Here is a 55,079-nt window from a genome sequence, read left to right on the forward strand (position 1 = left end):
GCCCGCGGCCGGCGCGCCGGTCATGGCGCCGGCGCCCGCTACGGCGCCCATGAGCTCGCCGGTCCGTCAGTAAACAACCGTCGGGGCAGGGCGGCATAGGCCGTCCGCGTTCCGGCCCCAGGGGCGCAACCGCCGCCACATTCAGGCAAAATGGCGGCTGTCGCCCCTTTTTCACGCATATACATGTCCGACGTCATCGCCCTGATTTTCGACTTCGACGACACGCTGGCCTCGGACAGCACGTCCGGCTTCCTGGAAAGCATGGGCGTGGACACGGCTTCCTTCTGGAAGGATGAGGTCGATCCCTTGCTGTCGCAGCAGGACTGGGACCCCGTGCCCGCCTACCTGTACCAGATGATCCAGCTATCGCAGTCGGGCAAGCATGGCCTCATCACGCAGCAGCGCCTGAAGGACTGGGGCGCGCGGCTGGAACTGCACGACGGCGTGCCCACGCTGTTCCAGCGCCTGCGCGCCGCGGTGCGGGCCGAGCAGCCGCAAGTGCAGCTGGAGTTCTACCTGATTTCCAGCGGCATTGGCGACGTGGTCCGCTCCACGCCCATCGCGCATGAATTCACCGAGATCTGGGCGTCCGAATTCGTCTATGCCGCCGACGGCGGCATCGCCTTTCCGCGCCGCATCGTCAGCTTCACCGACAAGACCCGCTACCTGTTCCATATCCAGAAAGGCATCATCGGCCGCGACTTCCGCAACAAGCCCTTCGAGGTCAACCGCAAGGTGCCCGAGGACCGCTTGCGGGTGCCGTTCGACCAGATGGTGTTCGTCGGCGACGGCTACACCGACATTCCGTGTTTTTCGCTGATCCGCCGCGCCGGCGGATTCGCCTTCGGCGTCTGGGACCCCAAGCACCGCGACAAGCGCAGCCGGGCCTGGGGCTTCATCGAAGAAGGCCGGGTGTCGAACCTGAACCAGGCCCGCTACGACGAGCACGCCGAACTCTACCAATGGCTGGAAGAGGCCGTGACCAGCCTGGCTGGCCGCATCGCCTTGAAGTCGCGGGTGTACCGTGGTTGAAGCAGTCCCTTTGGCGGCGGCCCCGTCCTGGACCGCGCAGGACGCCAGCTTCATGGAACTGGCGCTGGAACAAGCCCAGGCGGCCTACGACATCGGCGAGGTGCCGGTCGGCGCGCTGGTGGTGTCCGCTCAGGGCGACATCCTGGGGCGGGGCTACAACCGCACCATCGTCGACCACGACCCCACCGCCCACGCCGAGATCGTCGCCTTGCGCGGCGCCGCGCGCGCGCTTGAAAACTACCGCCTGCCGGGCATCACCGTGTACGTCACGCTGGAGCCCTGCGTCATGTGCATCGGCGCCATGCTGCATGCGCGGCTCTCGCGCGTGGTGTTCGGCGCCTACGATCCCAAGACCGGCGCTTGCGGCAGCGTGCTGGACGTGGGCTCGGTCCCCAAACTCAATCATCACACTTCAGTCACCGGCGGCGTGCTGGCGGAACCTTGCGGCGAGCTGCTGCGCCGGTTCTTCCGCGAGCGCCGCAGCAAGGAATCCGCAGCATGAGCAAATCCCAAGGCGCCAAGGCGCGCGGCGCGAAAGCGGCCGCCGACCACGAGCATCACCATGATCACGATCATGGCCACACAGGCCACGAATGTGATGAAGACTGTGGGCATGACCACAGCCATGCCCACGTGCTGCCCCACGCGCGCGGCATCTACCTGATCTCGCCGTCTTCCGCGGTGCGCGATCCGGCCACGGTTGAACTCGCCCGCGAACGCCTGCAGCAGCAGGGCTTCAAGACCGCGCTGGACCGCACTGCGTACGCGCAGCACCAGCGCTTCGCTGGCACCGACGCGCAGCGCCTCGCCAGCCTGACGCGGGCCGCCAAGCAGAAGCTGCCCATCGTCATGGTGACGCGCGGCGGCTATGGCATGGGCCGGCTGCTGCCTTCTATTGACTGGAAGGCCATGGCCGACAGCGGCAAGCGCTTCGTCGGCATGAGCGACTTCACTGCTTTCAACCTGGGTCTGCTGGCGCAGACCGGCGCAGTCAGCTATACCGGCGCCTCGGCCATCTATGACTTCGGCGGCAAGAAGGTCGACGACCTGACCGAAGCCCTGTTCGGCGAGATCATGCGCGGCGAACTGGAAATCCTCAGCTTCGAAACCCAGGATGCCGATGCGGTGGACTGCCGCGGCATCCTCTGGGGCGGCAACCTCGCCATGCTGACGTCCTTGCTCGGCACGCCCTACATGCCCAAGGTGCGCGGCGGCATCCTGTTCCTGGAAGACGTGGCCGAGCATCCGTACCGCATCGAACGCATGCTGATCCAGCTGGCGCAGGCCGGCATTCTGGGCAAGCAAAAGGCCATCGTGCTCGGGCGCTTTTCGGACTACAAGCTGGCCGCGCACGACAACGGTTACGACCTGCACGAAGTGGTGGCCTGGCTGCGCAAGACGGTCAAGGTGCCGGTCGTGACTGGCTTGCCGTATGGCCACGTCGCGACCAAGGCGACCCTGCCGATCGGGCAGAAGGTGGGCCTGGCGACCGAGAAGGGCATGGCGCACCTGGTGCTGGACGAGCACACGCACTGAGATGAAAGGGGCGGCAGACGCCCCTTTCGCGTTGCTACTTGAACAGCTTGTCGACGACCGATTGCGCCTTCTGCTCGCTGCGGCGCTTGGCCTCGGCTTGTTCGGCGGGCGACTGGGCGGCCTTGTTGCATTCTGCGGCATAACTCGCGAAGCGCGATGCGCATTCCTGCGCCAGCTTGCGCGCCTGATCCCAGCCCCGGGTCTGGCCATAGAAGCGGATGGCTTCAGGCCAGGCCAACGCCGAACTCCTGAAGTAGTCGAAGCCCTGGCCCATCACCTTGGCGGCCGGCCCGGACTGGCCCGCGCCCAACAGGTTGTTGGCCCGCAGCACGTATACCTGCCAGGCCCGGTCCTGCTCGGACGCCAGATTGCGGTCCAGCAAGGCCGACCCGCGCGCGCCGGATTCCGCTTGCGCCATGCTCAAGGTGAGCAGCGGCAGGGCGTGCGTGGCGCTGGGCCCAGAAGCGGCCTGGGCTGCGAGCTTGCGGGCGCGCGCGTAGTCCTGAGCCTGCAAGGCCTGCTGCGCTTCGGCAGCGGTCTTGTAGTTCTTCAGCAGCGCGGCCGTGCGGCGTTGCGCACGCGCCTTGTTCCAGGGAGCAGTTGTGGCCGGGGGGCGCGGTTTGCCCGCCATCAAGGGCATGACCTCTTCGGTCAGCGAAGCCAGGCGCGCGCCGGTGTCGGGATGGCTGACGGTCAGCTTCTTCCAGACGTCGTCCAGGCCCGTGCGCAGACCTTCGCTGGCCCCGGCGACGCCGGAGTTCAGCGAGGCCTGCAGTTCGGTCAGTGGGGCGATGTTGTTGCCCTTGGCCGCCTCTTGCTTGCGAGTGTTGTCGGCCGCCGCCTGTTTGATTTGCTCGAGCATGCGCTGGCGCGCTTCGGCCTGGACCTTGGCGTTCTCGGCTTCCCAAGTGGCCTGGCGTTCCAGGAACGCCTTGAAGCCTTGCGTGTACGAATAGCCCAATTCCACGCTGATGGTGGCGCCGAAGCGGTCGGCGTTTTCTTCCTGCTGCCGGCCCCAGGCCGGTACCAGCACGTTCTTGCCCAGCGTGTACGAGGCGATCACGCTGTCGACGGGGCTCCAGCCGGTGGCGCTGCCGGCCTTGCGGGCCAGCGCCACGCCCACGGTCGCCAGCGTCGCGACCTGGTCGCTTGTGGCGTTGACCGATTCCATCTGGTGATAGTCCAGATAGACGTGGCCGAATTCGTGGGACAGGATCGCGACGATTTCGTCTTCGGATTCCGCCGACGCGAGCCAGCCCATGGACAGGTAGATGTTGCCCGCGCCGGTGCTATAGGCTTCGAGCGCCGACGACGAGGTCACATGGACCGCGCCCGGCCAGCCGGGCGCGCCGGCGGCGCTCTTGATTTTGGCGAGCAGGCCGTTCAGGTAGGCCTCCATTTCCGGCATGGCCACGAGGCCCATGCCCTGGGCGCGCTGGTTGCGCGCGTCCTGGCTGGCGTCGGGCCATTGCCGGTCGGCGGGAGGCGGGGGCAACTGGCCGGCCGTGACCGAAAAACCCTTGCCTCCGGGGAGGGTGGAGCAGGCGCTCAGCAGCAGCGCGCCGGAGACGGCGGCCATGCGCAGGATGTAGGCGGATCGCATCGGCGGCTCAGCGGCAGACGTTCTCGCCCGCACCCGCGGTCGAGCCCGTGGGCGGAGGCACGCCCTTGATCACCGGTCCGCATTGCGCGGCGGAGCCGCGTGCGATGCGCACGTGCATGCTGTCCACCCAGTAGTCCTTGCCGTCGACCGTGACGCGGTAGAACTCGCTGGCTTCTTCCAGCACGGGCCAGGGCATGCCCTGGCCCTCGGACTTGGCTGCCGGTGCGCCGCCGTCAGGCTTGGCGTACAGCGGTAGCGGCTTGACGTTCAGGCCGACGATGGCGTCGGCCGCCACGGCGCCCGCGCTGGTCAGCGCAAGCGCGGCGGCGGCCAGCGCGGTAATCAGGGAGGAGGGCTTGGGCATGCGTTTCTACTCCTGTTGCGGGCGGGTAGCGGACGGCTCCCGCGCGGGTGTCTGGGACGCCGGCGCGGAAGCCGCATCCGGTTTGCCAAAAAGGAAAGTGGTGGCGCGATTGGTCCAGCCGAGCCAGTGGGCGGCCAGGGCCATGATGGCCAAATCGACGATGGGCAGGGTGCCCACGTTCAGCCAGCGCTGCGCCAGCAGCACGATGTACAGCACGATCAGCGAAGACAGGACGATGGCGGCGGCCTTGCGCAGCAGCAGCAACGCCGCGATGCATAGCTTGGACGCCAGCCAGCGCGCCAGCCACAGGCGGGCGGCGCGGTCGCGCAGCAAGACGGACAGGCGCGCGGCCTTGGCCTTCCAGCCGCTGTCCGCGTTCGCGGCAGCTTGCAGCGGCAGCGCGGGGGCGTCGGCAAATAGCCGCCATTCCGCGGGCGGGGCCAACAGCCGGCCGCCCCACCTGGTGTTGCTGCGCAGCCATTGCGCCAGCCAGTGCAGGAAGTGGGCCAGCATGACAACCGGGATGCCGAGCAGCCACAGGACGTTGGGCGGCCAGATTTCCCATTCGAGGGCGCGCTTGTAGTCGTTCTGGTAGGTCAGCAGGTTGTCCAGCGCCATGGCGTGCATGAACACCCCGGGGATCGAGTCATGCACCGGCGACAGCACCGTGTCGTTGAAGCCGCTCAGCGCGGCGCCGATCATGACGTAGCGGCCCGTGAGCATGTCGGCCAGGCGCGTGCCGTCGGCATCGGGCGCGCGCAATTCCGACAGGGTCAGCGCGCGGGTGTAGGGGCAGATGGGCTGCGCGGCGTCCGCGTCGCCCAGCAGGCTGCGCACATAGGACGGCAGCATTTCCATATAGCCGCCGCGGGCCTGGCGGCAGTCCATGCTGAAGCGGCGCTGGTCCAGGTTATCGACGCCCCAGGTCAAGGCCATGGCTTCGTTCGTGCGCGCGATCGATACGCCCGCTGCGTCCTGGGCGATGGCCAGCGCCGCGCTGCGCGCGTTTTCGCCGGACCAGAGGGGATAGCTCCAGACCAGCCGGTCCACCTTGCTGGGGGTGTAGCGCACGTCGACCATGGTGAAGCAGGGCGGCTCGCCAGCGGGCGCTTGCAGGCCGGAACGCAGGCGCAGATTTCCCAGCGTGTCGGGCAGCGCGGCCAGGAACACCGGGATATTGGCATCGCGCAGCTCGCACAGGGCGGCCGCCAGTTCCGGCAGCGTCGGATCGTCGCGTTCGCGGCCGAAGGTGATGTCCAGGAAGATGGCCTTGGGCTTGTGGATCAGGCCGATATTGCGCAACCAGCGCGCATGCGTCCTGTAGGGCACCGGCCAGGCGCCTTTCTGCTGATCCAGGGAATCGTCGTCTATCAGGACGACGGTGGTGTCGTTGCGGTGGGCGGGGTCGTAATGGCCGCCAACCAGGCGGGCCTGGAGCCGCGCCGCGGCGTAGGTGAACAGGTCGGAGCTGGGAGTCAGCCTGGGCGTCGCCCACAGCATCACGATCGCCACGATGGCGGCAACGATCAAGGAGCGGCCGTAGGAAAGCTCGACCTTTTCGGAGGAGGGGTTCGCGTCTGCCACGAAGCGGGGGAAGTTGGGTTGCTACCGCCTTTCCGGCCGGGGCGGCCGTAGGCGTTGAATGCCTTCAATAGTACCCCAATTAATACAATTATTTACGTTAAGACATTAAATGGCATTCGACATTTCCAGATGCTTCAGTCGAGCATTTGGCAGCCATGCATGGGATGCTTCGATGCTTGGTACACTATCGGGTTTCTCCGCATGCGTCCCCGGACGCCCAAAGACTCAAGATACCGTGATCTCCACTGCCAATCTCACCATCCAGTTCGGCCCCAAACCCCTTTTCGAGAACGTCAGCGTCAAGTTCGGGGAAGGCAACCGCTATGGGCTGATCGGGGCCAATGGTTCCGGCAAGTCGACCTTCATGAAGATCATCGGCGGCGACCTGGAATCCACGGCGGGCAACGTGTCGCTGGAGCCGGGCGTGCGCCTGGGCAAGCTGCGCCAGGACCAGTTCGCGTTTGAAGACCTGCGCGTGCTGGACGTGGTCATGATGGGCCACACCGAGATGTGGGCCGCCATGTCCGAGCGCGACGCCATCTACGCCAACCCGGAAGCGACCGAAGACGACTACATGCGCGCGGCCGACCTGGAAGCCAAGTTCGCCGAGTACGACGGCTACACCGCCGAAGCCCGCGCCGGCGAACTGCTGCTGGGCCTGGAAATCGCCGTCGACCTGCACAACCTGCCCATGCGCGAAGTGGCGCCGGGCTGGAAGCTGCGCGTGCTGCTGGCGCAGGCCCTGTTCTCGAATCCCGACGTCCTGCTGCTGGACGAGCCGACCAACAACCTGGACATCAACACCATCCGCTGGTTGGAAAACGTGCTCAACGGCTACCAGAGCACGATGATCATCATCAGCCACGACCGCCACTTCCTGAACCAGGTGTGCACGCACATGGCCGACGTGGATTACGGCGAGATCCGCATCTATGCCGGCAACTACGACGACTACATGCTGGCGTCCACCCAGGCCCGCGAACGCCTGGTGTCCAACAACGCCAAGGCCAAGGAACGCGTTGCCGAACTGCAGGACTTCGTGCGCCGCTTCGCCGCCAACAAGTCCAAGTCGCGCCAGGCCACCTCGCGCCTGAAGCAGATCGACCGCATCAAGGCCGACCAGGTCGTGGTCAAGCCCTCGTCGCGCCAGAACCCGTACATTCGCTTCGAGCAGAACAAGGTCATGCACCGTCTGGCCGTCACCGTCGAAAACCTGTCCAAGGCCTACGATGCGCCGGTCATCCGCAAGTTCTCGGCCATGGTCGACGCGGGCGAGAAGATTGCCATCATCGGCGCCAACGGCGTCGGCAAGACCACGCTGCTGCGCCTCTTGGCCACCGATCTGCAGCCGGATTCGGGCGAAGTGAAGTGGTCCGAAAACGCCGACCTGGGCTACATGGCCCAGGACGTGTCCGACCAGTTCCTGCAGACCGACATCAACCTGCTGGACTGGATGGGCGACCATCGCCAGCCGGGCGACGATGACCAGTCGATCCGTTCGGTGCTGGGCCGCCTGCTGTTCTCGGCGGATGACCTGCCCAAGGCGCCCAAGGTGCTGTCCGGCGGCGAAAAGAACCGCATGACCTTCGGCCGCCTGATGCTGGGCCGGCACAACGTCATGTTGCTCGACGAGCCCACCAACCACCTGGACATGGAATCGATCGAGTCGCTGCAGTTCGCCCTGGAAAAGTACGAAGGCACGCTGGTGTTCGTGTCGCACGACCGCGAATTCGTGTCCGGCCTGGCCACGCGCGTGATCGAAATCCTGCCTACGGGCGAGATCGTCGACTACCGCGGCGGCTACGAAGACTACCTGACCTCGCGCGGCATCGACGCCTGAGGTCGCCGCGGGCCGCCAAGCGCGGCGGCCCCGGGCTTGCCTTACATGCCTATGGTCATGCCGCCATTTGCATAGAGGTGCTGCCCCGTCATGTACGAGGCGGCATCCGACAGCAGGAAACAAACCGGCCATGCCACTTCCCCGGGCTGGCCGAAACGCCCCAGCGGGATCTGCGACAGATAGGTCTCGCGGAACTTGTCCCCGCGTATGGTTTCCGTCATGGGCGTTTCCACCACGCCGAAGCCGATGGTGTTGACCCGTATCCCGTACTTGCCCCATTCGCGCGCCGCGCTCATGGTCAGCCCCAGCACGCCCGACTTGGCCGCGGCGTAGTTGATCTGGCCGATGGTGCCGCGGCGTCCGGCGTCCGAGGTGATGTTGACGACCGACCCGCCGGGTTTGCCGGTCTCGCGCGCGGCCGCCAGCATATGGCGGCCGACGGCCTGCAGGAACTGGAAGGAGCCGGTCAGATGCACGTCTATCACCTTCTGCCAGGCCTCCTGGGTCATTTTCTCGATCATGGCGGTGCGCGTGATGCCGGCGTTGTTCACCAGGCCGTCGACCGTGCCGAAACGTTCGGCCGCCTGCGCCACCGCCGCTTCGGCGAAGGCCGGGTCTGACACGTCGCCGGCCAGGGGCAGGAGCTGGTCTTGCGGCGCTTCACGTTCAAAGGCGGCGAGCGCGTCGGCGTTCATGTCCACGGCCGTGACGCGGGCGCCCAGTTGCATGGCCAGTTCGCTGATGGCGCGGCCTATGCCCTGGGCCGCGCCCGTCACGATGATGCTGCGTTGGTCCAGCAGATAAGCAGTGTGATTCATGGTTTTCCTTGTGGGATTCAGAGCGTTTCGGCGGCGCCCAGGATCAGCGTGGCCTGGCTGGAGAGTTCGCCGCCGTTGCCGTGCGCCAGTGCCAGGCTGGCGCCAGGCACCTGGCGCGCGCCGCCCAGGCCGGCCAATTGGACGTAGGCCTCGACCATGGTGAACAGGCCGTACATGCCGGGATGCACGCAGGACAGGCCGCCGCCGTTGGTGTTGACGGGCAGTTCGCCGCCCGGCGCGATGCGGCCGTTCTCGACGAAGGCCGCGCCTTCGCCCTTGGCGCAGAAACCCAGGTCCTCGAGGAACAGGATGGGGTTGATGGTGAAAGCGTCGTACAGCTCCAGCACGTCGATGTCCTGCGGACGCACGCCGGCCTGGGCATAGGCGCGCGCGCCGCTGCGCACGGCGGCGGTCACCGTCAGGTCAGGCATGTTGGTGATTTCGCGGTGGTCGGTGGCGGCGGCCGCGCCCAGCAGGTAGGCGGGCCGGGCGCAGTGGTCGCGGGCGCGGTCGGCGCGGGTCATCACCACCGCCGCCGCGCCGTCGGTCACCAGGCAGCAGTCGCGCACGCTCAAGGGTTCGGCCACCATGCGTGCCGACAGGTATTGCGCCATGTCCAGGGGCTCGCGCATGGCGGCCTCGGGATTGAGCATGGCCCATTGCCTGGCGGCGATGGCCACCGCGCCCAGCTGCTCACGTTTCAATCCGTACTGGTGGGCGTAGCGTGAAGCCGCCAGCGCATAGGCGCCCACCGGGCGCGCCAGCCGGTAAGGCGCCTCGTTGGGAGAGGGGCGCATGGAACTGACCAGCTTGCCCGCGCCGCTGCGCTGGTTGCTGCCGTAGGCGATCAGCGCCACGTCGCATTGGCCAGCCTCCAGCGCCAGCGCGGCCCACATGGCGTGGGTCAGGAAGGAAGATCCACCGGTGCGGTTGTTGTCGGTCAAGCGGGGCGAGATGCCCAGGTATTCGGCAAAGCCCAGGCCGGACATGAAGTCGTCGGGCAAGCCGATGAACAGGCCGTCGACCTGGTCGGGGCGCAGCCCCGCCTGGTCCAGGGCCGCCAGGCTGGCCCTGACCGCGAGGTCCATGGAACTCAGGCCTGGCATCTGGCCTATGCCGTACGTGGCGCCGGCCACGATGGCGGCCTTGCCGCGCGGGAAACGGTCTTGGCTCATGCTTGTTCCGCCGTGGGTTCGAATACCAGCACGCCGCGTCCGGCCTCCTGGACGACGCGGGCTCGCACCCGGGCGCCGATGCGCACTTCATGCGCGGGAACGCCGTCTACCCGCGACATCAGCCGCGGCCCTTCGTCCAGGTCCACCAGCACCACGCCGTAGGGCGTTTCGGGCGGGCGTGGATGGATCACGGTGGTGGCATGGACCCGGCCCAGCCCGCTGGGCGCAGTCCATTCCAGGTCGCGTGAACCGCTGCGCGGCGCGGCCACGCGCGGATAGAAGAAAAACTCGCCGGTGGCGCGGTCGCGCTGCAGCATGAAACGGCCTTCGTCCAGATAGGCCTCGTAGCGGGCCTGGGGCCCCGGTTCGGCAGCTTGGGTTTCTGTCGGCATGTCGGTCAATCCCTTGTCGTTCAATCCCATTTGTAGGCAGGCGGCAGTTTTTCCACGAAACGCCTGGCGGCATCGCGGTGGAACGCGCTGTCGCGGCAGATGGCCTGGGCCATGGCCTCTTGCGCGTAGATGTCCTCGCGGGTGGACTCGTAAGTCCGGTTCATGATGGTCTTGGCCAGGCCCAGCGCCTGCGTCGGCGCTGCGTGGAAGCGTTCGGCCATGGCCAGCGCCTGTTCCAGCGGGTCGCCGTCGCACAAGGCCTGCACCAGGCCCAGTTCCAGCGCCTCCTCGGCGCCGCAGACCCGCGCCGTGAACACCAGTTCCTTGGCTCGCGCCAGGCCGACCGCGCGCGGCAGCAGGTACATGCCCAGCATGTCGGGCACAAAGCCGATGCGGGCGAACACCGCGCAGAAGGTGGCGCCGCGCTGCGCGATGGCGTAGTCCGCGCACAGCGCCAGCGACAGGCCGGCGCCGAAGGCAACGCCTTCCACCGCGCTGATGACGGGTTTTTCCAGATCCACCAGCGCGTCGTACCAGTGATGGATCTTGCGGATGCCTTCGCGCCCTTCGAAGGCGTCCAGGCCCGCCGCATGCGCCTGCGCGATGGACTTGATGTCGCCGCCGGCGCAGAAATGCCCGCCGGAACCCGTCAGTACGACGGCCTTGATGCTGTCGTCCTCCCGCAGTTCCGGCAGGGTCCGCGCGAACGCGTCGCGCATCTCCAGGTTGAGCGCGTTGCGCTGATCGGGCCGGTCCATGGCCAGCACGGCGGTGGCGCCGTGGCGGGTGATCTTCAGTGTCATGCCTGCTCCTTTTGGCCTGGGTGATAGGCGATCTGCGTGAGCCAGCGCGCGACCAGCGCGGGCCGTTCCTCGCCATCGATGTCGATGCGCACGTCCCAGGCGAGACGCGCCTGGCCGTCGGGAAGCTCATCCACGCCAGCCAGCGCGAACGCGCCGCGGATGCGGGCGCCGGCCTTGACCGCCTGCGTGAAGCGCACACGGTCAAAGCCGTAGTTCACGGCAAGCCTGCGGTTCGGAAAGCGTATGGCGGATGCGTACAGGCTGGGCAGCAGCGAGAGCGTCAGCAGGCCATGGGCAATGGCCGCGCCGTAGGGGGATTCGGCCTGCGCGCGCTGCGGATCCATATGGATCCACTGCGTATCGCCGGTGGCCAGGCCGAAGCGGTTGATGGTGTCCTGGTCTACTGCCTGCCAGGGCGTGAGGGCGGCGGGCTGCCCGGAAAAGGCGCGCAGCGCCTCGATGGAGTCCAAGGTAATCATGGCGGACTCCCTTTACTGGGCCTTCAGGCCCAGGTCGCGGGCGACCGGCAGCCAGCGGTCGCGCTCCGCCTGCACGAAGGCGGCGAACACCTGGGCATCGCCCGGCATGGACACCGCGCCAATTTGCGTGAGCTTGCGCTGCAGCTCCGGCTGCTGCAGTGCCTGGTTGACGCCGCGATTCATGCTCTGGACGACGGCGGGCTGCGTGCCGGCGGGCGCCACCAATCCGAACCAGGCGCTGGCGTCCATGCCGGCATAGCCCAACTCGGTAGCGGTGGGCACGTCGGGCAGGCCGGCGAAGCGTTTGTCGTCGAGCACGGCGAAGGGGCGGATCTTGCCCGCCTGCGCCTGGGCCATGCTGGAGGGCAGCGCGTCGAACATCATGTCGGTGCTGCTGCCCATCAGGCCGACGATGGCGGGCGCGCTGCCCTGATAGGGCACATGCGTGACCTGGAAGCCCAGCTTGCTGACGGCGTATTCGCCGGCAAGATAGGTGATGTTGCCGGTGCCGGCCGAGCCCATCGTCAGCTTGCCGGGGGACTGCTTGCCCAGGGCGATCAGCGCCTTCACATCGCGCGCCGGCAGGTCATGGCGCACCACCAGCAGCAGCGGCGACTTGGCCATGCCCGAGACCGGCACGAAGTCCTTGGCCGGGTCGTAGGTCATCTTCGCGTATAACGCCTGGTTCACCACCAACGGGGCGTTGGAGCCGACGAAGAAGGTCTTGCCGTCGGGCTTGGCGCGCGCGACGTAATCGGCCGCGATCATGCCGGCGGCGCCCGGCTTGTTTTCGACGATGATGGTCTCGCCGCCGCCCTTGCTCATTTCCTGCGCCACCAGGCGCGTGATCTGGTCGGCGGCGCCGCCGGGCGGGTAGGGCACGATGAACCGAACCGGTCCGTCCTGGGCCAACGCGGGTGCGGCCGTGACGGCCGCCAGTGTCAGGGCGCCGCAGACCGCGGCGGAAATGATGCGCATGGTGGTGTCTCCTGGGTTGTTGTCATGGCCGCCTGTCCGGCGGTTGGGGTCAGATGATTCCGCGGGTTTTCAGCTCCGCGATGCGGCTGTCGTCCAGGCCCAGCCGTTCGCGCAGCACGCTGTCGGTGTGCTGGCCCAGCGTGGGCGCGGCCCGCTCGTAGCGCACGGGCGTGTCGCGCATGCGGATGGGACTGGCCACGGCCGGCGTGTCCACGCCCGCGGCGTGGGGCAGCGACAGCTGCATGCCGCGATGGCGCACGTGCGGATCCTGGAAGACCTGCTCGATGTTGTAGATGGGGCCGCAGGGCACGTTCACCGCCTGCAGTATCTGCACCCATTCCTGCATGGTGCGCGCCAGCATGGCCTCGGCGATGGGGGGAATCAGCGTGTCGCGGTTGCGGTTGCGCTGCCCGGCCGTGGCGTAGCGTTCGTCGGCGGCCAGGTCGTCGCGGCCGATGGCGCCGCAGAATGCGCGGTACTGGCCGTCGTTGCCGACGGCGAGGATGACCGAACCTTCCTTGCAGGCGAACACCTGGTAGGGAACCATGTTGGAATGGGCATTGCCCATGCGCTGCGGCACCCGTCCGGACAGGAAGTAGTTGATGGCCTGGTAGGACGAGATCGTGATCACGCAGTCCAGCAGCGACATGTCGATGTATTGCCCGACGCCGCTGACGTGGCGGTGTTCGACCGCGGCCAGTATCGCCGTGCTGGCATAGACGCCCGTCAGCAGGTCGGTGATCGCGATGCCGGATTTCATCGGCTCGCCGGCCGGGTCGCCGGTGATGCTCATCAGCCCGCCCATGCCCTGGAATACGAAGTCGTAGCCCGGCAGCGGCGCGTAGGGGCCGTCCTGGCCGAAGCCGGTGATCGAACAATAGATCAGGCGCGGATTGATGGCGCGCAGGCTGTCGTAGTCCAGCCCGTAGCGCGCCAGCGTGCCGACCTTGTAGTTCTCGACCAGTACGTCGGAATCCTTTGCCAGTTCCGCAATGAGCGCCTGGCCCTCGGCGGTGGCGAGGTCCACGGTAATGGACCGCTTGCCCCGGTTGGCGCTGAGGAAGTAGGACGAATCCCGGGTTTCGGCGCCATCGGCGCCGGTCAGGAAGGGAGGCCCCCAGCCGCGCGTGTCGTCGCCGTGTTCAGGGCGTTCGACCTTGATGACATCCGCGCCCATGTCGGCCAGCGTCTGCGTCGCCCATGGGCCGGCGAGCACGCGCGTCAGGTCCAGGATCTTCAAATGGGATAGCGCGCCGCGCGGTTGCGCGGCGGCGGTGTCGTCTCGCTCCATGTTGCTCCGATCGGGGTGGGCCCCGTTATGTCTGGGTTCACCTTAATGACGGAGGGGGCAGGGGTCCAATATCGTTTTGCGCGTTATCGATTCGATTTGGATATTGCGGGTCCCACTACACCCAGCGCTCCCAACGGGGGGGGGCCCGATCTTTATTACGAAAAGAAGTTAAGACATTCAATATTGATAGTTTGGATTCATATAACGAATTGTTAGATTTGAGGCTCACTTTTCGCCAGCCACGATCCGTTCCATGAACCTCAACTTCGACCATGTCCACAAACACTTCGGCGAGCTGCCCGTGGTGGACGGCTTTACCAGTGAAATCAAGGCCGGTGAACTGGTCGCCCTGGTCGGCCCGTCGGGTTGCGGCAAGTCCACCTTGCTGCATCTGGCCGCCGGCCTGGAACAACCCACGCAGGGCAGCGTGCTGGCCGACGGCAAGGCCGTCGCCGGCCCGCATCCCAGCCGCACCCTGGTGTTCCAGGAACATGCGCTGTATCCCTGGCTGACGCTGGAGGACAACGTGGCGCTGGCGCTGGAATTCCAGAACACGCCCAAGGCCCGCGCCCGCGAAGCTGCCCGCCAGTGGCTGGCGCGCGTCAGCCTGGCCGGCTTCGAACACTATTACCCGCATCAGGTTTCCGGCGGCATGCGGCAACGCGCCGCGCTGGCGCGGGCCTTCATCGCCCAGCCCCAGACCATGCTGATGGACGAGCCTTTCGGCGCGCTGGACGCGCTGACCCGGCTGAGCCTGCAGGACGTGCTGCGCCAGCTGATTGCCCAGGAAAAGCCCACCGTGCTGCTCGTTACCCACGACGTGGACGAGGCCCTGTTCCTGGCCGACCGCATCATTGTCTTCAGCCCGCGTCCGGCCCGCGTGCTGCGCGAGTTCAACCTGGCACACCGCGAAAAAACCCATGACCTGTCCGGCCTGGCCGCGGAAAAGCGCGAGATCCTGCGCCTGCTCGGCATCGCGGTGGACGGCTCCGGCGAACACGCCGACCTGGCCCTGGCCGCCTGACACGCCTGACCTGAATCCTTGCTGCTGGCGCCTGAGCGCCGGCCAGCCCTGCATACCCTGGAGCACTTCCCATGAAATTGAAGCAATGGCTGTCCCTGCCGCTGGCCGCGGCGCTGCTGGCGGCGGCCCCCGCGATGGCCGCCGAGAAATTCCGCGTGGGCTATCTGCGCGTGATGGACGATGCGCAAGCCATCGTCGCGCAAGAGGGCGGGTACTACAAAAAAGCCGGCCTGGATTCCGAACTGATCGAATTCAAGTCGGGTACCGACCTGATCAAGGCCATCGTCGGCGGCCAGCTGGACATCGGCGTGCTGGGCTTCACCAACGCCGTGGCCTGGGCTTCCAAGGGCGCCGACCTGAAGGTCGTGGGCGGCGCGCAGCAGGGCTACCACTCGCTGATCGTGCGCGAAGACTCCGGCATCAAGGACATCGCGGGGTTGAAGGGCAAGACCCTGGCCTCGCAAGCCGAAGGCAGCACCGCCGACGTGGTCCTGAAGGGCGTGGTGCTCAAGCAGGGCAACCTGGGCGCGGACGACGTCAACGTCATGGGCGTGAGCCCGGCCGTGGCAGTCCAATCGCTGGTGGGCAAGCGCGTGGACGCGGCCTTCCTGTTCGAACCTTACGACCGCATCGCGCAGTTGGTGGCGCCGGTCAAGCAGATCTATGAAGTGGGCCAGGCCTGGCCGTTCCCCTGCATGGTCGTGATCACCTCCGGCGAAACGCTGGCCAAGCGCAAGGACGACGTCTGGAAAGCGCTGGACGCGCAGAACCAGGCCATCCAGCTGCTGCAGAAGGAACCCGCGCAGGCCTCCAAGCTGATCGCGTCGTACTTCATCGCCGAGCCCACGTTGAAGACCCTGACCCGTGGCGAACTGCCGCGTGAGACCGTCATCGCCGAAGCCATCGGCACGCAGGTCTTCACGCCCAAGCTGACCGACAAGGACACCCGCCGCATGCAGGAAATCGCCGATATCCTGCAGGCCCAGGGTTCGCTGAAGACGCGCGACGGCAAGCCGTATGACGTCTCCAGCATCGTCGACCTGTCCTGGCAAGAGGCTCGCAAGCTTTGAGCGCATCTACCCGAGTCACCGGCGCCCGCAAGCATTTCGCGGGCGTTCTGGGCGTATTGTTCATTCTGGCCCTGTGGCAACTGGCAGCGTTCGCGCTGCCGGACTTCCTGATGCCGGGCGTGCCCGCCGTGGTCGAGCGTCTGCTCGAAGACCTGGGCAAGCAATCCTTCCACCAGAGCCTGCTGGGTACGCTGGGTCGGCTGGGCGCGGGCTATGGCCTGGCGCTGGCCGCCGGCATCGGCTTCGGGCTGGTGGCGGCGGTGCTGTTCTTCTTCCGCGAAGTCCTGCGCAGCGCCATCGTCATCTTGCAGTCGATTCCGTCGATCGCCTGGGTGCCGCTGTTCCTGATCGTGATGGGCTTCGGCAATACGCCCATCATCGTGGTGGTGGCGCTGTCGGCGTTCTTTCCGGCCGCGCTCAGCGTGATGAACGCCACTGAATCCGTGCAGCGCGTGCATGTGTCGGCGGCGCGTGTCATGGGCGCCACGCGTTGGGGCCTGGTCAAGCGCGTCTACCTGCCGGCCGTCATGCCTGAACTGATCACCGGCGCGCAGCTGGCGTTCGGCAATGCGTGGCGCGCGCTGATCTCGGCGGAAATGCTGATCGGCTTTGGCAAGGGACTGGGCCGTTCGCTGGCCTATTCGGGCGAGATCGCCGACATGACGGGCGTCATGACCAACATCCTGGTCATCGCCGTGCTGGCCGCGCTGATCGACCAGTTCGTGCTTGAAAACCTCAAGCACCGCTTGCTGCGCTATCAGTACGTCTGAGCGATACCGGAGCCTCGCATGATCCGCCGCATCCGTTTATTGGTCCTCGGCGCCTGCCTGGCGGCCGCCGGCCACGCGCAGGCGCAGCCGGACGCTTTCGCGGCGGCGCGCGCGCGCGGCGAACTGGTGGTGGGCGTGCCTTATCTGGCGCCGCCGCCCGTGGCGGGCGCCAAGATCCGTACGCCTGACGGCCTGGACGCTGCGATGACGGATAGGTTGGGGCAGAGCCTGGGTTTGCCGGTGCGCCTGCGGCAAGTGCCGCGGGAACAAGCCGCCGCCGCGCTGGCGGCCGGCGAAGTCGACCTGGTCCTGACCGATACGGCTACCGGCCAATCGGATGCGGTCGCCGCGCAAGCCACCGGCTATGCGGCGCGGCCCAAGGCCGTGATCCGCAGCGACACGGTCCTGCGCCGTCCCGCCGACGTGCGCGGCCGCAGCGTGTGCGTGGCCGAAGCCGCGACCGCGTCGAAGGCGCTGGCCGAGAGCTGGGGCGCCTTGGTGCGTACCTACCGCGTGCCATCCGATGCGCTGGTCGCCGTGCGCGAAGGCAGTTGCGACATTGGGCTGGTGGATGACGCGGTGTGGGAACCGCTGGTGCGCTTTCCGGAATGGAAGAAGTTTTCCTCGACGCTGACGGCCGACGGCGCCCGGAGCGAGCGCGTGTGGTTGCTGCCGGCGGCCGATTCGGCCAGCCGCAACTGGCTGGGCCAGGAAATGCGCGTGTGGGATCGCGCCGGCGCCTGGAAGGCGATGACGGCGAAGTGGGCGCGCGACGTGGCCTTCGACGTCTACCTGGATCAGGAAGTACCCGACTGTCACGGCTAGACCCGCCGCCTGACCGGCTGCGTCCTGGCGTGGCGGGATGCGCGCCGCCGACCTTGGGCGCGCCACAGGGGCGCAGCGCCAGCACATACAATGCCGGTCATGACGCACACGCTGACCGCTCCCTGCACTTACCAGGAAGAAATAAAGAAAAGCCGCTTCGTCGCGCATGCGGCGCCCGTGTCCGGCGTGGACGAGGCCATGCGCTTCTTTGCCCAGCATAGCGATCCGGAAGCGACCCACAACTGCTGGGCCTACCGCATCGGCCAGGAATACCGTTTCAACGACGACGGCGAACCCGGCGGCACGGCCGGGCGTCCCATCCTGCAAGCCATCGAGGGCCAGGACATGGACCGCGTGGCGGTGCTGGTGGTGCGCTGGTACGGGGGCATCAAGCTCGGCGCAGGCGGACTGGTGCGCGCCTACGGCGGCTGCGCGGCCAATTGCCTGCGGTTGGCGCAGCGCACGGAGATCGTGGATCTGGCGACCGTCGCCTGCGCTTGCGGCTTCGGCGAACTGGCGCTGCTGAAGTCGCGCCTGGCTCAGGCCGGCGCGGCCATCCTGAAGGAAGACTTCAACGAAGAAGGCGTTGCGCTGCGGTTCACGGTGCCGCGCGCGGCGGTGGCGGACCTGGAGGTGACGGTTGCCAATATCACCCGCGGCCGCGCCGCCTGGGAAGTGGAATCGTAGTGCGGGCGCAGCGCGAGAATCCCGAGGCAGGAAGCCAGGTACTCAGCGCGCATGCCCGATCATCATCCGTGTGCGCTCAAGCGTCTTGCCCGTTCTGGGCCGCGGCGATTTCCTGGTGGACCTTTTCCATGTCCACTTCCTTGATCTTGGCCAGCAGCTCGTTGAGCTGACCGCCGGACAGGGCGCCGGGTTGCGAGAACAGCAGGACCTTTTCGCGGAAGACCATCAGGGTCGGGATCGAGCGGATGCCCAGCGCGCCGGCCAGTTCCTGTTCCACGTCGGTATTGACCTTGGCAAAGGTGACGTCGGGGTGTTCGGTGGCGGCCTGCTCGAAAACCGGCGCGAAACCGCGGCACGGGCCGCACCAGGGCGCCCAGAAATCAACGATCAGGGTGCCGTCCGGGGTGATGGCTTCCTGGAAGCTGTCTTTGGTGAGTTCAACAATACTCATTTTGAATCCTTGCCGCGTGAGCGGCGCAAAAGGCGGTGTCGGAGGCCCGGGGTGTGCCCGTCCCGGGCCCGATAGGGCGATGCGTGGTCCGTACACTATGAGTCCATAGTAGAGCGGGTGGCTGCTGCATCGCAATGGTTGGCGCCCGCAGGCGCAATCTGCGGCGGTCAGGACGCGGTGCTTGCCGCGGCGCCGTTTTTCAATGAAGCGACGATCTCGAACGAGCGCAGGCGGTCCGCGATGTCGTAAAAATCCGAGACGATCATGACTTCGTCGGCCTCGGTCTCGGCGACCAGGGCTTCCAGCTCGCGCCGGACGGTATCCGGGCCGCCCACGATGGCCGCGCCCAGTCTTTGTTGGACAGCCTCGCGCTCCCATTCGTTCCACAGGCCGTCCATGCTGTCCACGGGCGGCTGCAGCTGCAGGCGGTTGCCGCGCACCAGCGACAGGAACTTCAGTTGTTGGGTGGTGGCCTGGAGCCTTGCGGCTTCATCGGTTTCGGCAGCGACGACCGGCACGCCTATCATGGCGTAGGGCCGGGCCAGCGTTGCCGATGGCTTGAACAGGTGGCGGTACAGCCGCATGGCCGCCATGCCTTCGGGCGAGAAATGGCCCGCGAACGAGAAGGGCAGGCCCAGTTCCGCGGCCAGCCGCGCGCTGAAATCGCTGGAGCCCAGCAGCCAGATCGGAATGTCCAGGCCTTCGCCCGGAATCGCGCGCACCGGCTGGCCGGGGCGCGAGGGCGCCAGGAAGCCGCGCAATTCTTCCACCAGCGCGGGAAACTCCAGTCCGCTGCGCGGGCCGCGGCGCAGCGCGTGCTGCGTGGCGCCGTCGCTGCCGGGCGCGCGGCCCAGGCCCAGGTCGATGCGGCCGGGGTAGAGCGTTTCCAGCGTGCCGAACTGCTCGGCGATGATCAGCGGGGCGTGGTTGGGCAGCATGATGCCGCCCGAACCCACGCGCAGCGTGCTGGTGTGCGAGGCCACGTGGCCGATCAGCACGGCGGTGGCGCTGCTGGCGACGCCGTTGATATTGTGGTGTTCCGCCAGCCAGAACCGCTTGTAGCCCAGGCGTTCCACGTGCTGTGCCACCGCGACCGTGTTGCGGAAGGCATCGGCCGCGTCGCGGCCCTGCACAATCGGGGCCAGGTCCAGTACGGAAAAAGGGATGCGGGCCAGGCTGCTCATGCGGACACCTCCGTGCTCGAGGCTGAACAGGACAACAGGGCGGGAACAAAGCGGGTAAGGCGCAAGGCGGACTCCATATGCCGTTATACATGGGGAGTGTATCGGTGAAATCAAGCGGACCCGCCAGCAACCTTATGGCCTGGCGGGTTGATTGAATTCCGCTATCCCTGCGATTGGCCCGCTCTGTGGAGCGGTCCTGGCGGCCGCGCTAGCCCGGGAAGAACGCGTAGCGGATCACGAACAGCGCCGCGACCAGCCAGGTGGCGGGATGCACGTCGCGGATCTTGCCGGTGGCGGTCTTGAGCACCACGTAGCTGATGAAGCCGAAGGCGATGCCGTTGGCGATCGAATACGTGAACGGCATGACCAGCGCGGTCAGCGCGGCCGGCGTCGCTTCGCAGACGTCGTTCCAGTCGATATCGATCAACTCGCGCATCATCAGGCCGGCCACATAGAGCAGGGCGGGCGCGGTGGCGTAGGCAGGCACGGCGCCGGCCAGCGGCGAGATGAACAGCGCGGCCAGGAACAGCAGCGCCACGACCAGCGCGGTCAGGCCGGTGCGGCCGCCGGCCTGCACGCCGGAGGCGCTTTCCACATACGCGGTGGTGCTGCTGGTGCCCAGCATCGAGCCCGCGACGATGGCAGTGCTGTCGGCAAACAAGGCGCGGCCCAGGCGGTTGGGGCGGTTTTCGGGCACCAGGCCGGCGCGTTTGGCCACGCCCACCAGCGTGCCGGTGGCGTCGAACACTTCGACCAGCACGAACACCAGGATCACGTGCACGAAGCCGCTGTGCAGCGCGCCCAGGATGTCCAGCTTCATGAGCGTGGGCGCCAGGCTGGGCGGCGCGGCGAAGATGCCCTTGAACTCGTTGTAGCCCAGCACCATCGACAGCAGCGTGACCACGATGATGCCGATCAGGATGGCGCCGCGCACGCGCAGGGCGTCCAGCGCGGCGATGATGAAAAAGCCCAGGATGGCGAACAGCGGGCCGGGCTGGGTCAGGTCGCCCAGCGTGACCTTGGTGGCCGGGTGCGCGACCACGATGTTGGCGCTGGATAGCGCGATAATGGCAAGAAACAGGCCGATGCCCGCGGCGATGGCGCTGCGCAGCGAATGCGGAATGCCCTTGACCAGCCAGACCCGGATGCCCGAGAACGTCAGGAACAGGAAGATCACGCCCGAGATGAACACGGCGCCCAGCGCCTGTTCCCAGGTGTAGCCCATGGTCTTGACCACGGTGAATGCGAAGAAGGCGTTCAGGCCCATGCCCGGCGCCATGCCGATCGGCCAGTTGGCGATCAGCGCCATCACCAGAGAGCCCAGCGCGGCGGCCAGGCAGGTGGCGACGAACACGGCATCGCGGTCCATGCCCGTTGACGACAGGATGTCCGGATTGACGAAGATGATGTACGACATCGTCAGGAATGTCGTCAGGCCGGCGACCAGTTCCGTGCGCGCCGTCGTGCCGTGTTCACGCAGCTTGAATAGCTTCTCGAGCATTCGAGTCCCCAATGTGTTTGCAGGATTGCGGGTTGTTGTGGGCGGGCCGGGTTGCCCGCCGGTTTTTCATAAACGGGCGTATTTTCGCATCAGTTGTAAACTCTGCCGCCATGATTATTCTCGGCTTTGAAAGCTCCTGCGACGAAACCGGTGTCGCAGCCGTCTGTACCGAACGCGGTCTGCTCGCGCATGCGCTGCATACCCAGATCGCCATGCACCAGGAATACGGGGGCGTGGTGCCGGAACTCGCCTCGCGCGACCATATCCGCCGCGTCGTGCCGCTGACGCGGCAAGTCCTCGAGGAAGCGGGCCTGCAGATGTCCGATATCGGCGCAGTGGCCTATACGGCCGGCCCCGGCCTGGCCGGCGCCTTGCTGGTGGGCGCTAGCGTCGCGCAGTCGTTCGCCTGGTCGCGGCATCTGCCCGCCATCGGCATCCATCACCTCGAAGGCCATTTGCTGTCGCCGATGTTGGCGGACCCGCGGCCGGACTTTCCCTTCGTGGCGCTGCTGGTATCCGGCGGGCACACGCAGCTGATGCGGGTGGACGGCGTGGGCCGCTACGAATTGCTGGGCGAAACGCTGGACGACGCGGCGGGCGAAGCCTTCGACAAGTCGGCCAAGCTGATGGGCCTGGGCTATCCGGGAGGGCCGGCGCTGTCGCGGCTGGCCGCCAGCGGCGACGCCGCGCGCTTCGACCTGCCGCGGCCCATGCTGCACAGCGGTGACCTGGATTTCAGCTTCAGCGGCCTGAAAACGGCCGTGCTGACCCGGGTCAAGGCCGCCGAGGCGGCGGGCGGGCTGGACGAGCAGGCCCGTGCCGACCTGGCGGCGGCCACGCAGGCCGCCATCGTGGAAGTGCTGGCGGCCAAGGCCATCAAAGCCCTGAAACAGACCGGACTGAAGCGCTTGGTGGTGGCCGGCGGCGTGGGCGCCAACCAATTGCTGCGCGCCAAGCTGGACGCCGCGCTCAAGCCGCTCAAGGCGCGCGCCTATTTCCCGCCGCTGGAACTGTGTACCGACAACGGCGCCATGATCGCCTTCGCGGCCGCCGAGCGGGTCAAGGCCGGCCTGGCGACCCTGGACCCGGATGCGCACAGCTTTACCGTCAAACCGCGCTGGGACCTGGCCGACATCGCCTGAAATGAAGAGGGCGGCCCTGGGGCCGCCCTGTCACATACGCGTATTGCGCCTACTTCTTCTTGCCGCCGATGCGGCTTTCCGTGCCTTGGACCAGGCGCGTGATGTTGGCGCGGTGGCGGTAGAACAACAGCACGCCGATGACCGCCAGCGCGACGCCCATGGGCGGTTGCGCATACCAGGCCAGGCCGGAGCCGAACACGTAGTACACGGGGGCGAAAAAGGCCGCCACCAGGGATGCCAGCGACGAATAGCGGAAAAACACCGCGACGATGAGCCAGGTGGCTGCGGTGGCAACCGCCAGCCAGGGCTGGATCGCGACCAGCACGCCCAGGGCGGTGGCTACGCCCTTACCGCCCTTGAAGCGCAGGAAGATCGGGTACAGATGGCCCAGGAAGGCGGCCAACGCCACCAGCGCCAGCGCGACGGGGGTGATCCCGGGAGCCAATTTTTCGGCCAGCCAGATCGCGAACCATCCCTTGGCGGCGTCGCCCAGCAGCGTCAGCGCGGCGGCCGTCTTGTTCCCGGTGCGCAGCACGTTGGTGGCGCCCGGGTTCTTGGAGCCGTAGCTGCGGGGGTCCTGCAAGCCCATGAGCTTGCTGACGACCACGGCGAACGGCACGGAGCCGATCAGGTAGGCCAGCAGGATGAGCGCAGCGCTGAAGACCAGGGAGGGGTCGTTTATCGCCATGAAAGGGGTCCGTTGTTGTTGTGTTGTTACCGTAATGGCTGCGGATTCTACCGCGCCCGGGGCCGGGGCCGGCTACGGGTTATCGAGCGGCACGCCGGCGCCCGTCTGCCAGCCGATCGCACGGATGAGGGCCGCGGACGGTACAATCCGACGCGTTCACCCGCGTTTTATTTTCTTTCGGATGCACAATGCGAATTCTGGTTTCGAACGATGATGGTTACTCCGCCCCCGGGCTCGAGGCGCTGGTTGACGCGCTGCAGGGCCTGGGCGATCTCACCGTCGTCGCGCCCGAGACCAACCATAGCGGCGCGTCCAATTCGCTGACGCTGAATCGGCCGCTGTCGGTGCGCACCGCCTCCAACGGCTACATCGCCGTCAACGGCACGCCGTCCGACTGCGTGCACGTGGCCCTCACCGGCCTCATGGATACCCGGCCCGACCTGGTCGTGTCCGGCATCAACAATGGCGCCAACATGGGCGACGACACGCTGTATTCGGGCACCGTGGCCGCCGCCAGCGAAGGTTATCTGTTCGGCATCCCCGCCATCGCTTTCTCGCTGGCCGAGAAGGGCTGGGCGCACATCGATTCCGCCGCGCGCGCCGCGCGCCTGGTGGTCGAGCGCCATCTGGCCCAGCCGCTGGCGGCGCCGGTGCTGCTGAACGTCAACATTCCCAGCCGCCGCTTCGAAGACATGCATGGCTTCGCAGTCACGCGCCTGGGCAAGCGCCATCCCTCGCAGCCCGTGGTGCGCACGACCACGCCGTATGGCGATACCGTCTACTGGATCGGACCCGTCGGCATGGCGGCCGACGCCACGCCGGGCACCGATTTCCATGCCGTCGAGCAAGGCACTGTTTCGGTCACGCCGCTGCGCCTGGACCTGACCCAGCACAGCCAGCTCGACGAGATCCGGACCTGGGCGGAGCCGCTATGCGCAAACGCGTAAGCCAACCGGACGTGAGCCAGCCCGTGCCTGGGCGTACCGGCCCGGTGCGCTATGACTCGGGCCGGCTCAGTCCTGGCGTCACGCCTGCCAACAGCAATACGCGCATTTCCGCAGCCACGCTGCAACGCCAGACGCAGGCGCCCACGCCGGCGTCCGGCGGCAATCTGGGCCTGAACTCCGATCGCCTGCGTCAGGCCATGGTGGAACGGCTGCGGGCGCAGGGCATTACCGACGAACGCGTGCTCAATGCCATGGGCGCCGTGCCGCGCCATCTGTTCGTCGACGAAGCCCTGGCCAGCCGCGCCTACGAAGACGCGGCGCTGCCCATCGGCCATTCGCAGACCATCTCGCAACCTTGGGTGGTGGCGCGCATGATCGCCGCGGCCTGCGACGACCGCACGCCCACCCGCGTGCTGGAAGTCGGCGCGGGTTGCGGATACCAGGCGGCGGTGCTCGCGCAGTTCGTGCGCGAGGTCCACTCCATCGAACGCATCCGTGGACTGTATGAGCTGGCGCGCGAGCATCTGCGCGCCTTGCGGCTCACCACCAGGATCCGCTTGATCTACGGCGACGGCATGCTGGGCCTGCCCGGCGTGGCGCCGTTCGATGCTATCGTTGTGGCTGCCGCTGGCCTTGCCATCCCGCAGGCGCTGCTCTTGCAGCTCGCGCCGGGTGGCCGCCTGATCGCCCCGGAAGGGGGCGCCAACCAGCGCCTGGTTCTTATCGAACGCACAGGCGCCGCCAGCTGGAAACGCACAGAATTAGAGGCCGTGCGCTTTGTGCCGCTACGGGCCGGAATACAATCTTGAGCAAACAGGAGAAACGTATGCTCAACGGGCAGTTGCAACTGACCGATATCACCCTGGGCGCGTCCATGACGCGCCTGCGCCGCCCGCTCTTCATCGCGGGGGCTCTCAGCCTGTCCATCCTGGCTGGCTGCGCTTCCAAAGGTACTCGCGCCCCGGTGGTCGACATGACCGGCGGGCAACCCGCGCCGGCCACCCAGACCGGCGGCAGCTATGTGGTGAAGCCGGGCGACACGCTGTACAAGATCGCCCGCGCCAACAACGTGGACATCGAGAACGTCAAGCGCTGGAACAACCTTAGCGACCCCAACCAGATTTCGGTCGGTCAGGTCCTGAAGATGTCCGGCGGCGCCAGCGGCGGCGCGCAAACCGCGCCGATCGCGGCTGTCAAGCCGCAGCCGCGTCCGCTGGACCAGCCGGAAACCTTGCCACCGCCCACCACCGAAACAACCACGCCGCCACCCACGGCGCCGGTTGAAACCAAGCCCGCCACGCGCGCGGCCGACGCCGCCGTCATCAATTGGGCCTGGCCCGCCAGCGGGCAGATCGTGCAGGGTTTCAACAACAGCAGCAAGGGCATCGACATCGCCGGCGCGTTGGGCGATCCCATCACCGCCGCGGCCGACGGCCTGGTCAAGTACAGCGGCAACGGCGTGCGCGGCCTGGGCAACCTGATCATCGTTGAACACCAGAACGGCTTCATCACGGCCTATGCGCATAACCGCGCGGTGCTGGTGAAGACCGGCCAGACGGTCAAGCGCGGCGCCAAGATCGCCGAACTCGGCCAAAGCGACACCACTTCGCCGCGCCTGCACTTCGAGATCCGCCGCCAAGGCCAGCCGGTGGACCCCATGCAGTACCTGCCTGCCAAATGACGCCCACCCTGGTATTCGACCTGGAAACCATTCCCGACGCCGACGGGCTGCGCAAGCTCAACGGCTGGGGACCCGACGTTTCCGACCAGGAAGTGGTCGAGCGCGCGCTGACCGCGCGCCGCGAGGCCGTGGGCCATGATTTCCTGCCGCTGCATCTGCACAAGGTGGCAGTGGTGGGCTGCGTCTTTCGCGATGACCAGGGCTTTCGCGTCAAGACGCTGGGCCAGCCCGACGATCCCGAGGCCGCCTTGCTGGCGGGCTTCTTCAAGACCATCGAACGCTACACGCCCAAGCTGGTCAGCTGGAACGGCTCCGGTTTCGACCTGCCGGTGCTGCATTACCGCAGCCTGATCCAGGGCGTGCCCGCGCCGCGCTACTGGGACATGGGCGAGGAAGACCGCGATTTCAAGTTCAACAACTACATCTCGCGCTACCACTCCCGCCACCTGGACCTGATGGACCTGCTGGCCAAGTACAACGGCCGCGCCAACGCGCCGCTGGACGAACTGGCCAAGCTTTGCGGCTTTCCCGGCAAGCTGGGCATGGACGGCAGCAAGGTGTGGGAGGCCTGGAGCCAGGGCCGCGCCGACGAGGTGCGGGCCTATTGCGAAACCGACGTGGTCAACACCTGGCTGGTGTATTGCCGTTTCCGCTTCCTGCGCGGCGAACTCGACCGCACCTCCTACGAAGCGGAAATCGCGTTGGTGCGCGATTCCCTCAGCGCCAGCGACGCGCCGCACTGGAAGGAATACATGGCGGCCTGGGACGCCAACTGAACGCGATGGCGGCCGGAAGATCCGTCTTCCGGCAAGCAGGATGGAAACGGGGCCCGCGCGGCCCCGTTCCTGCGTCTGGAGCCTGCGCAATCGACTGAAACATTGCTTGCGCGGACGAAACCTGGATGAAACCGGGGCAATCGCACAATGGCCTCGCTTTCTTCACTTTCAGGAGACCTACATGTCCCGATTCGCTATCCGCTCCAATTTGGCCGCTCTTGCATTTGTCGCCGCGACGGGCGGCTTGCTGGCCGGCTCCGTCATGGCTGCGCCTCCCCCTCCCGCTGACGGCGGTCCTGCCGCGATGCACGATGGCCAGCGCGGCGGCTTCCATAAAGGCATGCGCGACGGCCTCTTTATTCCGGGCCTGGGTCCCGTGACCAAGGCACAGGTCGCCGAGCTGAAACTGGACGACAAGCAACAGGCCCTGTTCAAGACCGCGCAGGACGGACAACGCAGCCTGCACGAAGCCATGCGCGCTTCCGGCGGCAAGCGCCACGATCTGCTTAAGGCGCAACTGGACAGCGGCAAGCTTGATCCCCGCGCGCTGGTCGAGCAGTCCGAGAAATCGCGTGATGCCTTCGGCCCCCAAGCCAAGCAGGTCCGCGACCAGTGGCTAGCCGTCTGGGACAGCCTGAACGACACCCAACGCGGCCAGGTGACCAAATTCGTCAAGGAACGCCAGGACCGGATGCAGGAGCGCCACGCCCGGATGGAAGGGCGTCATGGCAAGGGCAGGGCTGAAGCGCCCGCGTCTGCCGCACCGGCCAAGCCCGCCGCCAACTAAGCGCCGCAACCGGCCTTCCTGGCCGGCCCAGGCCTACTACCCCGGACACGCAGCCGCGTGCCGGGGTTTTTCATTTGGCGACCCCGAGTCACGCCCTGGGGAGATCCAAAGAGCGAACCTGTCTGGCGCGGACTCCCCGTTGTGACGCACGAATGCGTGCTTGCGGGCCTGCGCCTGCACTGTCCTGGTGCGCGGCAGGCGGCGCCTTGGCGCAGGCGCGGCTGCTTTGGCCTGCGCCAGACCTGGCACGGACATTGCTTGGTGAAGTGGGAACCGGTACGAAATGTTGCATAGCCGGTCCTGTGGATGCGCAACAGCCATCTCCCACTCGATAAATCCGATCAGGACTCCGCATCATGAAGAAGACGTTGCTAGCCGTGCCCTTGGCGCTCGCCGCTTGTTTCACCGCGACGGCGCAGGCCGAACCCACCGACCTGGGCGGCGGATTCTCGCTCAGCGGAAACGCCGCCATCGTCAGCGACTACCGTTTCCGCGGCTATTCGCAGACCGACTTCCGGCCCGCTGTGCAGCTGGGCTTCGACCTGACGCACAGTTCCGGTTTCTATCTGGGCAACTGGAACTCCAACGTCTCCGACTTCGTGTTCACGGACGGCAACCTGGAGATGGATTTCTACGGCGGCTGGAAGGGCGACGTAGGCGGCGGCTTTACGCTGGACGCGGGCGTGCTGCACTACTACTACCCGGGCTCCAGCTCGCCGAAGGGCGGCAACTACAACAACACCGACCTCTACCTGGGCGCGTCTTACGGCAACTACAGCCTCAAGTACTCGTACACGCCCAGCGATTTCTTCAGCACGCCGGACAGCAAGGGCACCTGGTACCTGGACGGCACCGCCAACTTCGACCTGGGCGACGGCTGGGGCCTGGTCGGCCACCTGGGTTATCAGAAGCTCAAGAACCAGACCAATATGGACGGCGATTCCATCGGCCATTACGTCGATTACAAAGTGGGCGTGACCAAGGATTTGAAGGGCTGGATCCTGGGCCTGGCTGCCGTGGGCGCCACCAAGGACAATTGGCTGCCCACGAAGTACGGCCATCCCTCGGGCCGCCTGGGCGCGGTGTTTTCAGTGGCGCGTTCATTCTGACCGGTATCCGTGGCGGCGCCTGACCGCGCCGACATTGGGCTTGCCTCAGGCAGCAATTAGCTGTCGGCGGCAAGCCCTTTTTTAGGTCTATGCTAAATAAAAAATATACTGTTGGAGTCTAATCAAAACCCCAGAGGTTTCAATGATAGAAACCCGCCTATTGCGGCAGTTCATCGCGGTGGCCGAAACCCTGCACTTCAACCGCGCCGCGCAGCGCCTGCACATGGCGCAGCCGCCGCTGAGCCAGGCCATCCGGCGGCTGGAGGCCGAGATAGGCGTGACGCTGTTCGAACGCACCAACCGCAGCGTCGCCCTGACGCCCGCCGGCGCGGCGTTCTTGGACACGGCCCGGCACATCCTGGACGGGCTGGACGAAGGCGTGGCCCATACCCGGCGGGTGGCGCAGGGCATGGACGGGCATCTGACGATGACCTTCATCAACATCGCGCCCTATGCCTCGTTGCTGCGGGCCTTGCGCGATTTCCGGCTGGCGTGCCCGGCGGTGGCGTTCACCCTGCGCGAAGGCACGACGCGAGAGCAGGTCGAGGCCTTGGAGAGCGGGACTGCGGACATCGGATTCCTGCGCACGCCGGGCGGCAGCACGCCGGATCTGCGTTTTCAGGCCCTGCTGCGCGAACCCCTCTGCGTGGCTCTCCCGGCAGGCCATCCCTTGGCCTACCAGCCTTCGATCGAACTCGCCAGGCTCAAGGACGAGGCGTTTGTCGCATCGCCCAGAAGCTTGGGGCAGGGCCTGCACGACCAGTTGATCCAGCTATGCCAGACCGCTGGATTCCGGCCCGCGGTGGCGCAGGAGGCGCGTCAACTGCAGACGCTGATTGCATTGGTGGCTGCGGGCTTCGGTATCGCTCTGCTGCCAGGATCGCTGGCCGCGCAACGGCGCGACGATGTCGTCTTTCGCGCGATCGAGAGCGACGCGCCCATGGCGCTGACTCATCTGGACCTGTTGATGGCCTGGAATCCGGCCCGGGCGTCGCCCGCGCGCGACCGTCTGGTCTGTACCATGCAGCAGGCTTTTTCAGACGTTGAAAGTCTTATTCTTTAATAAATAAGATATTTTACGAACCCGCGACAGATCCCTAAGCTCAGTCCCAGGATCCGGCCCGGCGCTTCACAGCGGCTTGCGGTTTGCGCCGGACCTTTCCATTTGAGTCCGAGATCGCCATGCCTGTCGCCGTCTACATCTTTTCCGTATGCACTTTTGCATTCGGCCTTTCCGAATTTGTTGCTGCCGGCCTGATATCGGCCATGGCCGCAAGCCTGAGCGCCAGCATCGAGGCGGCGGGCGCCTCGATCGCGGTCTACGCCTTGGGCGCAGCTATAGGCGCACCGCTGGTGACCGCGCTGCTCGCGCCCTGGACGGACCGCCGCATCCTGGCGCTGGCCATGGCCGTGCTGGCTGCGGGCAGCCTGCTGATGAGCCTGTCGCCCACTTTGCCGGTCTTGCTGGGCGTGCGCTTCGTGGTGGGACTGGCGCATGGGGTGTTCATGGCGGTGGCTTCGGATGCGGCCGCCAGGCTGGTGGCGGCCCCGCGGGCCGGGCGGGCGCTGTCGGTGGTGTGGGTCGGGTTGACGCTGGCTCTGGCGCTGGGGGTGCCGCTAGGTACGTTCCTGGGCAGCATCTGGTCGTGGCGCGCCATTTTCGGCGGCGTGGGCGCGTTGGCGCTGGCCGGGGTCATCGGCCTGCTGCGCTTCATGCCCGTGCGCGGGCAGGACAAGCCGCAGGCGGGCTTGCGGGCAGGCTTGAAGGCGCTGGCGCATCCGCGCATGCTGGCGACGGCCGGGGTGGGCGCCCTGGTCAGTGTGGCGACGTTCAGTTTCTTCACTTTCATTTCCCCCTATCTGCTGCTGGTCACGGGGGCGGATGTGCGGTCGCTCAGCGCGGCCATGCTGCTGTTCGGCCTGTGCTCGATTGCCGGCAATCTGTTGGGCGGCTATCTGGCCGACGCGATGGACGCGGACCGTGCGGCACTGCTGGCGCTGGCGGCGCTGGCAGCCAACCTGTCGGGACTGCATCTGTTGCGGGAATCAGGGCTGGCGGTGGTGGCGCTGGCGGGCGTGCTGGGCATGGTGTTCTTCTGCATCGTCACCTTACTGACGCTCCGGCTGCTGAAGCTGGCGCAGCGCCACGTACCCGAGTCCACGGCGGTAGCGGCCGGCCTGAACATCGCTTCCTTCAATCTTGGAACCGCGGCCGGCGGCGGGCTGGGCAGCCTGACCATCGCCCATGCCGGCCTGGCATGGCTGCCGCTCGTGGGAGCCGTTGCCGCCGTGGCGGCCATGGCCGCGCTGCGCTTGCAGCGGCCGCGCATGCACGCTAGGGACATCGCCCGACAGCCACCGGGCTAGGGCGTCAGCGGGGCGTTCCGCCCCCGCTACGATCATTTCCAGGATTGGCCGCAGTCCTTCTACAATAGTGGGTTGCGTGTAATTCTTGTGGACTGCGTGAGATGTCTGACGTTTTGAGTATTGAATCCCTGGACCTGGAAGCCAGGGGCATCGCCCGCCGCGACGGGAAAGTCGTCTTCGTGGAAGGCGCCTTGCCGGGCGAACGGGTCACCGCGCTTACGGTGCGCCGCAAGCCGTCCTATGAAATCGCGCGCGTGGACGAGGTGCTGCGGCCTTCCTCGCAGCGGGTGACGCCGCGCTGCCCGCATTTCGGCGTCTGTGGCGGCTGTGCCATGCAGCATCTGGAGCCCAGCACCCAGGTGGCCATCAAGCAGCGTTCGCTGGAAGACACTTTCTGGCACGTGGGCAAACTGCGCCCGGCGCGCATCCTGGCGCCGCTGCAAGGCCCGACCTGGGGCTACCGCTACCGCGCCCGCCTGTCGGTGCGCGTGGTGCCGAAGAAGGGCGGGGTGCTGGTCGGTTTCCATGAGCGCAAGAGCAGCTATGTGGCCGACATGCGTGAATGCCATGTGCTGCCGCGCCACGTCAGCGACCTGCTGATTCCCTTGCGCGAAATGATCGGCTCCATGTCCGCGCCGGACCGCATGCCGCAGATCGAAGTGTCGCTGGGCGAGGGCGTGACCGCGCTGGTCCTGCGCCATCTGCTGCCGCTGACCGACGGCGACATCGCCATCCTGCGTGCCTTCGCCGCCAAGCACGACGTGCAGTGGTGGCTGCAATCCAAGGGTCCGGAAACGGTGCATCCGCTGGAACGCGAGCACGGCGACACGCTGGCCTACACCATGCCGGAATTCGGCCTGCGCATGCCGTACCGACCCACCGATTTCACGCAGGTCAACCACGCCATCAACCGCGCCATGGTGTCGCGCGCCTTGAAGCTGCTTGAAGTACAGCCTACCGACCGCGTGGCCGACCTGTTCTGCGGCCTGGGCAACTTCACGCTGCCGCTGGCGACGCAAGGCAGGGAAGCCGTGGGCGTGGAAGGCAGCAAGGCGCTGACCGACCGCGCATTCGACGCGGCTTCGCGCCACGGCCTGGGCGATCGCACCAGTTTCGCCACCCTGAACCTGTTCGAGGTGGACGTGGATTGGCTGCGCGGCCTGGGCTTTTTCGACCGCATGCTGATCGATCCGCCGCGCGAAGGCGCGCACGCGGTGTCGCAGGCGCTGTCCGAGCTGGGCGCGCATGAGCGCCCCCGCCGTATCGTCTACGTGTCCTGTAACCCGGCCACGCTGGCGCGCGACGCTGCCATCCTGGTGCATGAGGGCGGCTACGTGCTCAAGAGCGCGGGGGTCATCAACATGTTCCCGCACACCGGCCACGTCGAGTCCATCGCCGTGTTCGAGTCTTTGGACGCCGAAGGCATCGAGATCGTGCGGGAACGTGCGCGTCAGCGCGCCATCCAGGCCGCGGCGGAAGCGGCTGCCGCGGAAGAGGCGAAGGCCGCGGCAGCCGCCGAGAAGGCGGCGGCCAAGCAAGCCGCCACCGAGGCGTACCACGCCAAGGTAGCGGCCGAGGCGCAAGCCCAGGAGTGACCCGCGGGCCTGGGCCGCTTCAGTGCTTGCAGCTCAGGCCTTCGAGGATGGGGCAGTCCGGCCTGTCGTCGCCCTGGCAGTGCTCGGCCAGATGCTTCAAGGTGGCTGCCATGTCGCGCAGCGCCTCGGCCTTGCGCTCCAGTTCCTGCACGTGTTCCAGCGCGATGCGCTTGACGTCGGCGCTGGCGCGGCTGCGGTCCTGCCACAGCGCCAGCAGCTCATTCATCTGTTCCACCGAAAAACCCAGGTCGCGCGCGCGGCGCACGAAGCGCAGCGTGTGCAGGTCGTGGTCGCTGTAGACGCGGTAGCCGGAATCCGTGCGCCCGGCGGGGCTGATGAGGCCGATGCTCTCGTAATAACGGATCATCTTGGCGGAAATGCCGGAACTCTTCGATGCCTCTCCGATATTCATTGCTCTGCTCCTGTGTCGCCTGAATCCGATTCTACGCTTGACCTTTCCATAATGGGAAGGTTTAAGCTGCTTTCCATGGTGGACGAAACGATGTCCATCACCCTTGAATCCTATGGAGATAACTATGAGCATCGAGTTCCAAGTGGCTGACATGACCTGCGGCCATTGCGCCAAGACCATCACGGCCGCGGTGAACCAGGCGGCGCCGGGCGCGACTGTCACGATTGACCTGCCTACGCACCGCGTGACGGTGACCGGCGCCGATGACGCCGACAGGATCGAAGACGCGATCCGCGACGCCGGCTACCAGCCTCTCCCGGTGTAATTCTTCCTGGCGCGGGGCCGGGCTATGATAGGTCCGGCCTCGCACTAGTTATTTCTTAATTGCTAAAATCTATCGATTCATTAAATTTATTAAATTTGAACAATTGATAGTAAGGATTTATCATTCTTTCCATGGTGGTTAATCAAACAACCCCGCTACCCCAAGGAGAGATTTGAATGTTGCAAAACCGCGAAGGCCAACGTGTTCCGAACGTCACGTTCCCGATCCGTGAGGACAACACCTGGAAGAAGGTCACGTCCGACGATCTGTTCAAGAACAAGACCGTCGTGGTCTTTTCGCTGCCCGGCGCCTTCACGCCGACCTGCTCGTCGACCCATCTGCCGCGCTACAACGAATTGGCTCCCGCGTTTTTCGCCGCTGGCGTGGACAGCATTGTCTGCGTGTCGGTCAACGACACCTTCGTCATGAACGAATGGGCGAAGGAACAGGAATCGGACAACATCACGCTGCTGCCCGACGGCAATGGCGAGTTCACCGAAGGCATGGGCATGCTGGTCGACAAGAGCGACCTGGGCTTTGGCAAGCGCAGCTGGCGCTATTCGATGCTGGTCAAGGACGGCGTGGTCCAGAAGATGTTCATCGAGCCGGAGAAGGAAGGCGACCCGTTTGAAGTGTCGGACGCCGACACCATGCTGGCGTACTTCGCCCCGTCGGCCAAGAAGCCCGACCAGGTGGTCGTGTTCTCCAAGCCGGGCTGCCCGTTCTGCGTCGAAGCCAAGGCGCTGCTGGATGCCAAGGGCTACGCTCCGATCGAGATCCCGCTGGAAAACAAGGTCCGCGGCCGTGTGATCGGCGCCGTGTCCGGCAAGGGCACCGCCCCGCAGGTGTTCATCAACGGCTCGTTGATCGGCGGCCTGGAAGAGCTCAAGGCGCACTTCGCCTAAGCGTCTGCAAACCTGCCGGTCCCTGGGTTCACCCCAGGGCCGGGCAGGGCGGAAGGGCGGTTCGCCGCCCGCCGCCAACTTCACGAGTTTCCCTTCTTGCGCACCTTTGCGCGCGGCCCCTCGCGGGCGCTGCGGGACGGCTTACGTCCTGAGGGTGCGCAACAAGGCGGAACCCGCCTTTGAATTCCTGCTTCACGCCACATCGGGGGATACCCAGTCATGAAAACTCTGCATACCGATATCGCTGTCATCGGCGCCGGCACGGCCGGCCTGGCTGCTTACCGCGCCGCCCGCGCTGCGGGCCAGCGCGCGCTGCTGATTGAAGGCGGTCCCTACGGCACCACCTGCGCCCGCGTCGGCTGCATGCCGTCCAAACTGCTGATCGCCGCAGCCGAAGCGGCTCACAACGCGGCTCATACCGAGCCGTTCGGCGTGTATGTGGGTGGCGAGATCACGGTGGACGGGGCCGAAGTGATGGACCGCGTCAAACGCGAGCGCGACCGCTTCGTGGGCTTTGTGCTGGAAGGCGTGGAGAGCATACCCGCGGAAGACAAGCTGCGCGGCTACGCGCGCTTCGTGTCCGACACGGTGCTGCAGGTCGATGAACACACCGAGGTGCATGCGTCCCGTGTGGTGATCGCGACCGGTTCGCGCCCTTCGGTGCCGCCGCCGTTTCGCGCCCTGGGCGACCGGCTGGTCCTGAACGACGATGTGTTTGCCTGGGACGACCTGCCGCGCCGCGTGGCCGTGTTCGGTCCCGGCGTGATCGGGCTGGAGCTGGGCCAGGCGCTGGCGCGCCTGGGCGTCGATGTGCGCGTGTTCGGCGTCAGCGGCAGCCTGGCCGGCATCAGCGATCCGCAAGTGCGCAACACCGCCCGCAAGATCTTCCAGCGCGAGTTCTATCTGGATCCGGACGCCCGCGTGCTGGAGACGACCCGCGTCGGCGACGAGGTGGAAGTCCGCTACGTAGCGTTGGACAACACCGAGCGCACCGAACGCTTCGACTACGCGCTGGTGGCCACCGGCCGCCGCGCCAACGTGGACGGGCTGGGGCTGGAGAACACCTCGCTGCAACTGGACAAGCACGGCGTGCCGCTGTTCGACCGCGAGACCATGCAGGCGGGCGACACGCCCATCTTCATCGCCGGCGATGCCAATGCCGACGCGCCGCTGCTACACGAAGCCGCCGACGAAGGCCGCATCGCCGGCGAAAACGCCGCCCGCTATCCGGAAGTGCGCAAAGGCTTGCGCCGCGCGCCGCTGGCCGTAGTGTTCTCGGACCCGCAGATCGCCATGGCGGGCCAGGGCCACGCGCGGCTGGTGCCGGGCACCTTCGTGACCGGCGAGGTGGACTTCAGCGATCAGGGCCGCTCGCGCGTCATGCTGAAGAACCGCGGCATGCTGCACGTCTACGCGGACATCGAGACGGGCCGCTTCCTGGGCGCCGAAATGGTCGGTCCCAGCGCCGAGCACATCGGCCATCTGCTGGCCTGGGCCGTGCAGCAGGAACTGACCGTGGCGCGCATGCTGGAGATGCCGTTCTATCATCCCGTGATCGAAGAGGGCCTGCGTACCGCGCTGCGCGATGCGGCGGCCAAGCTGGCCCGGGCGCAAGAGGCGCTGCGCCGCGAAGACGCGGAGAGCGAACTGGCCTGATCGGGACGCACGCGGCGGCCGCTCCGCGCCCCAGGGTTCCAGGCAGTTTTCAGGCCTGAAGGCGTGTCGCCCTTGCAGCTCCTTTTGCGGGGGCCACAGGAAAGGGAGATGCTTGTTGGAATACCCTTCGGTAGCTGCGGGGGCTAGTCTTCAGCGCCTTTCTGAAATGATGGCGCATCGTCGGGAGGCTTCCGAAGCCGCTCAGCGACGCTATTTCTTCCAGGCCATGTTCAGTGGCGTGCTCGAGCAGGTCGCAGGCCAAACGCAGGCGTTCACGCATCAGCCAGGCGCCGGGCGGGAAGCCGGTCAGCTCCTCGAACCGCCGTTGAAACGTGCGCAGGCTCATTCCGGCGAGTTGGGCAAGTTCTTCGACGGGATGGTTTGCCCCGAGGTTCTGCCTCATGCGCTCCACCACGGCCCCGATACGCGTTGCTTCATAGGCCCTGGGCACCGGCTGCGAAATGAGTTGCGACTGCCCGCCTTCGCGATGCGGCGGCATGATCAGCCCCCTGGCGACAATATTGGCGCGCTCCACGCCGAAATCCTGTCGCACGATGTGTATGCACAGATCGATGCCGGCGGCACTGCCGGCGGATGTGAGGACCGCTCCGCGGTCCACGTACAGCACATTCGGGTCGAACGTGACCAGTGGGAAGCGGCGGGCGATGTTGTCTATGAAACGCCAGTGCGTGGTTGCGCTGCCGTGGTCCAGCAGGCCCGCCTCTGCAAGCACCACCACTCCAGAACAAAGCGAGGCAATGCGGGCTCCGCGCAGGTGCGCGCGCCGTACCGCCTCGACCACGCAGCGTTCGACAGGAGAATCAACGTCGGGCCAGCCCGGGATGACGATCAGGTCCGCGTCGTCCAGGGATTCCAGGCCATGTTGGACATAGACGGGAAGGCCGCCGCTGGATCGGATGGTCCCTGGGCGCACTGCGCCACAACCGAACCGGTACCAGTCGTTCCCGAAGTCGGGACGGGGCAGCCCAAAGACCTCATAAGCAATTCCGAACTCGAAAGCGAGCAGTTCGTTCGAGATCAGGCAGACGACGTTCGGGCTTGAATTCTTTCTGCTTGCTGCATCCATACTGGCACCTTTCGCAATACGAACGAAGGTTCTGATTTCCATTGCATGATACATCAGCGGCCGATGCTCTCGCGAGGATGCGCAGATGCCGCATTTTCTGCGGAACGCGGCGGCCAGGACGCTCAAGCCGATTCGAGCCGGTCGGTGCGGACGGAGGAACGCTCCAGGCGGCCCCACTGATCGACCGGCTTCCATTCCTCTTCGAATTTCCGGTTTCCCACACTGCGCACCATCCCGGGCAGGAAGACCTTTCTCTGGCCGCCGTGCGGGTTGGCGTTGCCATGCCATCGCTGGTCCAACGGGTCCGCGGCCAGTTGATAACGCGTGTCCGAGGTCAGGCGGCAGCGCTTGATGGGCGAGCGGTTGTCGAGAGACGCGTGCACCAGGCGCACGTCGAAGCAGAGAATATCGCCGGCGCTGAACGAGGACGTGAGCCACCGTCCGCCGATGGACTCCTGCACGCCCAGCGGGTTTTCGCTCAGCCAGCCGACTTGATCCTTGTCGGCATCCTTGCTCCAGTACTTCGTCAACTTGGTCGACAGGTGGCTTTTCTCCAGCAGGACTATCGGGCCTTCTTCCAGCGCCACGTCGCCGATTGGAATCCATGTCGTCCAAACGTTCTTGGCCCCGCCCGATACGTAAATGTTGTCGGAGTGGATGCCGGTGCCCTCACCGGGGCGGACGAAGCGTGGCCACTTGAAATCGAAGGTCCGGACTTGCCCGCCCAGGAGCTTTTCATAAATGGCCATGATCCGCCGGTCTTGCGTCAGTTCCTCGTAGGCGACACCGCTGCGGACGCTCTCGGTGAACGCAATCAGGTTTACTTGGGCGATGAAGCTCTGTTCCTGCAGGATCGAATCCATCACATCGTGATTCACCGCGTCTATCTCACCGATGATGGCGTACTTCAGCAGGATCTCGCGGCGCGCCCTCAGCACCTTTTCGCGGTCCGCCAGGCCGCGGAATAGCAGGTAGCCTTCTTCGGCCATCCGTTGTTGCAGCAACTTCCCGTCATCAACGATATCGGACGAGTCGCGTAGCGTCCCGAGACGCGCAGGATGGGCGTCGAGTTTTTTTCCGCGGCAGTACAGGTCTTGTTCCATGTTGCTGTCCTTTTGTGATGGTGGCATTGCCACGGTTCAATCGGTATTCGACCGCCGTCCGAGCTCTTTCGTCTTGGCGTGTCCGGCCACCACTGCATCCAACATGGCCGAGCGGAATCCCTTGGCTTCCAACGTCGCCATGCAGACCGCGGTCAGTCCGCCGGGACTGGTCACGCGCTGTCGAACCAGATGGGCATCGCAATTCTCCTGCTGGATCAGCTCGCAGCTTCCTTTCAGCGATTGCAGGACGAGCTGGCCCGCCATATCTCTCGGCAGGCCAAGGAAGACGGCGGCTTCAATTAGCGCTTCAGCGAAAATGCCCATGAAGGCGGGCGCTGCGCCGCTGATGGGAGATCCCAGGTCGATGTGGTCTTCGTGGGTCACTTCCAGGGACATGCCCACCGCTTGCCATAGCCGGCGTACCAGATCATGAAGGTCGGCCGGCAGGTCTTGCGCAGCCCACAGCGTCACGCCATTGCCTATTGCTGACGCTATGTTGGGGATCGACCGGACCAGATAGGGGGTAGGGAAGCGCTGGCGCAGCGTCATCAGATCGACTCCGGCTACGGTGCTGACCAGCAGCTTCCCTTCCAGGGAAACTTGCTCCAACGCCTTGGCCACGTTTTGCAGGTCGCGAGGCTTCACGCATAGGCATAGCACCTCGCTCTTCGCGGCCAGGCTCGGGACGCTGGCGTGATGCTCGATGTTGAAGCGTGCGCTGAGCCCGGCAGCGCGCGCGGCGGTCTTGCCGACCACGCCCATGGATGCTGGCGAAAACTGCCCGCTGCGAATGAGTCCGGCCAGGATCGCCTGGCTCATCGAGCCGGCGCCAACAAACCCGATCCGGTGAGCGGCTGTCATGCAGATCCCCTTTGCGGCTGGAGTGAAATGACGGCTTTCACCACACGTCGGTCGCGCACGGCGTCCAGGGCCTCCTGAACGTTCTCCAGGGCATAGGTGGTGGCCATGACGTCCTCGAATGCCACGCCGCCGATTTCGGGGAGTGCGCCAAGCAGGCCGATAGCCTTGTGAAAATGGCTGTATTCGATTCCCCAGGCGCCTCGGATTTCCAGATGCTTCCGGTTGATATCGAGGTGAGGGTTGAGCCGCGTTTCGCCCGAGTCGGCATAGTGGCCGACGACCACATAGCGCCCGCCGTCGCGCGTCATGGCCACGCCCGCCGGGATGGCCGACGCAACGCCCGTGGCCTCGATGACCACATCGGCAAGCCGCCCGCCGGCGGCCTCGGCCAACAGCGCGGCCACGGGCCGTTCTGGATCGGCCGCCAGGTCCAGGACGTTGAAACCCATGCGGCGTGCGGCGGCGAGCCGCAGGCTGGCCATGTCGCAGACGTAGACCGCGGCGCCGGACTGGCGCGCGGCGATCGCCGCGCAAATGCCGACCGGTCCTGCCCCCTGGATGACGACCAGATCGCCCAGCGTCACTGCGCCGCGTTCGACGGCGTGGATGGCAGTCGGCATCGCGCATCCGCCGGAGATGAACCTGAGCGGACTCAAGTCTTCGGGCAGATGAGCGATCGCAACATCGTCCTGCAGCAGCACCAATTCGGACCATCCCCCCAACGGCCCCTCCGTGGCTGAATGCGTCACGCCGTAGACCTTTCGCGACGGGCAGCGCGTGGGGGTCTTGCTCACCTGGCATTGCCAGCAGCGATGGCAGGTCCGGTGCACGTCCAGGAACGTGATCAGGTCCCCGGGCCGAACGGCTCGGCCGAGCACCGAGGCGACGGCGCCGCTGACCTCCTCGACGCTGCCGACAGCGAAGTGCCCGGGAATGATGGGGTAGGGGACGCCCTGGAGGCGTCCCTGCTGAATATGTACGTCGGTCCCGCAGACTTCGGAGTAATGCGTCCGCATCAGCACTTCCCCGGCCGATAGCGCCGGCCTGGGGTACTCGCGAATCTCGATGCCGCCGCGCGGCGCGGGCATGACGGCCGCCCGGTAGTTCGAGGCCCTGCCGGCCAGCCTCTGATTGATGGTCATGACCACAGCACCAATTCGCCAGATGGAAGCCGACCGATCGCGGACGTGAAGGACACGCGCTCGCCTCGGGCCGGCTCGACGTAGTGGAAATTGCGGGTGTTGAAGATGACCACTTCGCCAACGGTCGGCGCAAATATTGCCTCTTCCGCGCCGACTACGACACGGGCGTTGTAGCCATAGACTCCCTCCTTCAGGGCATCGTCGGCCGGTCGCCACTGGCGTTCGTAGATATGGGTATGGCCGCTCTTGGGGCCGGAGACACGCAGGTAGAGGTTCCAGGCCAACTGCTCCCGCACATCCGCGACTTCCCAGCCAGGCTGCTCGCCCGGCGCGAAATCGACATGGAGCAAAGTGCCTTGCTCAATTCGCCGGACCAGGCCGGCATAGTAAGGCTTCCCCGCCATGTTTTTCGCCACGCCCGCGGACCGCTGTGCCTGTCGCTGGAGCAGCCCGATGATCCGTTCCATGGGGTTGAACGAGCCATCGAACATGCGCTGCTGAACACGGTTCAGTTCGATGTTCTTCTCGAAATACTCATGCTTTGAAATGCTGTTGTATTCGAACACCGTGTTGCCGATCCGGTCGATGACAGGTTCGACGCCGCGATACGGGCTGAAACCTTCTTTCATTGCGCTTGCGAGCAAGGCCTCGCACTCTTCGCGTGATGCAAAATTCGAGATCCGGATGAAAGGAATCCGGCCATCCAGCAGCCCGGCGAAAGTGCGGCGAGTCAGTCGATTTTCTGCCAGCCCGCTCCAATAGCGGTGTGGCTGCGCATTCATATACATATGGACTCCCTGCTCATCCATGTCTTTCGAGTAATTTCTAGATCGAAGTAACAGCCGTGGGATGGGTACGCCGCAATGCTGCCAAGCCGGGTATCGCCATGCCCAGAGCCATCGCAACCAGGCCGATGACTTGCACTGCGCTCAGTGGTTCGTTCAATAAAAGACAACCCGCCACTGTCGTGATGATGGGAACGCTGGGCATGACCAACGATGCCCGCTGCGGCCCGGCCTGCTGGACGATGTAGCTGTATAGGAATATGGCGGCGGCGCCGGCGAGGATGCCTTGCGTGAAGGCCTGGAAGAGGATTTCCGCCACGCTGGAGTCGGCGAATCCGGTTGGCGTCACGGCCTGGGCGATGAATGCCGGCACGCAGGACGCCAGGGAGATGGCGGCGGTTCCCAGAACCGGGCTGACCTGCCATCGTTTGATGAGGACGCCGTAAAGCGAAAACATCAGCCCCTGAAGCAGGAAGAGCGCGGTTCCTGCCGGTGACAGGCCCTTGGTCAGGAACGTGTTGTATATGAACAGCAGGATGCCGACGGTGATCAGGCCGGTACTGATGATCGACACTCGATCGGGCTTGGCCTTCAACAGGAACAAGGGCAGAAGGAACGAGAACAAGACGATCGAACCCGGGCCCAGGGTCGCTACGTATCCGGCCGAGGTAAGCGAGATCCCGGTGTTGATCACCATTAGATAGGGGAATCCCGCGAGGATGGAAAGGGTAGCGATCTTGACCAGGCCGAACTGCGCGATGCGGGCCCGGGCTTGCGCCTTGCAGATGTAGGGCAGGAACAGCGCTGCCGCAGCATAGAAGCGTAGAGCCGTCAGGCCGGCGGGGGTTATATGCCCCTGGAGGCTGGCTCGCGCCGACAAGAATTGCAGGGCGTAAATGATGACGAGCAGTACGCCGGCGCATGCAACCTTACGTTCCCTGGTCATGGAGATTCCAATATCGGAAGCGACCGCCTTGCGGGCGAGCCGTGCTTGTTTTCGGGGATTATCTCCTTACTCGAAATGGCGAAAGAAGTGGCATGAATGCCAATCTTCGTAAAACAAATGTCAATTCGCGCGATGAAATCTCGCGGGCATCGGGGAATAGGAATGGGGTTATTCCGCCCGGTCATTTGCTAATGCCCGGAACCGATTAACTTGCCCCTGGCGGGCCGGTTACCGCGATGCGGATTGGTGGTGCCGCAACATAATCGCGGGAGTTGAAAAATTCGCCAAGAATCAGCGCTTGCCATTAATGGACGAAAAAAATCCGATACCAGGAAGCTGGTATCGGATTCATACTGCCGATAAAACCCTGGCTATTACCAGGGTTTGTATTTTGGGCGCTTACATCCGCCTCCTGGACCGTTCAGTCGTCCGACTGCTTCTTCGGCACCGGGAACGGATTCTCGCGGAACTGCAGCGTGAAGCCGGCCCGCTCATCCTGCCCCAGCGTACGCGCCAGATAGGGCATGGCCTGCTTCAGGGCGTCATGCAGCGTCCAGGGCGGATTGATCAGGAACATGCCGCTGCCATGCAGGCCGTAGCCGTCGATGGTGGCCTTCTTGACAGTCAGCGTGGCGTGCAGCCAGCTCTTGACCTTCAGGTTTTCCAGGTGGCGCGCCATTTCGCTGGCCTCGCGGCGCTGCACCAGCGGGTACCAGACGGCGTAGGTGCCGGTGGCGAAGCGCTTGATGCATTCCTTGATGGTGACGAACGTGCGGCGGTAGTCGTTCTTGTCCTCGTACGAGGGATCGATCAGCACCATGCCGCGGCGCGTGGGCGGCGGCAGCAGCGCCTTGACGCCCTCGAAGCCGTCGTCGCCGTAGATGGTGGTCTGGCGCTGCGCGGCGCGGCCCTGGTGCTCAAGATTGGCGACCAGCGTGTCGATTTCGGTCGGGTGCATCTCGAACAGGCGCAGCCGGTCCGAGGGGCGCAGCGCGTCCAGCGCCAGCCACGGCGAGCCGGGGTAGCGCCGCAGGCGGCCGTTGGTGTTGTAGGCGCGGATCCGGGCGACATAGTCCGCCAGGATCGGCGGCAGGTCTTCGGCTTCCCACAGGCGGCCGATGCCGTCGGCGAACTCCGAGGTCTTGGCGGCCCAGTCGCTGTCCAGGCTGTAGAGCCCGGCGCCGGCGTGGGTGTCGACGACCCAATAGGGCGCGTCCTTTTTATTGAAGTAATCCAGCGTGTGGATCAGGATGGCGTGCTTGAGCACGTCGGCGTGGTTGCCGGCGTGGAAGGCGTGGCGGTAACTGAACACGGGCGTTCTGCCTCAGGCGGCGGGCCGGATCGCGGCCAGCTCGTCGGTGAAAATGCCGTCTATGCCCCAGTCGAGCAGCAGGCGGGCGCGCTCCGGGTCGTTGACGGTCCAGGCCGCGATACGGTAGCCGGCGGCGTGCACGGCGGCTATCAGTTCGCGGGTCGCGTCCTTCTGATTGATGTTCAGGGCTACGCAGTCGTATTTGACCAGACGCTCGCGCCAGTCGGCGGGGACCTTCTCCACCAGCAACGCGCGCGGCAGTTCCGGGGCGGTTTCCCGCGCGGCTTGCAGCGCTTCTTCGGCGAACGAGGACAAGAGCGGCGGTTCGGCCGCGCCTTGCCACAGCTGGCGGGCAGCCAGCGCCACGGCGCGGCCGGTCTCGGCTTCACGGCCCGGGCAGGGCTTGATCTCGACGTTGCTGGCGATGCCGTTGGCCACCGTATAGCGGGCGACGGCGGCGAACGTGGGCAGCGGCTCGCCGGCGTAGGCGGCCGAATGCCAGCTGCCGAAGTCCAGCTGGGCCAGCTCCGAATAGGTCTTGGCGGCGGCCGGACCCTTGCCGTTGGAGGTCCGGTCCACGTCGTCGTCGTGCATCAGCACCAGCACGTCGTCGCTGCTCAGCTTGACGTCGTACTCGAACATCGTGAAGCCGTGCTCGGCGCCCACGCGCATGGCGGCCAGGGTGTTCTCCGGGGCCAGACGGCCGCCGCCGCGGTGCGCGATGTAACGGGAGTAGGGCCAGGAGGGGAGTTTTGCGCTCATTTAGGTGTTGCGTCGGGTTCTTTTGTACAGGGTTGCAAGGATACTCCTTCCGCACGCCGGATCCCGGCCTGCCGCGGCGCGCGCAGACGCCGCGGCCTGTCCCTGGACGGACCTACTTCATGGGCGCCTTGTCCTGCGACACGTCCATGATCATCCGCGCCGCCAGGTACAGGCGCGGCACGATGCTGTTGATCTGGATGTATTCGGCGTCGTTGGAGTGTGCGCCGAAACCGCTCAGGCCCATGCCTTCGATCACCGGGCCGCGCGCCTTCAGGGCGGCGAAGGCCGCATCGGTGCCGCCGCCGCTGGCGCGGTCCACGACTTTCATCGGCAGGTCCAGTTCCTTGTAGATCTGCACGCCGTGCTGGGCCAGGGCGCGCGAGGCCGGCGTGGCTTCCAGCGGCGGGCGGCGCACCTCGAACTTCACGCTGACCTTGGATTCGGGCAGCAGCTTCTTCTGTATGCGCTCTTCCAGCGTGCGCGACAGCGCGTCGAAGTCGGAGACGCGCAGCGCGCGGGCGTCGGCCTGGGCGGTGGCCTGGCCCGGGATGACGTTGCGGTTGGTGCCGGCCTGGGCCACGGTCCAATTCAGCTTCAGTCCTTCCTCGGGCTTGGACAGCTTGTCCAGTTGCAACAGCTGGTGCGCCAGTTCATACAGCGCATTGACGCCGCCTTCCGGGCGCGCGCCGGCATGCGAAGTCTTGCCCTGCACCGTCAGGTAGGCCGCGCCGATGCCGCTGGTGGCCAGCGTCAGGCGCGCCTCGGCGCCGCCGCCCTCGAACGAGAACACCGCGTCCTGGTCGGCGCCCAGGCGGGTGATGGTGCCGCGCGCGCCGGGCGAACTGATTTCCTCATCGCCGTTGATCAGCACGGTAATGGTGCCGTAGTCCTCGAAACCCAGCTTCTGCAGCAGGGTCAGGGTATGGATGATGGCGGCCACGCCATGCTTGTCGTCGGCGATGCCCAGGCCATAGGCCTTGTCGCCGTCGACGCGGAAGGGCTGGTCCTTGAGCATGCCGTTGCGGTAGACGGTGTCCATGTGGGCGATCAGCATGATCTTCTTCTGGCCCTTGCCCTTGAATTCGGCATGGACCATGGGGCCGACCTTCTCCGGCGTGTCGTCCAGGCGGAACACGTCGGCGGGCTGGATGATCTCCACTGTGCCGCCCAGCGCCTTGAGCCGGTCCCGGATCAGGACGGCGATGCGCTCCACGCCTTCGACGTCCTTGCTGCCCGATTCGATGCCGACCAGGTCCCGCATGGTGTCCAGCATGGCCTGTTGCTGGGCTTGGGCGGCTTGGTGGACGGCGGCGACGGGCGCGGCCAGCGCGGCGGGGGCGCCGCCGATGAAGGCCAGGGCGATGCAGGTGCGCAGGAGTTGCAGGCGGGGAGATGTGAACGGCATCAGTGTGTACCTCTGAGCGTGCGTGGAAGGGGCTGCGTCCATCGGGGGCGCGGCGTCGGGGTAATGGGGGCTTACCCTGACAGGCCACGATACGGGGGGCGCAAGGGCCTGGAAATGGTGGTTCCCCGGGTTGACTCGGTCCCCGGTTCCGTGCCGCCGGAGCCGGGGGGGCAGTCCCGGACGCCATTCGGAAGAATCCTAGCCTGCGCGGCAAATGAGAAATGCTAAAATCCGCCCGCTGATCCGGTATTGACCGGTATGGGAATAGGGCGAATCGACTTCGCCTTTTTTTATGCGTTTTCTTGCGGCCCCGGGCGTATCCCCCCTGGGCGCGGCAACAGGGATTCCATGTTCGAATTTATTCGCAGCCATCGGCGCTGGATGCAGCTCATCCTGCTGCTTCTGATTGTGCCGTCCTTCTTCCTGGTCGGTATTCAAGGCTATGACAGCTTCATGCGCGCCGAGCCAGAACTGGCCACGGTCAATGGTCAGCCCGTTACGCGGGCCGAATTCGACCAGGCGCACCGCAACCAGCTGGAGCAGTTCCGCCAGCGCCTGGGCGCCCAGTTCGATCCGGCCGTGATCGACACGCCGGCGCTGCGCGAAGGCCTGCTCAATCAGCTGATCAATCAGCGCCTGCTGGCCAACGTCGCCGTCGACAACCGTTTCTCGGTGTCCGACGAAACGCTGCGCAACACCATCGCCGCGATTCCGGAAGTCCAGGACAATGGCCGCTTCTCGCCCGAGCGCTACCGCCAGGTGCTGGCCGCGCAAGGCATGTCGCCGACCTCGTTCGAAGCCGGCCTGCGCCGCGACCTCGCGGTCGCGCGCGTGCTGGAGCCGGTCGGCCAGTCGGCCCGCGCGCCCGGTGAAGTCGTGGCGTCGCTGGAAACGGCGTTGACGCAGCAGCGCACGGTGCAGTTGCGCCGCTTCGCCGCCGCCGATTTCCGCTCGCAGGTCAGCGTGACCCCGGCCGACATCCAGGCCTGGTACGACGCCAACAAGCAGCAGCTGCAGATTCCCGAGCAGGTCCAGGTCCAGTACCTGGTGCTGGACGAGGCCGCCGCCACGCAAGGCGTGCAGGTCAAGGACGAGGACCTGGCGTCCTACTACGAGCAGAACAAGAACCGCTTCGGCCAGCCCGAACGCCGCCGCGCCAGCCACATCATGATCAACCTGGCTCCCGGCGCCACGGAAGACGCCCGCAAGGCCGCCCGCGCCAAGGCCGAGGATCTGGCCAAGCAGGCCGCCGCCGATCCGGCGCAGTTCGCCGAACTGGCGCGCAAGAACTCGCAGGACGCGGGTTCGGCCGCCAATGGCGGCGATCTGGGTTGGCTGGCTCCGGGCATGCTGACCGGTCCGCTGGAAAAGGCCATCTTCGGCCAGGCCAAGGACCAGGTGTCCGGCGTGATCGAAACCCCGTCCGGCCTGCACGTCGTCAAGGTCACCGAGATCCAGCCCGCCGCCATCAAGCCGCTGGCCGAGGTCAAGGACCAGATCACCGCTGAAGTCCGCAAGCAGCTCGCCGCCGTGCGCTTCTCGGAAATGGCCAGCCAGCTGAACAAGCAGGTCTACGACCAGCGCGACAGCCTGCAGCCCGCCGCCGACACGGTTGGCCTGAAGCTGCGCACCGCGTCTGGCGTGACCCGCGAAGGCCTGCTGCCTGCCGACAAGGCCGGCCCGGGCTCGGCTGCCGCCGGCCCCGACGCCGCGCTGCTGGACAACCCGCGCGTGCGCCAGGTGCTGTTCTCGCCCGACGTGCTGCGTGAAAAGCAGAACTCCGGCGTGATCGAACTGTCGCCCGCCACCATGCTGGCTCTGCGCGTCGCGGCGGTCGAGCCTGCCCACGTGCCGCCGCTGGACAAGGTGTCGGAGATCATTCGCGCCAAGCTGCTGGACGAGCGTTCGGCCGAAGCCGCCAAGAAGGCCGGCGAGGCCGCGCTGGCCGCCGATCAGGCCAATCCCGCTGCCGTGCCGGAAGGCTTCGCCGCGCCGGTAATCGTGTCGCGCCAAGACCCCAAGGATCTGCCGCGCCCGGTGCTGGACGCCGTCATGCGCCTGCCCGCCACCACGCTGCCGGCCTACGCCGGCGTGCAATCGGGCTCGGACTACACGTTGGCGCGCCTGGAGAAGGTCGAGGCCGGCACGGTCGACCCGGCCGACAAGGAACGCCTGGCGCAGCAGTTGTCGGGCGCCTGGGGCCAGGCCGAAAACGAAGCCTTGGTGCGCATGCTGCGCGAAGAATACAAGGTGCAGGTGCTGCCCGCCGCCGCCGCGGTCATCCGCGGCGATCAGCCGGCAGCCGGCTGATCAGCCCGGTATCAGTTCAACAGTGGCCGCAGCGTCGGCCACACGTTGTCCAGCAATAGAGGCTGGGCATCCTCGTTCGGATGGATGCCGTCGGCCTGGAACATCGCCCGGTTCGTTGCGATACCTTCCATCAGGAAGGGCACGAGCCGGGCGTTTTCGTCTTTGGCGACCGTGGGGAACACCTGGGCGAATCGCTGGGTGTAGTCCCGGCCGTAATTGGGCGGGATCTGCATGCCGACGATCAGGACCTCGGCGTCGGCCTTGCGGGCGGCCTGGGCCATGGCGCGCAGGTTTTGTTCGGTCATGTTCAGCGGCAGGCCGCGCAGCGCGTCGTTCGAGCCCAGCTCCAACACCACCACGGCGGGCGCATGCTGGCGCAGCAGGGCCGGCAGGCGGGCCACGCCGCCGCTGGTCGTGTCGCCGCTGATGCTGGCGTTGACGACCTGGTACTTGGGGTATTGTTCCGATACGCGGGCGGAGAGCAGAGGCACCCAGCCCGTGCCGCGCTTGATGCCGTATTCGGCGGACAGGCTGTCGCCCAGGACCAGTACGGTACGCGGCGCGGAACCCTGGGCCGCCGAGGCGGTCTGAGCGTGGGCGGGCGCCATGATGGCGGTTGCCACGGCGGTCATGAGTAGCAGACGGGAAAATAGGCGCATGGATAACAAGAATTCGATCGAGGTGAAAGGGCTGGGCAAGCAGGTGGCCGATGCCGGCGGCACGCTCTCCATCCTGGAAGGTATTGATTTTACGGTCGAGGCGGGTAGCGCCGTGGCCATCACCGGAAGTTCGGGTTCGGGCAAGTCCACCTTGTTGGGACTGCTGGCGGGCCTGGATGTTCCCAGCACGGGCAGCGTGCGCCTGGCGGGACAGGATCTGTTCGCCCTGGACGAGGACGGCCGCGCGCGCCTGCGCGCCAATCATGTGGGATTCGTGTTCCAGTCATTCCAGCTACTGCCCAACCTGACGGCGCTGGAAAACGTGATGCTGCCGCTGGAGCTGGCAGGGCAGTCGGCCCGCGACGCGGCGCAGGCCATGCTGGAACGGGTGGGGCTGGGCAAACGCCTGCATCATTACCCGCGCACCCTGTCGGGCGGCGAACAGCAGCGCGTGTCGCTGGCGCGCGCCTTCGTGGTGCAGCCGGATTTGCTGTTCGCGGATGAACCCACCGGCAGCCTGGACGCCGCCACGGGCGTGACGGTCATCGACCTGATGTTCGACCTGCACCGGGAGCACGGCACCACGCTGGTGCTGGTGACCCATGATCCGCAGCTGGCGGCCCGTTGCGGGCGCCAGTTGGTGCTGGCTGCGGGGCGGATGGTCAACGGCGCCTGACGCCGCGGGCCCTCCGCCGGACCGCCCCCAGGTGGGCCGGCCCCCCAGGGGTGCAGCTAGCTCCCACGGGTGCGGCTTGGGGCCCTGCCTATTTGGATTTGGCGACCGCCTGGTTCCAGGCTGCTACCACGGCCTCATACTCCTTCGCCGCCGCATCCTGGCTGACCGGGAAGATCTTGATGGTCTTCAGTTCAGGCAGGGTGGTCAGGCTGGCCACGGCCACGTCCGTGCGGGTCGGACGGCGGAAGTTCTTCACCAGCTGGGCTTCCTGCGATTCCTTGCTCAAGAGGCCGTCGTACAGCGCCTTCGCGGCGTCCATGTTCTTCGCGCCCTTGATGATGAACATGCCTTCAGGCGCCAGGTAGCTGCCCTCGGTCGGGTAGACCAGCTTGATCTCCTTCTGGCCGCCGGCCACGTATTCCTGCGCGGCGTATTCCAGCGTCATGCCGACGGCATACTCGCCCGCGGCCACGCCCTTGTAGGTGGTGCCGGACGAGGCCGTGACCACCGCGTTGGCCGCGATCTTGTCCAGGCCTTCCTGGCCGAACTGCTTGAAGAGGCCGTACACCAGCATGTAGGCCGTGCCGCTCTTGGACGGATCGGTGATGGCGAATTTGTTCTTCCACTGCGGCTGCATCAGGTCGGACCAGGTGGCCGGGGCCGGCAGGCCCTTGAGCTGGCGTTCGTTGACCATCATCACCATGACGTGCACGTTGGTGCCGACCCACAGGTCGTCCGGGCCGCGGAACTCGGCCGGGATCTTGTCCAGGTCGGCCGGGCGGTAGGCTTGCAGATGCTGGCGGTAGGCGCCCAGCGTGCCGAAGCCACCGCTCCAGAACAGGTCGCCGCGCGGGTTCTGCGCCTCGGCTTCGATGCGTTTCATCATCGTGCCGGTGCCGCCGGTGACGGGCTGCACGTTCAATTTCGGCGACTTCTGCTTCACCGCGTCCAGGGCGGTTTCGATCGTCTCCGTGTTGTTGGACGAGTAGAGCACGACATTCTGGGCCTGGGCGGCGCCAGTAGCCAGGGCGGCGGCGAGGACGCTGTACTGAAGTAGGTGCTTGAGTTGCATGGTTAGCCTCTGTGCGAGTGGGTTATTTACCGGAGAACAGCTTGATGCGGAACGCCTTGACCGACACGATGATGGGCAGCACGATGACCGTGACCAGCGCCGCGCCGTAGGCCGACGCCATGCCCAGCCTGCCGCCGTCGACCTGGCGGAAGATGGCGATGGGCATGGTCTCCAGGCCGCCGCTGTAGGCGACGATGGAGGCCGACAGCTCGGAGATGGTGGTGAGCCACATCAGGATGGCTGCCGAGATGATGGACGCCTTCATGGCGGGCAGGATCACCTTGAAGAAGGTCATGAGCGGAGACACGCCCAGGCTGATCGACGCCTCCTCGATCGACTCGGGGATGTTGAACAGCACCGACGAGGCGTTGCGCACCGCGAAGGGCAGGCGCCGCACCGTGTAGCACAGCACCATGATTCCCGAGGTGCCCGCCAGCACCAGCCAGCCGGTGTTGAAGGTCTGCACCAGCGCGATGCCCAGTACCGTGCCGGAAATGGTCAGCGGCAGCACCACGATGTAGTCCAGCACCTGGGTGGACGCGCTGCGCTTCTTGATGGTCAGATAGCTCACCAGCACCGCGAAGGCCACGCCCAGCACAGTGGCCAGCGAGGCGAACTTGAGCGAATTCAGGATGGGCTCGGGCGCGCCGTGCAGCGCGCGCTGCATGCTGGCCAAGGACCACTGGCCCCACTGCATGACCGGCCCGCTGGTCTTGGTGAAGGCGGCGATGAAGACCACGATGAGCGGCAGCATCGAAATGAAAATGATCAGGCCCACGCCGCCGGTATAGAGCATGGCGGTCCAGGAACGCACGCGGGTGGCGGCCGGCGCGCGTCCCTGCGTCATGGTGTAGACCTTGCGCTCCACCACGCGCTTCTGGAAAAACAGCACGATGGCAACGATGGCGATGGACACCACCGACATCGCGCTCTGCAGCGTCGGGCTGCCGCCCATCTCGCTGACGAAGGTGTTGTACGTCATGACCGACAGCAGCGGCACGCGGCTGCCCAGCAGCATGGCCAGCGCGAAGTTGCCCACCACCAGCGTGAACACCACCAGCGCGTTGACCAGCACCGCCGGCAGCAGTACCGGCACCAGCACGCGCAGCTTGGTCAGGAGCGGCGGCGTGCCCAGGCTCAGGCCCGCCTCTTCCAGCTGGCCGTCGAAGCCGCGCAATGCCGCCAGCACGCCCAGGTAGATGTAGGTGTAGTAGACCAGCGTCATGGAGAACACCATGCCGGTCCAGCCGTAGAACGAGGGCAGGGAGATGCCGGCGTCGCCCAGCAGGTTGGTCAGGATGCCGTTGTTGCCCAGGATCAGCAGCCAGGACTGGCCGACGATGATCTCGGGGATCACGATCGTCAGCACCGGCAGGATCGCCACCAGGTTCTTCAGCGGGAAGTCGAAGCGCGCCACCATGTAGGCGAAGGGCACGCCCACCAGCACGGTGCAGGTCGTGACGGCCAGGCCCAGGATCAGCGTGTTGCCGAAGGCCTCTACGTATTGGGAATCGGCCAGCAGGGCCTTGAAGCCTTCCAGCGTGAAGCCGCCGTCCTGTCCCGTGACGCTGTTGCTGAAGAGCACGCCCAGCGGGTAGAGCACGAAGAACAGCAGCAGGGCCAGGCTGATTGCCGTCAGGATGCCCCAGGGCCACCATTTGATTTTCATGGCAGGCGGGTCCTCAGGCGTTGACGACGCGGCTGTCGGCGGGGATCAGGACCTGCACCGCTTCGCCGGGCTGGAACTGCGCCACCATGTTGCCGGCGTGCAGCTCGACGCGGATTTCGGAGCCGTTGTCGAGCGCGATGCGGTAGGCTGTCTTGAAGCCCAGGTACTGCCGGCGCAGAACCTTGCCGGGCAAGGTATTGGGCACATAGGGCGCAGGCGCCATCAGGGCCAGCTCTTCCGGACGGGCGATCAGCACGCCCTTGCCGTCCAGTTGGTCGCTGCCTTGCACGCCGTCAAAGCCCAGGCCGCAAATCTCGTAGCGGACATGGCCGGCGGGCGCGCCAGCCTGGCCATTGCGGGCCGGCACCGGGATCACGTTGGCCGAGCCGATGAAGTCAGCGACGTAGGCGTTCACCGGTGTGCCGTAGAGTTCTTCCGGCGTGCCCAGCTGGGCGATGTCGCCGCGATCCATGATGGCGATGCGGTCGGACATCGCCAGCGCTTCTTCCTGATCGTGGGTCACGAACACCGTGGTGATGCCGGCCTCGCGCACCAGGTCCAGGATCACGTCGCGCATCTGCAGGCGCATCTTCGCGTCCAGGTTGGACAGCGGCTCATCCATCAGCAGCACGCGCGGACGGATCACCAGCGCACGCGCCAGCGCCACGCGCTGGCGCTGCCCGCCGCTCATCTGCGCGGGGTAGCGGTCGGCCAATGCCAGCAGCCCGACCTTGTCCAACGCCTCGTTGACGCGCCGCGTGATCTCGGCGCGCGCCACGCCGCGGGCGCGCAGGCCGTAGGCCACATTGTCGAAGGCGGTCTTGTCCGGGAACAACGCGTAGTCCTGGAACACCATGCCGATGTCGCGGCGGTGCGCGGACACGTGGGTCACGTCGTCCTGGTCGAACAGCAGGCGTCCGCCGTCGGGGGCATAGAAGCCGGCGATGCAGCGCAGCAGCGTGGTCTTGCCGCAGCCGCTGGGTCCCAGCAGCGTATAGAACGCGCCGTCGGGGATGTGCAGCGACAGATTGCGCAGCACTTGCTGGCCGCCGAAAGTCTTGACGATGCCGTCTACGGTGATTGATGCCATGTTTGCTTCCTGCTTGAGGTTGTCGGCATCATAGGAACGGGCTGTGCGCCCGACCAGCGGTGTTTTTTAAGGGTAGTCGTTAGTTTTTCTAAGAGGTCGGCGCGCGGGCTATCACCTAGAATGCGGCTGGATGGCAGAGGCGCGCGCAAGCCGCGCCCACAAAAAATAGACGACAAGGGAAAACGTGGGAAAGAGCAGCACAGCGCGGCGCCAGGCCGGCGCGCGGGCGGGCCGCAACTGAGATGGCGGGGCAGAGCCTGCCGCCGCTCAAGGCCTTGCGCGTGTTCGAAGCCGCGGCGCGTCTGCGCAGCTTCACCGCGGCGGCCGACGAACTGAGCATCACGCACAGCGCGGTCAGCCAGCAGATCCGCATACTCGAAGAGTACGTGGGGCAGCCCCTGTTCGCGCGCGAGGCGCGCGGCGTGGCGCTGCTGCCATGCGCCCAGGCCTATTTTCCCGAGATCCAGGCCAGCCTGGAACGCATCGCGGCGGCGACCGCCAAGCTGAAATCGCCCGCCTATGGCGGCGTGTTGCGCGTCTGCGCCACGCCGTCCCTGACCATGAAGTGGCTGATCCCGCGCCTGTCGACGTTCCAGGCGCGGCATCCGGGCGTGGACGTGCAGCTCACCACGCAGGGGCGCTCCTTCCTGGATCGCGGCGGCGATACGGGCAGCGACGTGCTGATCCGCCATGGCTATATGGCGCACTCCGACCTGGCTTGCGTGCACTGCCTGGATGATTTCCATGTGCCGGTGGCTTCGCCGCGCTTCATCGAGCGCAACCGCCTGGCCGCGCCGGCCGATTGCCTGGGCCATCCGCTGCTGAAGATTGCGGGCGGCATGGATCACTGGCCGCGCTGGTTTGCGCTGGCCAAGGTGGACGTGCCCGCGCAATTGCCCGGGCCGGTGTTCGACCATCAGTTCCTCTGCATGCAGGCCGCCATGAACGATCTGGGCATCGCGCTGGCGCCCTGGTGCCTGCTGGAAGACGACATCCGCGCAGACCGGCTGCGTCCGCTGTTCGACGGCCCGCAGCTGCCCAACGCCGGCATCCACGCACTGTACCGGCAGGACGGCCCGGCCGCCGACTCGGCGCAATTGTTCATCGAGTGGCTGCGCGAGCAAGGGCGCGACCCCTCTCATCCCGCATAGACAAGGACTATTCATGCATTCCGCCTCGACGAAACCCGGCCTGCAATGGCGCGGCATTGCGCCTCCGCTTGCGCTCACGGACTACAAGCTGATCGCCTTCGACATGGACTCGACCCTGATCTCGATCGAGACGCTGGACGAGATGGCAGACCTGATGGGCAAGAAGGCCGAGGTGGCGGCGCTGACCGAAGCTGCCATGCGCGGCGAGATCAAGGACTACAAGCAAAGCCTGCGCGAGCGCGTGGCGCTGCTGGCAGGCATGCCCGAAGCGGCGCTGGACGAGGTCTATGAGCAGCGCGTGCGCATCAACCCCGGCGCCGAGACGCTGATCGCCGCATGCAAGGCTGCGGGCCTCACCTGCTTGCTGGTGACCGGTGGCTTCACCTGCTTCACCGACCGGCTGCGGGTGCGCCTGGGCCTGGATGACGTGCGCGCCAATGTGCTGGAAGTGGAGAACGGCCGGCTGACGGGCCGGCTGCTGCCCCAGGTCTGGGGCGACATCTGCGACGGCGAGGAAAAGCGCCGCAAACTGTTGGAGGTTTGCGCGGCGCTGGGCGTCGGGCCGGAGCGCGCCATCGCCGTGGGCGACGGCGCCAACGATCTGCCGATGATGCGCGCGGCGGGCCTGTCGGTAGGCTACCGCGCCAAGCCGGCCGTGCGTGAGGAGGTCAAGGTGGCCATCGATGAAGGTGGCCTGGACCGCCTGCTGGAGCTGATGGCGCGCTAGCGGCCGGGCTTACGCCAGGTCGCGGATTTCCACAGCCGGATCGGTGTCGGCGTCGTAGTCGACACCGTCGATCTCGAAGCCGAACAGGCGCAGGAAGTCCTGCTTGTAGCCCGCAAAATCCGTCAGTTGGTAGATATTGTCGTTGGTGACCTGGCCCCATAGCGCCTGCACGCGGGCCTGCACCTCGGGATCCAGTTCCTTGTAGTCGGCGCGCAGGCGGCCTTCCTGGTCCAGGATGGGCGTCTGGCCGCACAGACTGTCGCGGTAGAGGCCGTACACCTGTTCGATGCAGCCTTCGTGCGTGCCGGCCTCCTTCATGGTCTTGAACAGCAGCGACAGGTACAGCGGCATCATGGGGATCGCCGAGCTGGCCTGCGTCACTACCGCCTTGAGCACCGACACGCGGGCGTCGCCGCCGCGCGCGGCGAGCTTGGCGCGGATTTCCAGCACCTTCTGGTCCAGGTCCTTCTTGGCTGCGCCGATGGAGCCATTCCAGTAGATGTCGTGGGTGATCTTCTCGCCCAG

At 66.2% G+C, this 55,079-nt stretch carries 55 protein-coding genes (1 of these 55 running past the window's edge); 26 read left to right on the forward strand and 29 right to left on the reverse strand.

Going from position 1 to position 55,079, the window contains the following annotated elements:
- Positions 1-183 precede the first annotated feature (183 nt).
- Genes WBB14_RS25405 through WBB14_RS25415 form a run of 3 tightly spaced genes read left to right on the forward strand, consistent with a single transcriptional unit; the run spans position 184 to position 2,568 of the window.
- On the forward strand, positions 184-1,032 hold the full coding sequence (locus WBB14_RS25405; protein ID WP_424242223.1) for an HAD family hydrolase: 849 nt from the start codon (positions 184-186) through the stop codon (positions 1,030-1,032).
- Between the two features lie 10 nt (positions 1,033-1,042).
- Positions 1,043-1,534 (forward strand): tRNA adenosine(34) deaminase TadA, encoded by a 492-nt coding sequence (tadA, locus tag WBB14_RS25410; protein ID WP_424242346.1) that lies wholly within the window; start codon positions 1,043-1,045, stop codon positions 1,532-1,534.
- Positions 1,531-2,568, forward strand: a complete 1,038-nt coding sequence (locus tag WBB14_RS25415; protein WP_424242224.1) for an LD-carboxypeptidase — start codon at positions 1,531-1,533, stop codon at positions 2,566-2,568. Before tadA ends, WBB14_RS25415 begins: the two co-directional genes overlap by 4 nt.
- A 34-nt stretch (positions 2,569-2,602) precedes the next feature.
- Here the strand turns inward: WBB14_RS25415 and WBB14_RS25420 are convergent, their stop codons facing one another.
- From WBB14_RS25420 to WBB14_RS25430, 3 genes are read right to left on the reverse strand one after another with little or no spacing between them, the layout of a single operon-like run.
- Positions 2,603-4,171: a M48 family metalloprotease gene (locus tag WBB14_RS25420; protein ID WP_424242225.1), complete on the reverse strand. Its 1,569-nt coding sequence runs from the start codon at positions 4,169-4,171 to the stop codon at positions 2,603-2,605.
- Between the two features lie 7 nt (positions 4,172-4,178).
- Positions 4,179-4,535 (reverse strand): hypothetical protein, encoded by a 357-nt coding sequence (locus tag WBB14_RS25425; RefSeq protein ID WP_424242226.1) that lies wholly within the window; start codon positions 4,533-4,535, stop codon positions 4,179-4,181.
- 6 nt (positions 4,536-4,541) lie between these two features.
- Positions 4,542-6,119: a CHASE2 domain-containing protein gene (locus tag WBB14_RS25430; RefSeq protein WP_424242227.1), complete on the reverse strand. Its 1,578-nt coding sequence runs from the start codon at positions 6,117-6,119 to the stop codon at positions 4,542-4,544.
- A gap of 235 nt (positions 6,120-6,354) precedes the next feature.
- On the opposite strand from WBB14_RS25430, the gene WBB14_RS25435 reads away from it, so the two are divergent.
- Positions 6,355-7,959, forward strand: coding sequence for an ABC-F family ATPase (locus WBB14_RS25435; RefSeq protein WP_424242228.1), 1,605 nt, complete (start codon positions 6,355-6,357; stop codon positions 7,957-7,959).
- Positions 7,960-8,000: 41 nt separating this feature from the next.
- Here the strand turns inward: WBB14_RS25435 and WBB14_RS25440 are convergent, their stop codons facing one another.
- Genes WBB14_RS25440 through WBB14_RS25470 form a run of 7 tightly spaced genes read right to left on the reverse strand, consistent with a single transcriptional unit; the run spans position 8,001 to position 13,895 of the window.
- The gene (locus WBB14_RS25440; protein ID WP_424242229.1) at positions 8,001-8,777 is read right to left on the reverse strand and encodes an SDR family NAD(P)-dependent oxidoreductase; all 777 of its coding nucleotides are present in this window, start codon (positions 8,775-8,777) and stop codon (positions 8,001-8,003) included.
- A 17-nt stretch (positions 8,778-8,794) separates the two neighbouring features.
- A complete protein-coding gene (locus WBB14_RS25445) occupies positions 8,795-9,952 on the reverse strand; it encodes a thiolase (RefSeq protein ID WP_424242230.1) in 1,158 nt (385 codons plus the stop codon).
- On the reverse strand, positions 9,949-10,344 hold the full coding sequence (locus WBB14_RS25450; protein WP_424242231.1) for a Zn-ribbon domain-containing OB-fold protein: 396 nt from the start codon (positions 10,342-10,344) through the stop codon (positions 9,949-9,951). Before WBB14_RS25450 ends, WBB14_RS25445 begins: the two co-directional genes overlap by 4 nt.
- Positions 10,345-10,364: 20 nt before the next feature.
- A complete protein-coding gene (locus WBB14_RS25455) occupies positions 10,365-11,147 on the reverse strand; it encodes an enoyl-CoA hydratase/isomerase family protein (protein WP_424242232.1) in 783 nt (260 codons plus the stop codon).
- A complete protein-coding gene (locus tag WBB14_RS25460) occupies positions 11,144-11,626 on the reverse strand; it encodes a MaoC family dehydratase (RefSeq protein ID WP_424242233.1) in 483 nt (160 codons plus the stop codon). The genes WBB14_RS25455 and WBB14_RS25460 overlap by 4 nt, the downstream gene beginning before the upstream one ends.
- Before the next feature lie 12 nt (positions 11,627-11,638).
- Positions 11,639-12,604 carry a Bug family tripartite tricarboxylate transporter substrate binding protein gene (locus WBB14_RS25465; protein ID WP_424242234.1) on the reverse strand — a complete coding sequence of 322 codons (966 nt, stop codon included), beginning with the start codon at positions 12,602-12,604 and terminating at the stop codon, positions 11,639-11,641.
- A 49-nt stretch (positions 12,605-12,653) separates the two neighbouring features.
- Positions 12,654-13,895, reverse strand: a complete 1,242-nt coding sequence (locus tag WBB14_RS25470) for a CaiB/BaiF CoA transferase family protein (protein WP_424242235.1) — start codon at positions 13,893-13,895, stop codon at positions 12,654-12,656.
- Positions 13,896-14,148: 253 nt separating this feature from the next.
- Here WBB14_RS25470 and WBB14_RS25475 point away from each other — a divergent pair, with 253 nt between their 5' ends.
- The 5 genes from WBB14_RS25475 (at position 14,149) to WBB14_RS25495 (ending at position 18,271) form a co-directional block, all read left to right on the forward strand.
- Positions 14,149-14,919 carry an ABC transporter ATP-binding protein gene (locus WBB14_RS25475; RefSeq protein ID WP_424242236.1) on the forward strand — a complete coding sequence of 257 codons (771 nt, stop codon included), beginning with the start codon at positions 14,149-14,151 and terminating at the stop codon, positions 14,917-14,919.
- Between the two features lie 71 nt (positions 14,920-14,990).
- Positions 14,991-15,989, forward strand: a complete 999-nt coding sequence (locus WBB14_RS25480) for an ABC transporter substrate-binding protein (protein WP_059380084.1) — start codon at positions 14,991-14,993, stop codon at positions 15,987-15,989.
- Positions 15,986-16,759, forward strand: a complete 774-nt coding sequence (locus WBB14_RS25485; protein ID WP_424242237.1) for an ABC transporter permease — start codon at positions 15,986-15,988, stop codon at positions 16,757-16,759. Before WBB14_RS25480 ends, WBB14_RS25485 begins: the two co-directional genes overlap by 4 nt.
- Before the next feature lie 18 nt (positions 16,760-16,777).
- On the forward strand, positions 16,778-17,584 hold the full coding sequence (locus WBB14_RS25490; protein WP_424242238.1) for a transporter substrate-binding domain-containing protein: 807 nt from the start codon (positions 16,778-16,780) through the stop codon (positions 17,582-17,584).
- Between the two features lie 99 nt (positions 17,585-17,683).
- A complete protein-coding gene (locus WBB14_RS25495; protein ID WP_424242239.1) occupies positions 17,684-18,271 on the forward strand; it encodes an IMPACT family protein in 588 nt (195 codons plus the stop codon).
- 76 nt (positions 18,272-18,347) lie between these two features.
- Here the strand turns inward: WBB14_RS25495 and WBB14_RS25500 are convergent, their stop codons facing one another.
- The 3 genes from WBB14_RS25500 to WBB14_RS25510 form a co-directional block, all read right to left on the reverse strand.
- On the reverse strand, positions 18,348-18,722 hold the full coding sequence (locus tag WBB14_RS25500; protein WP_013394055.1) for a thioredoxin family protein: 375 nt from the start codon (positions 18,720-18,722) through the stop codon (positions 18,348-18,350).
- Between the two features lie 167 nt (positions 18,723-18,889).
- Positions 18,890-19,906, reverse strand: coding sequence for an LLM class flavin-dependent oxidoreductase (locus tag WBB14_RS25505; protein ID WP_424242240.1), 1,017 nt, complete (start codon positions 19,904-19,906; stop codon positions 18,890-18,892).
- Positions 19,907-20,114: 208 nt separating this feature from the next.
- Positions 20,115-21,407 carry an NCS2 family permease gene (locus WBB14_RS25510; protein ID WP_207465190.1) on the reverse strand — a complete coding sequence of 431 codons (1,293 nt, stop codon included), beginning with the start codon at positions 21,405-21,407 and terminating at the stop codon, positions 20,115-20,117.
- A 110-nt stretch (positions 21,408-21,517) separates the two neighbouring features.
- On the opposite strand from WBB14_RS25510, the gene tsaD reads away from it, so the two are divergent.
- Positions 21,518-22,549 (forward strand): tRNA (adenosine(37)-N6)-threonylcarbamoyltransferase complex transferase subunit TsaD, encoded by a 1,032-nt coding sequence (tsaD, locus tag WBB14_RS25515; protein ID WP_424242241.1) that lies wholly within the window; start codon positions 21,518-21,520, stop codon positions 22,547-22,549.
- Positions 22,550-22,598: 49 nt separating this feature from the next.
- On the opposite strand, the gene plsY is transcribed toward tsaD, so the two are convergent.
- Entirely contained in the window at positions 22,599-23,237 is a 639-nt protein-coding gene (plsY, locus tag WBB14_RS25520; protein WP_424242242.1) for a glycerol-3-phosphate 1-O-acyltransferase PlsY, read from the reverse strand.
- Between the two features lie 188 nt (positions 23,238-23,425).
- On the opposite strand from plsY, the gene surE reads away from it, so the two are divergent.
- The 9 genes from surE (at position 23,426) to rlmD (ending at position 32,499) form a co-directional block, all read left to right on the forward strand.
- Positions 23,426-24,184, forward strand: a complete 759-nt coding sequence (gene surE / locus WBB14_RS25525; RefSeq protein WP_013394050.1) for a 5'/3'-nucleotidase SurE — start codon at positions 23,426-23,428, stop codon at positions 24,182-24,184.
- Positions 24,169-24,993, forward strand: a complete 825-nt coding sequence (locus WBB14_RS25530) for a protein-L-isoaspartate(D-aspartate) O-methyltransferase (RefSeq protein WP_424242243.1) — start codon at positions 24,169-24,171, stop codon at positions 24,991-24,993. The genes surE and WBB14_RS25530 overlap by 16 nt, the downstream gene beginning before the upstream one ends.
- A gap of 17 nt (positions 24,994-25,010) precedes the next feature.
- A complete protein-coding gene (locus tag WBB14_RS25535; protein ID WP_424242244.1) occupies positions 25,011-25,865 on the forward strand; it encodes a peptidoglycan DD-metalloendopeptidase family protein in 855 nt (284 codons plus the stop codon).
- A complete protein-coding gene (locus WBB14_RS25540) occupies positions 25,862-26,641 on the forward strand; it encodes a 3'-5' exonuclease (protein ID WP_424242245.1) in 780 nt (259 codons plus the stop codon). Before WBB14_RS25535 ends, WBB14_RS25540 begins: the two co-directional genes overlap by 4 nt.
- Positions 26,642-26,822: 181 nt before the next feature.
- Complete coding sequence (locus WBB14_RS25545; protein WP_424242246.1) at positions 26,823-27,428, forward strand: hypothetical protein; 606 nt, start codon at positions 26,823-26,825, stop codon at positions 27,426-27,428.
- A gap of 356 nt (positions 27,429-27,784) precedes the next feature.
- Positions 27,785-28,537 carry a TorF family putative porin gene (locus WBB14_RS25550; protein ID WP_424242247.1) on the forward strand — a complete coding sequence of 251 codons (753 nt, stop codon included), beginning with the start codon at positions 27,785-27,787 and terminating at the stop codon, positions 28,535-28,537.
- Between the two features lie 142 nt (positions 28,538-28,679).
- Positions 28,680-29,600, forward strand: a complete 921-nt coding sequence (locus tag WBB14_RS25555; RefSeq protein WP_424242248.1) for a LysR substrate-binding domain-containing protein — start codon at positions 28,680-28,682, stop codon at positions 29,598-29,600.
- A gap of 119 nt (positions 29,601-29,719) precedes the next feature.
- The gene (locus WBB14_RS25560; protein WP_424242249.1) at positions 29,720-30,904 is read left to right on the forward strand and encodes an MFS transporter; all 1,185 of its coding nucleotides are present in this window, start codon (positions 29,720-29,722) and stop codon (positions 30,902-30,904) included.
- A 101-nt stretch (positions 30,905-31,005) separates the two neighbouring features.
- Positions 31,006-32,499: a 23S rRNA (uracil(1939)-C(5))-methyltransferase RlmD gene (gene rlmD, locus WBB14_RS25565; protein WP_424242250.1), complete on the forward strand. Its 1,494-nt coding sequence runs from the start codon at positions 31,006-31,008 to the stop codon at positions 32,497-32,499.
- Positions 32,500-32,518: 19 nt separating this feature from the next.
- On the opposite strand, the gene cueR is transcribed toward rlmD, so the two are convergent.
- Complete coding sequence (cueR, locus tag WBB14_RS25570) at positions 32,519-32,911, reverse strand: Cu(I)-responsive transcriptional regulator (RefSeq protein WP_332014118.1); 393 nt, start codon at positions 32,909-32,911, stop codon at positions 32,519-32,521.
- Between the two features lie 124 nt (positions 32,912-33,035).
- Between cueR and WBB14_RS25575 the strand changes: the two genes are divergently transcribed.
- The 3 genes from WBB14_RS25575 to WBB14_RS25585 all read left to right on the forward strand — a co-directional run bounded on the left by WBB14_RS25575 (position 33,036) and on the right by WBB14_RS25585 (position 35,797).
- Complete coding sequence (locus WBB14_RS25575) at positions 33,036-33,236, forward strand: heavy-metal-associated domain-containing protein (RefSeq protein WP_424242251.1); 201 nt, start codon at positions 33,036-33,038, stop codon at positions 33,234-33,236.
- Positions 33,237-33,412: 176 nt separating this feature from the next.
- Positions 33,413-34,141 carry a glutathione peroxidase gene (locus WBB14_RS25580; protein ID WP_424242252.1) on the forward strand — a complete coding sequence of 243 codons (729 nt, stop codon included), beginning with the start codon at positions 33,413-33,415 and terminating at the stop codon, positions 34,139-34,141.
- Between the two features lie 219 nt (positions 34,142-34,360).
- Positions 34,361-35,797, forward strand: coding sequence for a dihydrolipoyl dehydrogenase (locus WBB14_RS25585; RefSeq protein WP_424242253.1), 1,437 nt, complete (start codon positions 34,361-34,363; stop codon positions 35,795-35,797).
- Positions 35,798-35,846: 49 nt separating this feature from the next.
- Here WBB14_RS25585 and ftrA read toward each other — a convergent pair whose 3' ends face one another.
- From ftrA to WBB14_RS25630, 9 genes are all read right to left on the reverse strand, one after another.
- Complete coding sequence (gene ftrA, locus WBB14_RS25590) at positions 35,847-37,010, reverse strand: transcriptional regulator FtrA (RefSeq protein ID WP_424242254.1); 1,164 nt, start codon at positions 37,008-37,010, stop codon at positions 35,847-35,849.
- Positions 37,007-37,987: a phytanoyl-CoA dioxygenase family protein gene (locus WBB14_RS25595; RefSeq protein ID WP_424242255.1), complete on the reverse strand. Its 981-nt coding sequence runs from the start codon at positions 37,985-37,987 to the stop codon at positions 37,007-37,009. Before WBB14_RS25595 ends, ftrA begins: the two co-directional genes overlap by 4 nt.
- 36 nt (positions 37,988-38,023) lie before the next feature.
- Positions 38,024-38,848, reverse strand: a complete 825-nt coding sequence (proC, locus tag WBB14_RS25600; RefSeq protein ID WP_424242256.1) for a pyrroline-5-carboxylate reductase — start codon at positions 38,846-38,848, stop codon at positions 38,024-38,026.
- Positions 38,845-39,990 (reverse strand): zinc-binding dehydrogenase, encoded by a 1,146-nt coding sequence (locus tag WBB14_RS25605; protein WP_424242257.1) that lies wholly within the window; start codon positions 39,988-39,990, stop codon positions 38,845-38,847. Before WBB14_RS25605 ends, proC begins: the two co-directional genes overlap by 4 nt.
- On the reverse strand, positions 39,987-40,778 hold the full coding sequence (locus WBB14_RS25610) for a hypothetical protein (RefSeq protein WP_424242258.1): 792 nt from the start codon (positions 40,776-40,778) through the stop codon (positions 39,987-39,989). The genes WBB14_RS25605 and WBB14_RS25610 overlap by 4 nt, the downstream gene beginning before the upstream one ends.
- A gap of 37 nt (positions 40,779-40,815) precedes the next feature.
- Positions 40,816-41,721 carry a DMT family transporter gene (locus tag WBB14_RS25615; protein ID WP_424242259.1) on the reverse strand — a complete coding sequence of 302 codons (906 nt, stop codon included), beginning with the start codon at positions 41,719-41,721 and terminating at the stop codon, positions 40,816-40,818.
- A 421-nt stretch (positions 41,722-42,142) separates the two neighbouring features.
- Positions 42,143-43,033, reverse strand: coding sequence for a 23S rRNA (adenine(2030)-N(6))-methyltransferase RlmJ (locus WBB14_RS25620; RefSeq protein WP_013394037.1), 891 nt, complete (start codon positions 43,031-43,033; stop codon positions 42,143-42,145).
- 12 nt (positions 43,034-43,045) lie between these two features.
- The gene (ugpQ, locus tag WBB14_RS25625) at positions 43,046-43,795 is read right to left on the reverse strand and encodes a glycerophosphodiester phosphodiesterase (RefSeq protein WP_424242260.1); all 750 of its coding nucleotides are present in this window, start codon (positions 43,793-43,795) and stop codon (positions 43,046-43,048) included.
- A 112-nt stretch (positions 43,796-43,907) separates the two neighbouring features.
- A complete protein-coding gene (locus WBB14_RS25630) occupies positions 43,908-45,200 on the reverse strand; it encodes a M20/M25/M40 family metallo-hydrolase (protein ID WP_424242261.1) in 1,293 nt (430 codons plus the stop codon).
- Positions 45,201-45,548: 348 nt separating this feature from the next.
- Between WBB14_RS25630 and WBB14_RS25635 the strand changes: the two genes are divergently transcribed.
- Complete coding sequence (locus tag WBB14_RS25635) at positions 45,549-47,510, forward strand: SurA N-terminal domain-containing protein (RefSeq protein ID WP_424242262.1); 1,962 nt, start codon at positions 45,549-45,551, stop codon at positions 47,508-47,510.
- Between the two features lie 11 nt (positions 47,511-47,521).
- Here the strand turns inward: WBB14_RS25635 and WBB14_RS25640 are convergent, their stop codons facing one another.
- A complete protein-coding gene (locus WBB14_RS25640) occupies positions 47,522-48,169 on the reverse strand; it encodes an arylesterase (RefSeq protein WP_424242263.1) in 648 nt (215 codons plus the stop codon).
- Between WBB14_RS25640 and WBB14_RS25645 the strand changes: the two genes are divergently transcribed.
- The gene (locus WBB14_RS25645; protein WP_424242264.1) at positions 48,168-48,845 is read left to right on the forward strand and encodes an ABC transporter ATP-binding protein; all 678 of its coding nucleotides are present in this window, start codon (positions 48,168-48,170) and stop codon (positions 48,843-48,845) included. The genes WBB14_RS25640 and WBB14_RS25645 overlap by 2 nt on opposite strands.
- Positions 48,846-48,933: 88 nt before the next feature.
- Here WBB14_RS25645 and WBB14_RS25650 read toward each other — a convergent pair whose 3' ends face one another.
- The 3 genes from WBB14_RS25650 to WBB14_RS25660 are packed head-to-tail and all read right to left on the reverse strand — an operon-like array spanning position 48,934 to position 52,676.
- Entirely contained in the window at positions 48,934-49,917 is a 984-nt protein-coding gene (locus WBB14_RS25650; protein ID WP_424242265.1) for an ABC transporter substrate-binding protein, read from the reverse strand.
- A gap of 22 nt (positions 49,918-49,939) precedes the next feature.
- Entirely contained in the window at positions 49,940-51,586 is a 1,647-nt protein-coding gene (locus WBB14_RS25655) for an ABC transporter permease (protein ID WP_424242266.1), read from the reverse strand.
- Positions 51,587-51,599: 13 nt separating this feature from the next.
- Positions 51,600-52,676, reverse strand: coding sequence for an ABC transporter ATP-binding protein (locus tag WBB14_RS25660; RefSeq protein WP_059375714.1), 1,077 nt, complete (start codon positions 52,674-52,676; stop codon positions 51,600-51,602).
- Between the two features lie 242 nt (positions 52,677-52,918).
- Between WBB14_RS25660 and WBB14_RS25665 the strand changes: the two genes are divergently transcribed.
- Both WBB14_RS25665 and serB read left to right on the forward strand, forming a co-directional pair.
- Positions 52,919-53,827, forward strand: a complete 909-nt coding sequence (locus tag WBB14_RS25665; RefSeq protein WP_424242267.1) for a LysR substrate-binding domain-containing protein — start codon at positions 52,919-52,921, stop codon at positions 53,825-53,827.
- A 13-nt stretch (positions 53,828-53,840) separates the two neighbouring features.
- Entirely contained in the window at positions 53,841-54,554 is a 714-nt protein-coding gene (serB, locus tag WBB14_RS25670) for a phosphoserine phosphatase SerB (RefSeq protein ID WP_424242268.1), read from the forward strand.
- Between the two features lie 9 nt (positions 54,555-54,563).
- Here serB and fabV read toward each other — a convergent pair whose 3' ends face one another.
- On the reverse strand, positions 54,564-55,079 hold the final stretch of the coding sequence (gene fabV, locus WBB14_RS25675; protein ID WP_424242269.1) for an enoyl-ACP reductase FabV. It continues 675 nt past the right edge of the window; 516 of the gene's 1,191 nt are visible here — the last part of the coding sequence; its start codon lies beyond the right edge, outside the window; the stop codon is at positions 54,564-54,566.

Source organism: Achromobacter sp. (genome assembly GCF_049647645.1).
GTDB lineage: Bacteria > Pseudomonadota > Gammaproteobacteria > Burkholderiales > Burkholderiaceae_B > Achromobacter.

Excerpts from the sequence above, each read along its gene's own strand:
- WBB14_RS25545 (WP_424242246.1), top strand. The coding sequence starts at position 26,823 with ATGTCCCGATTCGCTATCCGCTCCAATTTGGCCGCTCTTGCATTTGTC.
- WBB14_RS25655 (WP_424242266.1), bottom strand. The coding sequence starts at position 51,586 with ATGAAAATCAAATGGTGGCCCTGGGGCATCCTGACGGCAATCAGCCTG.
- WBB14_RS25610 (WP_424242258.1), bottom strand. The coding sequence starts at position 40,778 with ATGTATATGAATGCGCAGCCACACCGCTATTGGAGCGGGCTGGCAGAA.
- WBB14_RS25580 (WP_424242252.1), top strand. The coding sequence starts at position 33,413 with ATGTTGCAAAACCGCGAAGGCCAACGTGTTCCGAACGTCACGTTCCCG.
- rlmD (WP_424242250.1), top strand. The coding sequence starts at position 31,006 with ATGTCTGACGTTTTGAGTATTGAATCCCTGGACCTGGAAGCCAGGGGC.
- WBB14_RS25605 (WP_424242257.1), bottom strand. The coding sequence starts at position 39,990 with ATGACCATCAATCAGAGGCTGGCCGGCAGGGCCTCGAACTACCGGGCG.
- WBB14_RS25460 (WP_424242233.1), bottom strand. The coding sequence starts at position 11,626 with ATGATTACCTTGGACTCCATCGAGGCGCTGCGCGCCTTTTCCGGGCAG.
- WBB14_RS25500 (WP_013394055.1), bottom strand. The coding sequence starts at position 18,722 with ATGAGTATTGTTGAACTCACCAAAGACAGCTTCCAGGAAGCCATCACC.
- WBB14_RS25630 (WP_424242261.1), bottom strand. The coding sequence starts at position 45,200 with ATGCCGTTCACATCTCCCCGCCTGCAACTCCTGCGCACCTGCATCGCC.
- WBB14_RS25420 (WP_424242225.1), bottom strand. The coding sequence starts at position 4,171 with ATGCGATCCGCCTACATCCTGCGCATGGCCGCCGTCTCCGGCGCGCTG.
- WBB14_RS25425 (WP_424242226.1), bottom strand. The coding sequence starts at position 4,535 with ATGCCCAAGCCCTCCTCCCTGATTACCGCGCTGGCCGCCGCCGCGCTT.
- WBB14_RS25535 (WP_424242244.1), top strand. The coding sequence starts at position 25,011 with ATGCTCAACGGGCAGTTGCAACTGACCGATATCACCCTGGGCGCGTCC.
- WBB14_RS25465 (WP_424242234.1), bottom strand. The coding sequence starts at position 12,604 with ATGCGCATCATTTCCGCCGCGGTCTGCGGCGCCCTGACACTGGCGGCC.
- surE (WP_013394050.1), top strand. The coding sequence starts at position 23,426 with ATGCGAATTCTGGTTTCGAACGATGATGGTTACTCCGCCCCCGGGCTC.
- ugpQ (WP_424242260.1), bottom strand. The coding sequence starts at position 43,795 with ATGAGCGCAAAACTCCCCTCCTGGCCCTACTCCCGTTACATCGCGCAC.
- WBB14_RS25530 (WP_424242243.1), top strand. The coding sequence starts at position 24,169 with ATGCGCAAACGCGTAAGCCAACCGGACGTGAGCCAGCCCGTGCCTGGG.
- WBB14_RS25405 (WP_424242223.1), top strand. The coding sequence starts at position 184 with ATGTCCGACGTCATCGCCCTGATTTTCGACTTCGACGACACGCTGGCC.
- WBB14_RS25550 (WP_424242247.1), top strand. The coding sequence starts at position 27,785 with ATGAAGAAGACGTTGCTAGCCGTGCCCTTGGCGCTCGCCGCTTGTTTC.
- WBB14_RS25475 (WP_424242236.1), top strand. The coding sequence starts at position 14,149 with ATGAACCTCAACTTCGACCATGTCCACAAACACTTCGGCGAGCTGCCC.
- WBB14_RS25505 (WP_424242240.1), bottom strand. The coding sequence starts at position 19,906 with ATGAGCAGCCTGGCCCGCATCCCTTTTTCCGTACTGGACCTGGCCCCG.
- WBB14_RS25575 (WP_424242251.1), top strand. The coding sequence starts at position 33,036 with ATGAGCATCGAGTTCCAAGTGGCTGACATGACCTGCGGCCATTGCGCC.
- plsY (WP_424242242.1), bottom strand. The coding sequence starts at position 23,237 with ATGGCGATAAACGACCCCTCCCTGGTCTTCAGCGCTGCGCTCATCCTG.
- WBB14_RS25585 (WP_424242253.1), top strand. The coding sequence starts at position 34,361 with ATGAAAACTCTGCATACCGATATCGCTGTCATCGGCGCCGGCACGGCC.
- tsaD (WP_424242241.1), top strand. The coding sequence starts at position 21,518 with ATGATTATTCTCGGCTTTGAAAGCTCCTGCGACGAAACCGGTGTCGCA.
- WBB14_RS25495 (WP_424242239.1), top strand. The coding sequence starts at position 17,684 with ATGACGCACACGCTGACCGCTCCCTGCACTTACCAGGAAGAAATAAAG.
- WBB14_RS25660 (WP_059375714.1), bottom strand. The coding sequence starts at position 52,676 with ATGGCATCAATCACCGTAGACGGCATCGTCAAGACTTTCGGCGGCCAG.
- WBB14_RS25615 (WP_424242259.1), bottom strand. The coding sequence starts at position 41,721 with ATGACCAGGGAACGTAAGGTTGCATGCGCCGGCGTACTGCTCGTCATC.
- cueR (WP_332014118.1), bottom strand. The coding sequence starts at position 32,911 with ATGAATATCGGAGAGGCATCGAAGAGTTCCGGCATTTCCGCCAAGATG.
- WBB14_RS25445 (WP_424242230.1), bottom strand. The coding sequence starts at position 9,952 with ATGAGCCAAGACCGTTTCCCGCGCGGCAAGGCCGCCATCGTGGCCGGC.
- WBB14_RS25560 (WP_424242249.1), top strand. The coding sequence starts at position 29,720 with ATGCCTGTCGCCGTCTACATCTTTTCCGTATGCACTTTTGCATTCGGC.
- WBB14_RS25470 (WP_424242235.1), bottom strand. The coding sequence starts at position 13,895 with ATGGAGCGAGACGACACCGCCGCCGCGCAACCGCGCGGCGCGCTATCC.
- WBB14_RS25455 (WP_424242232.1), bottom strand. The coding sequence starts at position 11,147 with ATGACACTGAAGATCACCCGCCACGGCGCCACCGCCGTGCTGGCCATG.
- WBB14_RS25640 (WP_424242263.1), bottom strand. The coding sequence starts at position 48,169 with ATGCGCCTATTTTCCCGTCTGCTACTCATGACCGCCGTGGCAACCGCC.
- WBB14_RS25555 (WP_424242248.1), top strand. The coding sequence starts at position 28,680 with ATGATAGAAACCCGCCTATTGCGGCAGTTCATCGCGGTGGCCGAAACC.
- serB (WP_424242268.1), top strand. The coding sequence starts at position 53,841 with ATGCATTCCGCCTCGACGAAACCCGGCCTGCAATGGCGCGGCATTGCG.
- WBB14_RS25510 (WP_207465190.1), bottom strand. The coding sequence starts at position 21,407 with ATGCTCGAGAAGCTATTCAAGCTGCGTGAACACGGCACGACGGCGCGC.
- WBB14_RS25650 (WP_424242265.1), bottom strand. The coding sequence starts at position 49,917 with ATGCAACTCAAGCACCTACTTCAGTACAGCGTCCTCGCCGCCGCCCTG.
- WBB14_RS25645 (WP_424242264.1), top strand. The coding sequence starts at position 48,168 with ATGGATAACAAGAATTCGATCGAGGTGAAAGGGCTGGGCAAGCAGGTG.
- WBB14_RS25595 (WP_424242255.1), bottom strand. The coding sequence starts at position 37,987 with ATGGAACAAGACCTGTACTGCCGCGGAAAAAAACTCGACGCCCATCCT.
- WBB14_RS25450 (WP_424242231.1), bottom strand. The coding sequence starts at position 10,344 with ATGCCGACAGAAACCCAAGCTGCCGAACCGGGGCCCCAGGCCCGCTAC.
- WBB14_RS25635 (WP_424242262.1), top strand. The coding sequence starts at position 45,549 with ATGTTCGAATTTATTCGCAGCCATCGGCGCTGGATGCAGCTCATCCTG.
- proC (WP_424242256.1), bottom strand. The coding sequence starts at position 38,848 with ATGACAGCCGCTCACCGGATCGGGTTTGTTGGCGCCGGCTCGATGAGC.
- WBB14_RS25540 (WP_424242245.1), top strand. The coding sequence starts at position 25,862 with ATGACGCCCACCCTGGTATTCGACCTGGAAACCATTCCCGACGCCGAC.
- WBB14_RS25480 (WP_059380084.1), top strand. The coding sequence starts at position 14,991 with ATGAAATTGAAGCAATGGCTGTCCCTGCCGCTGGCCGCGGCGCTGCTG.
- WBB14_RS25415 (WP_424242224.1), top strand. The coding sequence starts at position 1,531 with ATGAGCAAATCCCAAGGCGCCAAGGCGCGCGGCGCGAAAGCGGCCGCC.
- WBB14_RS25490 (WP_424242238.1), top strand. The coding sequence starts at position 16,778 with ATGATCCGCCGCATCCGTTTATTGGTCCTCGGCGCCTGCCTGGCGGCC.
- WBB14_RS25665 (WP_424242267.1), top strand. The coding sequence starts at position 52,919 with ATGGCGGGGCAGAGCCTGCCGCCGCTCAAGGCCTTGCGCGTGTTCGAA.
- WBB14_RS25440 (WP_424242229.1), bottom strand. The coding sequence starts at position 8,777 with ATGAATCACACTGCTTATCTGCTGGACCAACGCAGCATCATCGTGACG.